The 56934-nt window shown below is 61.5% G+C and carries 52 protein-coding genes and 2 pseudogenes (2 of these 54 only partly in view); 18 read left to right on the forward strand and 36 right to left on the reverse strand.

The genetic code is table 11. The annotated features are described in order from the left end of the window. The 3 genes in view from araD to DELCS14_RS14470 are tightly spaced (at most 20 nt apart) and all read right to left on the reverse strand, a layout consistent with a single transcriptional unit that may run on beyond the window. Window positions 1-130 carry the beginning of an L-arabinonate dehydratase gene (araD, locus tag DELCS14_RS14460; protein ID WP_013802298.1) on the reverse strand. The gene continues 1598 nt to the left of window position 1, outside the view, so the window shows 130 of its 1728 coding nt (coding positions 1-130); it begins with the start codon at window positions 128-130; its stop codon lies beyond the left edge, outside the window. A gap of 14 nt (window positions 131-144) precedes the next feature. Next, on the reverse strand, window positions 145-984 hold the full coding sequence (locus DELCS14_RS14465; protein ID WP_013802299.1) for an HpcH/HpaI aldolase/citrate lyase family protein: 840 nt from the start codon (window positions 982-984) through the stop codon (window positions 145-147). A gap of 20 nt (window positions 985-1004) precedes the next feature. Continuing rightward, a complete protein-coding gene (locus DELCS14_RS14470; protein WP_013802300.1) occupies window positions 1005-2009 on the reverse strand; it encodes a tripartite tricarboxylate transporter substrate binding protein in 1005 nt (334 codons plus the stop codon). A gap of 169 nt (window positions 2010-2178) precedes the next feature. Here DELCS14_RS14470 and DELCS14_RS14475 point away from each other — a divergent pair, with 169 nt between their 5' ends. Further along, window positions 2179-3213: a LacI family DNA-binding transcriptional regulator gene (locus tag DELCS14_RS14475; RefSeq protein ID WP_013802301.1), complete on the forward strand. Its 1035-nt coding sequence runs from the start codon at window positions 2179-2181 to the stop codon at window positions 3211-3213. Window positions 3214-3529: 316 nt separating this feature from the next. Then, window positions 3530-4972, forward strand: a complete 1443-nt coding sequence (locus DELCS14_RS14480; protein WP_043796131.1) for an iron-containing redox enzyme family protein — start codon at window positions 3530-3532, stop codon at window positions 4970-4972. Window positions 4973-5014: 42 nt separating this feature from the next. Here DELCS14_RS14480 and DELCS14_RS31200 read toward each other — a convergent pair whose 3' ends face one another. From DELCS14_RS31200 to DELCS14_RS14485, 3 genes are all read right to left on the reverse strand, one after another. Then, window positions 5015-5506, reverse strand: coding sequence for a hypothetical protein (locus DELCS14_RS31200; RefSeq protein ID WP_013802303.1), 492 nt, complete (start codon window positions 5504-5506; stop codon window positions 5015-5017). Between the two features lie 320 nt (window positions 5507-5826). Next, window positions 5827-6336: a hypothetical protein gene (locus DELCS14_RS31205; protein ID WP_228676891.1), complete on the reverse strand. Its 510-nt coding sequence runs from the start codon at window positions 6334-6336 to the stop codon at window positions 5827-5829. 11 nt (window positions 6337-6347) lie between these two features. Beyond that, window positions 6348-7286, reverse strand: coding sequence for a hypothetical protein (locus tag DELCS14_RS14485; RefSeq protein WP_013802304.1), 939 nt, complete (start codon window positions 7284-7286; stop codon window positions 6348-6350). Between the two features lie 959 nt (window positions 7287-8245). Here DELCS14_RS14485 and DELCS14_RS14490 point away from each other — a divergent pair. Together DELCS14_RS14490 and DELCS14_RS14495 are read left to right on the forward strand one after the other, a co-directional pair. Then, window positions 8246-8536 (forward strand): annotated as a pseudogene (locus DELCS14_RS14490) (DUF1232 domain-containing protein); the annotation flags it as partial. Between the two features lie 285 nt (window positions 8537-8821). Continuing rightward, window positions 8822-9043 (forward strand): hypothetical protein, encoded by a 222-nt coding sequence (locus DELCS14_RS14495; protein ID WP_013802306.1) that lies wholly within the window; start codon window positions 8822-8824, stop codon window positions 9041-9043. Window positions 9044-9532: 489 nt separating this feature from the next. On the opposite strand, the gene DELCS14_RS29945 is transcribed toward DELCS14_RS14495, so the two are convergent. The 5 genes from DELCS14_RS29945 to DELCS14_RS14505 form a co-directional block, all read right to left on the reverse strand. After that, window positions 9533-10153, reverse strand: coding sequence for a hypothetical protein (locus tag DELCS14_RS29945; protein WP_083829086.1), 621 nt, complete (start codon window positions 10151-10153; stop codon window positions 9533-9535). A 70-nt stretch (window positions 10154-10223) separates the two neighbouring features. Continuing rightward, entirely contained in the window at window positions 10224-10628 is a 405-nt protein-coding gene (locus tag DELCS14_RS30565) for a hypothetical protein (RefSeq protein WP_157158271.1), read from the reverse strand. Window positions 10629-10914: 286 nt separating this feature from the next. Continuing rightward, window positions 10915-11748: a hypothetical protein gene (locus DELCS14_RS30570; RefSeq protein ID WP_013802307.1), complete on the reverse strand. Its 834-nt coding sequence runs from the start codon at window positions 11746-11748 to the stop codon at window positions 10915-10917. Then, on the reverse strand, window positions 11741-13432 hold the full coding sequence (locus DELCS14_RS29950) for a hypothetical protein (protein ID WP_013802308.1): 1692 nt from the start codon (window positions 13430-13432) through the stop codon (window positions 11741-11743). The genes DELCS14_RS30570 and DELCS14_RS29950 overlap by 8 nt, the downstream gene beginning before the upstream one ends. Before the next feature lie 730 nt (window positions 13433-14162). Further along, window positions 14163-15362 carry a restriction endonuclease gene (locus tag DELCS14_RS14505; protein WP_013802309.1) on the reverse strand — a complete coding sequence of 400 codons (1200 nt, stop codon included), beginning with the start codon at window positions 15360-15362 and terminating at the stop codon, window positions 14163-14165. A 229-nt stretch (window positions 15363-15591) separates the two neighbouring features. On the opposite strand from DELCS14_RS14505, the gene DELCS14_RS14510 reads away from it, so the two are divergent. The 5 genes from DELCS14_RS14510 to DELCS14_RS14530 all read left to right on the forward strand — a co-directional run bounded on the left by DELCS14_RS14510 (window position 15592) and on the right by DELCS14_RS14530 (window position 22740). After that, window positions 15592-16830 (forward strand): alpha-xenorhabdolysin family binary toxin subunit A, encoded by a 1239-nt coding sequence (locus DELCS14_RS14510; RefSeq protein ID WP_013802310.1) that lies wholly within the window; start codon window positions 15592-15594, stop codon window positions 16828-16830. Window positions 16831-16907: 77 nt separating this feature from the next. Beyond that, a complete protein-coding gene (locus tag DELCS14_RS14515) occupies window positions 16908-19325 on the forward strand; it encodes a hypothetical protein (RefSeq protein WP_172642956.1) in 2418 nt (805 codons plus the stop codon). Next, window positions 19322-20620 carry a hypothetical protein gene (locus tag DELCS14_RS14520; RefSeq protein WP_043796135.1) on the forward strand — a complete coding sequence of 433 codons (1299 nt, stop codon included), beginning with the start codon at window positions 19322-19324 and terminating at the stop codon, window positions 20618-20620. The genes DELCS14_RS14515 and DELCS14_RS14520 overlap by 4 nt, the downstream gene beginning before the upstream one ends. Window positions 20621-20740: 120 nt before the next feature. Continuing rightward, the gene (locus tag DELCS14_RS14525; RefSeq protein ID WP_013802313.1) at window positions 20741-22144 is read left to right on the forward strand and encodes an MFS transporter; all 1404 of its coding nucleotides are present in this window, start codon (window positions 20741-20743) and stop codon (window positions 22142-22144) included. Between the two features lie 158 nt (window positions 22145-22302). Beyond that, on the forward strand, window positions 22303-22740 hold the full coding sequence (locus DELCS14_RS14530) for an OsmC family protein (protein WP_013802314.1): 438 nt from the start codon (window positions 22303-22305) through the stop codon (window positions 22738-22740). 42 nt (window positions 22741-22782) lie between these two features. Here DELCS14_RS14530 and azu read toward each other — a convergent pair whose 3' ends face one another. The 5 genes from azu to DELCS14_RS14555 are packed head-to-tail and all read right to left on the reverse strand — an operon-like array spanning window position 22783 to window position 28810. After that, window positions 22783-23274: an azurin gene (azu, locus tag DELCS14_RS14535; protein ID WP_013802315.1), complete on the reverse strand. Its 492-nt coding sequence runs from the start codon at window positions 23272-23274 to the stop codon at window positions 22783-22785. A gap of 46 nt (window positions 23275-23320) precedes the next feature. After that, entirely contained in the window at window positions 23321-24133 is an 813-nt protein-coding gene (locus tag DELCS14_RS14540) for an ABC transporter ATP-binding protein (protein WP_043796763.1), read from the reverse strand. A 50-nt stretch (window positions 24134-24183) separates the two neighbouring features. Next, window positions 24184-25272: an iron ABC transporter permease gene (locus DELCS14_RS14545; RefSeq protein WP_013802317.1), complete on the reverse strand. Its 1089-nt coding sequence runs from the start codon at window positions 25270-25272 to the stop codon at window positions 24184-24186. Then, window positions 25269-26480 (reverse strand): ABC transporter substrate-binding protein, encoded by a 1212-nt coding sequence (locus tag DELCS14_RS14550; RefSeq protein ID WP_013802318.1) that lies wholly within the window; start codon window positions 26478-26480, stop codon window positions 25269-25271. The genes DELCS14_RS14545 and DELCS14_RS14550 overlap by 4 nt, the downstream gene beginning before the upstream one ends. Window positions 26481-26494: 14 nt before the next feature. Further along, window positions 26495-28810, reverse strand: coding sequence for a TonB-dependent siderophore receptor (locus DELCS14_RS14555; protein ID WP_013802319.1), 2316 nt, complete (start codon window positions 28808-28810; stop codon window positions 26495-26497). A gap of 152 nt (window positions 28811-28962) precedes the next feature. On the opposite strand from DELCS14_RS14555, the gene DELCS14_RS14560 reads away from it, so the two are divergent. Together DELCS14_RS14560 and DELCS14_RS14565 are read left to right on the forward strand one after the other, a co-directional pair. After that, window positions 28963-29727 carry a response regulator gene (locus tag DELCS14_RS14560; protein ID WP_013802320.1) on the forward strand — a complete coding sequence of 255 codons (765 nt, stop codon included), beginning with the start codon at window positions 28963-28965 and terminating at the stop codon, window positions 29725-29727. Further along, entirely contained in the window at window positions 29727-31160 is a 1434-nt protein-coding gene (locus DELCS14_RS14565) for an ATP-binding protein (protein WP_013802321.1), read from the forward strand. The genes DELCS14_RS14560 and DELCS14_RS14565 overlap by 1 nt, the downstream gene beginning before the upstream one ends. On the opposite strand, the gene DELCS14_RS14570 is transcribed toward DELCS14_RS14565, so the two are convergent. Beyond that, window positions 31161-31961, reverse strand: coding sequence for a SprT-like domain-containing protein (locus DELCS14_RS14570; RefSeq protein ID WP_013802322.1), 801 nt, complete (start codon window positions 31959-31961; stop codon window positions 31161-31163). It lies immediately after the preceding gene. 118 nt (window positions 31962-32079) lie between these two features. On the opposite strand from DELCS14_RS14570, the gene DELCS14_RS14575 reads away from it, so the two are divergent. Together DELCS14_RS14575 and DELCS14_RS14580 are read left to right on the forward strand one after the other, a co-directional pair. Further along, window positions 32080-33219 (forward strand): helix-turn-helix transcriptional regulator, encoded by a 1140-nt coding sequence (locus DELCS14_RS14575; RefSeq protein WP_013802323.1) that lies wholly within the window; start codon window positions 32080-32082, stop codon window positions 33217-33219. A 4-nt stretch (window positions 33220-33223) separates the two neighbouring features. Beyond that, entirely contained in the window at window positions 33224-34345 is a 1122-nt protein-coding gene (locus DELCS14_RS14580) for a helix-turn-helix transcriptional regulator (protein ID WP_013802324.1), read from the forward strand. 76 nt (window positions 34346-34421) lie between these two features. On the opposite strand, the gene DELCS14_RS14585 is transcribed toward DELCS14_RS14580, so the two are convergent. From DELCS14_RS14585 to DELCS14_RS14610, 6 genes are all read right to left on the reverse strand, one after another. After that, window positions 34422-35918, reverse strand: a complete 1497-nt coding sequence (locus DELCS14_RS14585; protein ID WP_013802325.1) for a hypothetical protein — start codon at window positions 35916-35918, stop codon at window positions 34422-34424. 311 nt (window positions 35919-36229) lie between these two features. Next, window positions 36230-36799: a flavin reductase family protein gene (locus DELCS14_RS14590; protein WP_013802326.1), complete on the reverse strand. Its 570-nt coding sequence runs from the start codon at window positions 36797-36799 to the stop codon at window positions 36230-36232. A 37-nt stretch (window positions 36800-36836) separates the two neighbouring features. Further along, the gene (locus tag DELCS14_RS14595; RefSeq protein WP_013802327.1) at window positions 36837-37469 is read right to left on the reverse strand and encodes an NAD-dependent dehydratase; all 633 of its coding nucleotides are present in this window, start codon (window positions 37467-37469) and stop codon (window positions 36837-36839) included. A gap of 78 nt (window positions 37470-37547) precedes the next feature. Next, window positions 37548-38648, reverse strand: a complete 1101-nt coding sequence (locus DELCS14_RS14600) for an alkene reductase (RefSeq protein WP_013802328.1) — start codon at window positions 38646-38648, stop codon at window positions 37548-37550. Window positions 38649-38763: 115 nt separating this feature from the next. Further along, window positions 38764-39345, reverse strand: coding sequence for a TetR/AcrR family transcriptional regulator (locus tag DELCS14_RS14605; RefSeq protein WP_012205713.1), 582 nt, complete (start codon window positions 39343-39345; stop codon window positions 38764-38766). Window positions 39346-39400: 55 nt separating this feature from the next. Continuing rightward, window positions 39401-40351, reverse strand: a complete 951-nt coding sequence (locus DELCS14_RS14610; protein WP_013802329.1) for a LysR family transcriptional regulator — start codon at window positions 40349-40351, stop codon at window positions 39401-39403. 123 nt (window positions 40352-40474) lie between these two features. Between DELCS14_RS14610 and DELCS14_RS14615 the strand changes: the two genes are divergently transcribed. The 5 genes from DELCS14_RS14615 (at window position 40475) to DELCS14_RS14635 (ending at window position 45971) form a co-directional block, all read left to right on the forward strand. Beyond that, window positions 40475-41491, forward strand: a complete 1017-nt coding sequence (locus tag DELCS14_RS14615; RefSeq protein ID WP_013802330.1) for a tripartite tricarboxylate transporter substrate binding protein — start codon at window positions 40475-40477, stop codon at window positions 41489-41491. A 4-nt stretch (window positions 41492-41495) separates the two neighbouring features. After that, a complete protein-coding gene (locus DELCS14_RS14620; RefSeq protein WP_013802331.1) occupies window positions 41496-43412 on the forward strand; it encodes an AMP-binding protein in 1917 nt (638 codons plus the stop codon). A 194-nt stretch (window positions 43413-43606) separates the two neighbouring features. Continuing rightward, window positions 43607-44335 carry a DUF4198 domain-containing protein gene (locus tag DELCS14_RS14625; RefSeq protein ID WP_013802332.1) on the forward strand — a complete coding sequence of 243 codons (729 nt, stop codon included), beginning with the start codon at window positions 43607-43609 and terminating at the stop codon, window positions 44333-44335. Window positions 44336-44529: 194 nt separating this feature from the next. Continuing rightward, window positions 44530-45270 carry a molybdate ABC transporter substrate-binding protein gene (gene modA / locus DELCS14_RS14630; protein WP_013802333.1) on the forward strand — a complete coding sequence of 247 codons (741 nt, stop codon included), beginning with the start codon at window positions 44530-44532 and terminating at the stop codon, window positions 45268-45270. Between the two features lie 35 nt (window positions 45271-45305). Beyond that, a complete protein-coding gene (locus tag DELCS14_RS14635; protein ID WP_013802334.1) occupies window positions 45306-45971 on the forward strand; it encodes an ABC transporter permease subunit in 666 nt (221 codons plus the stop codon). 30 nt (window positions 45972-46001) lie between these two features. Here DELCS14_RS14635 and DELCS14_RS14640 read toward each other — a convergent pair whose 3' ends face one another. The 13 genes and pseudogenes from DELCS14_RS14640 to DELCS14_RS14665 form a co-directional block, all read right to left on the reverse strand. After that, complete coding sequence (locus DELCS14_RS14640; protein ID WP_013802335.1) at window positions 46002-46715, reverse strand: hypothetical protein; 714 nt, start codon at window positions 46713-46715, stop codon at window positions 46002-46004. A 117-nt stretch (window positions 46716-46832) separates the two neighbouring features. Next, window positions 46833-47702 carry a hypothetical protein gene (locus tag DELCS14_RS14645; protein WP_013802336.1) on the reverse strand — a complete coding sequence of 290 codons (870 nt, stop codon included), beginning with the start codon at window positions 47700-47702 and terminating at the stop codon, window positions 46833-46835. Between the two features lie 13 nt (window positions 47703-47715). Beyond that, window positions 47716-48135, reverse strand: coding sequence for a hypothetical protein (locus DELCS14_RS14650; RefSeq protein WP_157158272.1), 420 nt, complete (start codon window positions 48133-48135; stop codon window positions 47716-47718). Window positions 48136-48195: 60 nt separating this feature from the next. Beyond that, the gene (locus tag DELCS14_RS30575) at window positions 48196-48774 is read right to left on the reverse strand and encodes a hypothetical protein (RefSeq protein WP_157158273.1); all 579 of its coding nucleotides are present in this window, start codon (window positions 48772-48774) and stop codon (window positions 48196-48198) included. Between the two features lie 261 nt (window positions 48775-49035). After that, window positions 49036-49239: pseudogene (locus DELCS14_RS31460) on the reverse strand (hypothetical protein); the annotation flags it as partial. Between the two features lie 109 nt (window positions 49240-49348). Further along, the gene (locus DELCS14_RS30585; protein WP_013802339.1) at window positions 49349-49852 is read right to left on the reverse strand and encodes a hypothetical protein; all 504 of its coding nucleotides are present in this window, start codon (window positions 49850-49852) and stop codon (window positions 49349-49351) included. Next, window positions 49852-50430, reverse strand: coding sequence for an RHS repeat-associated core domain-containing protein (locus tag DELCS14_RS31215; protein ID WP_083829087.1), 579 nt, complete (start codon window positions 50428-50430; stop codon window positions 49852-49854). The genes DELCS14_RS30585 and DELCS14_RS31215 overlap by 1 nt, the downstream gene beginning before the upstream one ends. A gap of 36 nt (window positions 50431-50466) precedes the next feature. Beyond that, window positions 50467-51858, reverse strand: coding sequence for an RHS domain-containing protein (locus tag DELCS14_RS30305; RefSeq protein WP_343299541.1), 1392 nt, complete (start codon window positions 51856-51858; stop codon window positions 50467-50469). 78 nt (window positions 51859-51936) lie between these two features. Next, window positions 51937-52266: a hypothetical protein gene (locus DELCS14_RS30310; protein ID WP_085929070.1), complete on the reverse strand. Its 330-nt coding sequence runs from the start codon at window positions 52264-52266 to the stop codon at window positions 51937-51939. A gap of 10 nt (window positions 52267-52276) precedes the next feature. Further along, the gene (locus tag DELCS14_RS31220) at window positions 52277-52780 is read right to left on the reverse strand and encodes an RHS repeat-associated core domain-containing protein (RefSeq protein WP_267234578.1); all 504 of its coding nucleotides are present in this window, start codon (window positions 52778-52780) and stop codon (window positions 52277-52279) included. Between the two features lie 46 nt (window positions 52781-52826). Then, window positions 52827-53102, reverse strand: a complete 276-nt coding sequence (locus DELCS14_RS31225) for an RHS domain-containing protein (protein WP_083829089.1) — start codon at window positions 53100-53102, stop codon at window positions 52827-52829. A 533-nt stretch (window positions 53103-53635) separates the two neighbouring features. Then, complete coding sequence (locus DELCS14_RS30595; RefSeq protein WP_157158274.1) at window positions 53636-54328, reverse strand: hypothetical protein; 693 nt, start codon at window positions 54326-54328, stop codon at window positions 53636-53638. After that, a protein-coding gene (locus DELCS14_RS14665) for an RHS repeat-associated core domain-containing protein (RefSeq protein ID WP_049801402.1) crosses the window boundary here: on the reverse strand, window positions 54309-56934 show its 3' portion. The gene runs 464 nt beyond the window's last position; only the last 2626 of its 3090 coding nucleotides appear in the window; its start codon lies off the right edge, out of view; the stop codon is at window positions 54309-54311. Before DELCS14_RS14665 ends, DELCS14_RS30595 begins: the two co-directional genes overlap by 20 nt.

Consider the following 56934-nt stretch of genomic DNA (forward strand, 5'->3'; position numbering starts at 1 on the left):
TCACGGGCTTGCCCATCCAGTCCTCGTAGCCATAGCCCATCTGCAGCACGCGCGAGCGGTGGCCGAAGGAGCGGAAATCATCGGGAGCAAACCAGCGTGCGCTGCGCAGGGATTCGGGGGAACGTGTCATGGTTGTGGGGCTCCTCAATAGCTGCCGGCAGTGGATGCGGGCCCTGGCGGGTTCGCGGCCAGCGGCCCTTGCTTGAAGCGCGCCGCCGCCGCATCCAGCCCGTCGCGCAGCAAGAGCGTGTCCAGCGCCACGGCCACGAACTGCGCGCCCAGCTCCAGGCATTCGCGCGCACGTGCCTCGTCCACCATCAGGATCCCCGGCGCCTTGCCGCAGGCGCGGATGCGGGCGATGGCCTGGTCGATGGCCCGGTTCACCACAGGGTGGCGCGCCTGGCCCGGATAGCCCAGGCTGGCCGACAGGTCGGCGGGGCCGATGAAGATGCCGTCCACGCCATCGACGGCCGCAATCGCCTCGATCTGCTCCAGCGCCTCGGCCGTCTCCACCTGCACCAGCAGGCACAGCTCGTCGGCCGCACGTGCCACATAGTCGGCCGTGCGCCCGAAGTTGGCGGCGCGAGTGGAACCGCCCATGCCGCGCATGCCCTGGGGTGCATAGCGCATGGCGCGCACGGCATCCCGCGCTTGCTGCGCGTTCTGCACAAAGGGCAGCAGCAAGGACTGGGCGCCCAGGTCCAGGTAGCGTTTGATCAGCACCGCATCGTTGCAGGCGGGCCGCACCACGGCATGCACGGGCAGGGTGCCCGGTGCGGGCAGGGCGGCGGCCACGGCCTGCAGCTGGCCCAGCATCAGCGGCACGTCGGTGGGCGTGTGCTCGGTATCGAGCAGCACCCAGTCGTAGCCCGCGCCGCCGATCATCTCGCAGACAAAGGGGGAGGGAATGGTGGACCACAGGCCGATCTGCGGGCGGCCTTCGCGCAGCGCGCGCTTGAACGTATTGGCGGGCAGCATGCTCATGGGGACTCTCCTGAAGCTGTTCACTGGACCTGGATGTTTCCCTTGCGCACCACCTCGCTCCAGCGCGCCACCTCGGCGGCGATGAAGCTGGCGGCCTGGGCGGGCGTGCCCGGCGTGGGCTCGTTGCTCATGGCGGCCAGCCGGGCCACCACCTCGGGCTCGGCCAGGAGGGACTGGCAGGCCTGGTTGAGCCGCTCCACCACATCGGCCGGCATGCCCGGCGGGCCCGCCAGGCTGGTCCATGAATAGTTGACGACCTGCGGCTGGCCGGCCTCGGCCATGGTGGGCACATCGGGCAGGGCCGCCAGACGCCGGTCGCCTGCCACGGCCAGCGCACGCAGCTTGCCCGCCTGCGCAAAGCCCACGGCCGAGGTGGCGGGCACGAACAGCAGGTCGGCCTGGCCGCCCATCACATCGGTCATGGCGGGCACATCGCCCTTGTAGGGAACGTTGTTGAAGCTCACGCCGGCCGCCTGGCGCAGCAGCTCCGTCGTCACATGGCTGGACGAGCCAATGCCCGTCAGCGCCACATTCACCGTGCCGGGGCTGGCCCGGGCCAGGGCCACCACATCGGCCACCGAAGCGACCTTCAGCCTGGGCGAGGCCAGCAGCAGCATGGGCACGCGTCCCAGCATGGCAATGTGCGTGAAATCCCGCCGCGCGTCGTACTTCACGTTGGAATTGACCAGCTGGTTGATGGCATGCGTGCCCGGCCCGCCAATCACCAGCGTGTAGCCATCGGCCCGCGCCCGCGCCACGGCCTCGGAGGCCAGCGAGCCATTCACGCCGGGCCGGTTCTCCACCACCACGGGCTGGCCCAGGCGCTGCGACAGGCGCTCTCCCACCAGCCGGCCCACCACATCGGTCTGGCCACCGGGAGGGAAGGGAATCACCAGCGTGATCGGCCTGACCGGCCAGGCAGCCTGGGCCTGGGCGTGTGCCGGGGCCAGCATCGAGGCCGGAGCCAGGGCCGCAGCCAGCAGGCGCGCCATGGCGCTGCGGCGGTTGGAGAGCGAAGGGCGCATGGTGGTCTCCTCTTGAATGATTGCGCAATCATTTCAAGCAAAGGCAGCGCTCTCCATTCGGACGTACGAGGGGAAACAATCAGACCGTGCTGATGGGCATCATCGTTAACATGACCACGCAATCATCCTCAAGCCGCCTCTTCATCGCCATTCCAGGCAAAGGCCTCGCATGACCCTCCGCACCCTGCGCAACGCCAATGCGCCCACGCTCAAGGACCTGGCCCGCATTGCCGGCGTGTCGCCCATCACCGCCTCGCGCGCGCTGCACCGGCCTGAACTGGTGGCCGAGGCCACGCGGCTGCGCGTGGCGCAGGCCGTGGAGCAAACGGGCTACGTGCCCAACTCCCTGGCGGGCGGGCTGACCTCGCGCCAGACGCGGCTGGTGGCGGCCATCGTGCCCTCGGTGGGGCACTCGCTGTTTTCCGACATGCTCGATGCGCTCATCCACACCCTGGCCGCGCAGCGCTATGAAACCACGCTGGGCATCTCCAGCTATGACCCGGAGCATGAGGAAACCTGGCTGGCCGCCATGCTCAGCCGCCGCCCGGACGGCATCGTGCTCACTGGCACCGAGCACACGGCCCGCACGCGGCGCCTGCTGGTCAATGCCGACGTGCCCGTGGTCGAACTCTGGGACTACCAGCCCCATCCGCTGGACATGGTGGTCGGCTTCTCTCAGGAAGACGCGGGCCGCGCAGCCTTCCGTCACCTCGCCGCCTGCGGCTACCGGCGCCCGGCCATCCTGCGCGCCGACGACAGCCGCGCCGCCCGCCGCGCCCTGGGCTTCACCCGCGCCGCCGCGGAAGCCGGTGCCCCGGTTCCCGCGCAAATCGTCTTCTCGGAAGCCATCCCCCAATCCGGCCGTGGCCGCGATGCCCTGAACGCCCTGCGCGCCCAGGTACCGGAAGCCGATGCCGTCTTCTGCAGCTCCGATGCGCTGGCGCAAGGCGTGCTCTCCCATGCCCACGCGCTGGGCCTGCGCATGCCAGAGGAATTCGGCGTGCTGGGCTTTGGCGACCAGGCCCTGGCGCTGGACGCCTGGCCCGCCCTGTCCACCGTGCGCGTGGACGGCGCCGCCATCGGCCGCCTAGGCGCAGAGGCGCTGATTGCGCGCATGGCCGGTGGCGTGGCGGCGGCCGCGCAGGATATGGGGTTTGAGGTGGTGGGGAGGGGGAGTACGCGGGGGCACCAGGATGCGCGCTGAATGCCAGCGTGAGGCGATGGCCGGGCAGCGGCAGGAAGACCGGCTTTATCTCAGTATCAGCAAGGCGCCGCGCTTGTCCATAACCGGGCCCAGCCCAGGCCCAGCAGGCCGGCGCCCAGTACCAGCCAATGCTCGCCGGCAAGGCCGGGCCGGATCCTGTTCCCCTGCCATGAGCGCGGGCGCCAGGGCGACGGCGGTCCGGCCCGGGCGCCTGCGCCAAGGGTAGGCGTATTACGACGCACAGGAAGGCGTTGGCCCGATGGCTGTACCTAGGGCCACACCGCATCCTGAAGGCGTTACGGACCAAAGCCCCACCATGAACACAGAACTGCTGGACCCCCCACGTACCGAGCTGGCCGCTGGAGCAGGCACGCTTGAGCCTTCTTTCCTGCATGTGCCGCTCTACGAGCGCCTGGCCAACCATCTGCCCACCGAACAGGAGCGCCAGGCTGCTGCGGACTTCCTGCACGGCGTGATTGCCGAGACCTCTGCCGATGCCGATGGCCTGCCGGACAACCCGGAGCACCTGACCGACTGGATGCGTGTCAATGTCGAAAAAGTGCACGCCCAGTACCAGGCCTACCTGGCAGAGCGCAAGGCGGGTGCGGCACGCCGCTACTTCGGCAACCGCGCACATGCCCTGTACTTCCTGCGCAATGTGGCCCCTACCAAGCTGGTGGACGGTTCCTGGCTCTACGGCCTGTGCGCGCACGCGGGCAACTCACGCATGTCGGACCTGGTCACCACCTATGTGGAAGAACTGGGCGACGGCATGGCCGACAAGAACCACGTCAAGCTCTACCGGGAGCTGCTGGCCAGGTATGGCCTTGATCCCGTGGAGGACCTGCCCGACGACCTGTATCGGCAGGGGCTGGTACAGCTGGCGCTGGGCTGGAATGCGCAGCAGTTCCTGCCCGAGATCGTGGGATTCAACCTGGGCTATGAGCAATTGCCGCTGCACCTGCTCATTACCGCCTACGAACTCAATGAACTGGGAATAGATCCCTACTACTTCACGCTGCATGTGACCGTGGACAACGCCGACACCGGCCATGCCCGGCGCGCCTGCATTGCCGCCTGGGAGAACGCGCCGCGCATTGACGATGGCGGCGAATACTGGCGCCGCGTACGCGCAGGCGCCCGGCTGGCAGACACGGGCACCAGCACGCTGGACGTGATCCGGTCGTTCGACATCGAAGCTGAGGTGGTGCGCATCCTGGCTCGCAAATCGCCTTCCGGGCATGGCGCGCACTCGGACTTCTGCAAGGTGGCCGGCCGCAGCGTCAATGACTGGCTGTCCCGTCCGCAGGACATGCCTGCTTTCTTGGCCGCGCTGGAGCAGGCACGCTGGATACAACGCAACCGGCCTGCGGAGGAAAGCCGCTTCTGGCAGCTGCTGCAGGGCGAGCGGGCAGAGATGTTTGGTGTTTTCTCTCCCTATGAGCTGCAAGTCATTCATGACTGGCTGCGTGGGCCGGCCAGTGCGGATGGCGCCTCCTTCGAATCCGTGGCCGAGCCCGGCAAACCGGCGCGGCGCATGAGTTTTCGCGTGGCCGAGCGCCTGCGCACATCCCGTGGCGCGCGACCGGACCCGGGCCGCAGCGCGCAGGAACTGGACACCGACCTGATGCTCTTCGAGCAGCGCTACCCCACGCTCGATCCAGCGGCCCAGCATGAGTTGCTGGTACAGGCCATGTCACCGGGCCTGCATTGGACGCCCCTGGGCCTGCGCGCCACCCGCCTGTTCCTGGGCCGGTAGGCCATTCGACCCCTCTTTACCTACCCGGGAAAAATCATCTGGTCATTGGGCAAGACTGGCTTGCTCTTTGACCCATTCCAGGCTTTTGCCGCGCACGCACCAGGCGGGATTCTTTACCCAGTCTGTGAAATAAATGGTGGGGTGGTCTTCCAGAATATTGCAGCGTGTATAGCCCAGTTTTGGCATGGCATAGTATTGAAAAGGCGTAATTGCAAAAATACAGAAAAACATAATAAAAACTCCAACGGCTATGGCGGATAAAAAAATACGCGTTGGGATTTTTATAGCGTCTTCTGTACAGGGGACTGATTTTTGTATTGCAATGATAATTCCTGTGATTGAAATTATTGGCACACACAACGCAATTGGATCAAATGGTGTGATTCTTACAGATGGGGCGAGTTTATTTAAATCATCTACGGTTTCATATAGAGAATAGAAAATACTCCAAATTGACATTGCTAGAAGCAGAAGAAAAAGTGGAATACTCCATATTGGTGATTTTCTGATTTCGGTTAAATTTCTTTTGTCCATTTAAAGACTCATAAATTTTGCGACTGATCAGGCATGGTCGGTTATTAGGAAATAATGTTTTTATTTCCGGTGTTTATCGATTCTATTTAAATCTATCCCGGTAGAGGGTGCCATTAAGGCCATGGCTGGGCGTTTCGGGTCCAGTACCTGCTTCATGCGACCGTTATTCGCTGCCGCCACCGCTGCTAAAGACTGGGCCTAGTGTTTGCGCGGAAGCCTAGTGATTTCTGGGGAGCCAGCGAGGAGTTGTTCTGACACACATGCAACCACACTACGCGGATAGGTCAGAAAGATGTAGGCCTTGTGATCTGCACTTTTTTTTATGGATTTAGCTCGGGGCTACCGCCTAGACGGGCTTGCTCATTAACCCACTCCCTGCTTTTGCCGCGTACGCACCAGTCAGGGTTTTTCACCCAGTCTGAAAAATAAATATTTGGATGGCCTTCTAATATATTGCAGCGTGTATATCCTAATCTTGGCATGGCGTAATACTGAAAAGGTGTAACAACAAGAAGGCAGAAGAGCATAATTCCTCCGCCTGTGATTACAGAGATCGCAAGAATGCGCTCTGAGATTACTTGAGTGCTTGCTTTGCAGGGGATTGCTTTTTGTATCACTGATACAAGTATCGTAAATCCCATTATCGGGAAATATACCCCGACCAAATCACCAGGTGTGATTCTTACCGAGGGGGCTGAATTTTTTAGATCGGCGATTGTTTTTAGAAATGAATTTTCTGTATTCCAAATTGAGAAAAATAAAACAAATAGAATTGATGGAATTCCATATATTAATGATTTTCTAATCTCGGTTAAGTTGTTTGTTTTCATTTTGATATCCGTCAATTTTTCCTGTTGATAGGAAGTAGCAAGATATTATTTGGTTCCGATGATGCATAATTGTATTCTATTCTTTCACTTTGACTATTTAATTTTCTCTCAGTCACAGCATTGGGATTGATGCGATATATTCCATGGGGAGTACTGTCTGTTTGCATTTTTAATGCGAAAATCACATTCTTCTTTATATCCCAAATCTCGTCAATTTTATTCAAAGCTATCCCAGACAAGAACACTGCGACAGCCATTGTGACTAACGGCAAGATGGCAAGAGTTGCTGCACCTACGCCCACCACTAATCCTGCTCCAAGGCCAACCATCGTCGCCAACCCAGCCTTGACCGCCTCCACCCCAATCCCTCCCACCAGGTCATGCATGGTCTTCTCGTCGTTGAAGATGAAGTCCAATGTCTCCACGCCGATACCCACAACCAAGCTCAAGATGAAGCCCCCTCTGGCCACGCCCTGAAGGCCGCGCATGCCCAGGCCCATCTGGACCATGCGGGGATTGGTGGTGAGAAAGCGCGTGCCCTGCAGCAGATTGCCGCGAAACCCGGCTCGGCCCGTGATGATGATATAGGTGCCCTTGGGCGTCGCCTTGACATAGGTGCGCGCACCGGCAAGGCGCAATGCAATCAGCGTTCTGGTGAACAGGTACGCGTCATTGGCCAACATGGAGGCGGGGATGGTCCAGGGTTTGCCGGCATTGGGGCTGGCCGTCTGCGTCCAATACCGGCCCAGGGCGCTTTGGGCCAGTATGGCGTGCAGGCTGGCCTCCAGGCGCGGGTCATTGCGCGACCTGTCTTGCAGGACGCCTAGGAACTCTTGCGGCGTGAGTACCACCACATCCACCTGCTGGCTGTCCATGGCACGGGTGATCTGCCTGTTGAAGGCCTTTTCATAGCTGATATACGGGCGGGTGAGATCTGTGGATGTTGCCATGGCCTGCAAGCGAATGGTTAATGGAATGAATAAGGAAATGGTGGTTTGCCAAATGCCAGAAAATCACAAACGCAGGCCTACCCTCGGTCCTGTGAGAAATCAGGTCCGATCAAGGTGTGAGAGTGGAAATTGCGCATTCGCAATCATTCCCAAGGCCAATGTCAATCAATGGCCTGGGAATTCCGTTGTGGGAGTCCGGCTATTTGATTTCTTGGGTATCTGGAAGTCAAGCAGAAAGGCTTGTGGCTGATTATTTTCAGATTGTTCCTAGATGCATATATGAGATGCACGCCTTGAGTGCAGTCGATATGGACTTGGAATGAGGAAGAGGGCGGTGACAAGGCTTTGCCAGTCAATACAGCCATTTGCCCCAGTGGACGCAGGCCATCCGACACCGCCGTGCTGCGGGACTTTGCGGCCACAGGCACGGCGCCGTGGCGATACGGTCATGAAGACCCGGCACAAGGAAACCGCTCGCAGCGGGCTGGCGTTCCATATCATCGAGTGCTGCGCGGGCCTGGCGGCGCAGCACCAACGGCAACGGCCAGCCGCCATCATCCAGCCCGTTCACAACCTCGCACATCCATGACCGCCGGTGAAAAATTGAAGGCCTGGGCACGACGCATCAAGCGCGATGGCGTCACCCTGTGGTTTGCCTGCAAGAGCCCGCAGACGCCCTGGTACGGTAGGGCCTGCTCACACTAATGTGGGGTCGCGAAGCTGCCTGCCAGCCCGCCAATCAAGGCGCGCGACGCCGTGCGTGTGCCCACACGCACAAGGAGCGCAACGCCGAGTGGCGGGCTGGCAGGCAGCTTCCCTTCGGGTTGCCCGGCTGCGGGGCCGTCTGCGGCGTTGCACGCGCTTGCAAGGCACGGGCCTTGCTGCGCACGTGCGCCTTGCATACGACCCCGCAGCCGGGCAACGCGATCCCCAGATTAGTGTGAACAGGCCCTAAGACCCTGGGCGCCTTCGTGGTCGCCTACGCCCTGAGCCCCATCGACCTGATCCCCGACTTCATCCCCGTGCTGGGCTATGTGGATGACGTCCTGCTGCTGCCCGCGCTGATCTGGCTCACCGTGCGGCTGCTTCCCCCGGCCGTGTTGGCCGACAGCCGCCAGCAGGCCGAGGCCTGGATGCAGGCCCAGGGCCGCAAGCCCCGAAGCCGTGCCGGAGTCGCCCTGGTGGTGGGCGTCTGGCTATGCGTTTGCGTGGGGGCCTTCCTTGTGTTCCGAGGGCGCTGGGGTCTTTGAGCTCGGAGCCTTGCCGGGCTTCGCGGCGGCGGGCGGACAACAGGCAGGGGCGGGCGCTGCGCCAGAGCGCTGTATCATCTCGCCCAGGTGCTGAACACACCTTCACAGGCGGTCCCGCCACACTCCCGAAAGCAGTTGGACGTACTCACAGGAGGCCTTATGGCTGCTTTCCTTGCGGGCGTATCAATGCCCGAACCCTCTCCCAATCCATTGCATGGCCCCGTGCTTCTGGCGCATGGGCATTCCTTTGTTTCAGCTGCCAAGCGCGCTCATTGAGGAGTTGCCATGCTGTACTTTCAACTTTCCGAGCCCGAGTACAACAGCCTGCGGCGCGTGCAGGATCAGTTGGGGCTGATTTCCAGTTTGATCATTGGCGCCTACCCGGGGCATGCCTTGGAGCCGGTGACTCCTGGGCAATTGCTGGCGTTTATTCAGGCGCAGGAAGAGGCGCTTGAGGGGGTGATGGGGGGAGTTAGTGAGCGCGGGGTGGTGCGGGGGACGGATTGACTAGGGTGCTGCACTGGGAGGCCACGCATGATATGCGTGGCCTTTCGGAATGGTTTGGGGCTGCTAACGGGGTTTGGAGCATGTGGACAGTCAGTCTCTTGAGGACTGCTCTCGGCCACAAGTTGACGGCCACCGTAGATCTCAGAGCGCCTGCTTCAGGCTGGTTGACGACGTTCAGCGGAGACAACCAGACGACGGCTCTCGACCCGTTGCAGACGTTCGCAGAGGCCTCATTGACGACAGCTTTGCAGCGACTGCCGCTGCTCATGACTGCATCGCGACCAATCGATCAGAGTTACTTGTTGCATCCTGGAGAATTGCATAGATGTAATCCATCCGGGATGCAACAGGTAGGGATAGAAGTTGACAATGCGCTTGATCTGACCGAGTCGGGGGGCGGGTAGCACTGTTGCAGCGCTGTCCGACCCAATACAGGTGTTCGCTAAAAGCAGAGTTAATTCATCCCCCGAGGCGGGATGAAGTTAGTTATTATACACGGGATAGTGCTATCTTGCAGTACGAATAATATGATTCTGTATGGATCCACTTCATTCCGTGAATAGCGGTATTGCTATGTATTCCTGTGCTGCCAGCAGTCATTACAAAGAAATTTCTCTGAATCAATTCAACTGCTTCACTGTAAAGATGGTGAAAAAATAGATTGCCATCCCGTTCCTCTTTCAGAGAAAGGACACCCTCTTCAGTAAGAGCTGTCTCGTAGATTTTGACAAATGCACGAATTGTATTATCGCTTATTTGAGAGAATGCGCGTGTTGCAGCGGCCAAGTAAGCCTCATTATTCCATTTATCTCTGTAAATCAAAGCCAAGGAAACAAGTGCTGCTTTTCCATGAGTTTGCCTAACGGTCTCAAGAATTGCATATAAATAATTTGAGTAAGACTCGTTCTCAGCAATTTCACTAAGTAATTTGTCATCAATTTCCGCATCGCTCACGAATTTTTTGAACCTATTCTGTAAGTGTTTGTTGTAAAAGTGATCGGCAAATTTTGCAATTAGTCCAATGCCTGGAATTCCAGCATCCGATGCAAGACCGGCGACGTCACTACCCGCTTGAATAATTTCCTTGCCCCAGTCATTTTTTTTAGTCACTGCTGCTAACCTTTATCGTGTCTAACGTTGAGTTAATGTGCTATTGAACTTGGTATGTTTGAACTATTAGTTAGGCGTCACGTATCCGGTCCCACTTCTCTTTATGCGCGGTGATTTCGTGTTTGACAACTGAAATTAACTTCACTTTGCGGCTAATTCCGAGCAGTTTCGATGTGCCGCGAAGCTCATGCGCTTCTGCATGTGTAAGGACGTAGCAGTCGGCCACTCGCTCGCCATGAACCACCACCACAACCAAGAAATCGAAATCACGCGCTAAACATCCAATAGTGTTGTTAGTGCTCTTATTATGCAGATCGGTTGTTTTTACTTGGATTCGTACAATTCGGCCTGATAGAGAGATTGCGGTTAAATCGTAGCTGTCTTGATTTGCTTTGATTGCTGGGTAGGCTTCAATATCGTTCTCAAGTAAGCGCGTAAGAGCTAGGTACTCACCGAATTTTCCAATGAACCTCATATGATTTCCGATTTCTGACGCCTAAACAAATGAAATAATTTTTTTACTTGGCGCTGTATTAAATTTAGTTAAATAAACGGGCTAAATTAGACAAGCCTGAAAATTTTCAATTTCAATATTTTGGGAATGCTGGTGATGATTTTTGATGTGTTACGCATCTGGCTGGCATGCTACTATCACAAGCGGAACATTATGGCCTGTGGACCTGATGTGAGAAAACGACATATTTATAATTGTCTGCGAACGCAGAATCAGTCTTCCGATTTTAATTCGCGTGCTTCTTCAATTATTTCTTTTGTCTTGCGATTAAATCTGGTTGAATGTTAATATATGTTTCCCTTGCATTGTCGGAAAATATACTCTCTTCAGGAAAGACGAATGCATTAAATAGCTGAGAAAATGCAGCTCTGTCTTTACGCCAGTCACCAATTAGATATCTATTTGTAATCCATCGTTCAAGAATAAAATTTACTAAAAATCTATTAAAACTTCTAACGGCATTATGAGAAAGCTTTGTCAACTCAAAAGCGGAAACTTGGGATATCTCTATTCGCTGAAGCATCTCTTGCGATATCCCTAGTTCAGATGCGGCTTTGGAGCTAATGTATCCGCGCGTATGAATTGCAGCATGACGAAGTTCGCAAAGAGTATCAAAGCCTGCAAGAGCAGTAGAAACGGAGCTAGAAGAAGGAATGGATACGCCAAGCAGGCGGGTAGCCTCAGACTTTATTTCAGATGCACCTGCCAAACTTTTATGCTCAAATACCGAAAGACCAAGAGCTCGTGTTTTAACCCCGTAGTACGCAATTGAGCCAAATGGGACTTGTATACGATCTGCATGCTTGGCTGCAAACGGGCATATATCCAGGGACTGGACCAAAATAGATCGAAAGTAAAATTCAGCAGCTGATACAACTCCCAATAAAAGTAGACTGAGCGTAATTGCGTCATTGCTGAGCTCGGGTCGCACAAATCTAGCGACCAATTCCTGTGTGTGGGAAAAATAGTCTGCAATAGGGCTTACGCCCGTAGGGAGTTGGCATTTTGCAACTGCATTTTTTGGGTCAATGGAAATGGCTTCTTCGGGTTTATTAAGATTTAATTTTGACTCTTTAAACACTTAGAAACTCCTCTGCTACCGTTTTAATGCGCTTACTCCAAATAGGTCCTATATAACTACCTGGTCGACGTAGAGATTGTTCATCGTCTGCAATGAGATCCTGTACAGTACGAATTGCAGTATGACGCTTTATTGCTTCAATCTTTGCCCGTGGTAATGGAAGGTTGTCTATTGCTGCCTTGAGAAGCTCTGAATATACAGAAGCAGTTTGCAATTCAGATCCACAATGCATGCAGAATCGCTGATTCTCTATTTGTCTTGGCGTTCCACACTTAGTGCAGGGAGGAATTGCTAAAACACACTGGCTTTCATATCCTTTACCAAGAAGAGTTTCGGCTTTGACTTTTATTAGCGCATGAGCGGATTGAACTTCAAGAGCATCCACAATATCTGTTATCTTATATGCACGCCCCAAAGAAAGCGATGTCGAAGCAATCAGGGAGCCGTAGTGAACTGAATAACGATGATATTGACCTTTTTCACCCTTTGATAGATCGCTCTGTTTCCTAACTAGTCCTGCATACTCAAGCATTTTCAATATTTTTTCAAGCTCATTGGAAAGAGGTCTTGAAATTGCAATTACTGTTGCCTTGCTATCTATTTTCTTTGAAGTATTGAAGTTGCGAATTGCAGATTGTGCGGCAGTTTGAAATTTCTCACCCGTTGCAACATAGTTTGAAAATCTCGGCAACCTTAATCCAAGATTGTGAAAAACAGATTCAACGGATTCGGAATGGTCTGATATAGTGTCCAAGACCGTCTTGCGTAGGCGACTGGTTGATCCCTTTTGAGCCTCATCTATAACTGACGAAAGCATATTAAGAAAGCCCCGTGGAAGGCCAAAAGATGCCAGTGCAATTAAGTCAATGTACTCTTTTCCATTTGGCCCAAGTTTTGACAAAAGCTCCGCCGGAATTCTATGGTGCGCGATGTCGCGCATAGTACTCAGAAATGAGTCACTAGTAGGTTGCAGCCAAGCTTCTAAAACTTCGGCTTCATGCCCGACCTGAAAATTTGGTGAGAAGCTAGTAATTCCCGGATAAATAGCTGCCTTCGCAGCAACATTCCTTGATCGCAGCTCTCTGAAAATCTCAAAAAATTCCTGCTGTTGTCGAAAAGTGAACGCATGAGCAGCGTCGTCTAACAGTAAAACAGCACGAGAAACTCCTATACCAGAAGAGATATCACGAAGTAGTTCGAGCATCTCTGATGGTCCAATCGCAAATGGAGCGCTTTCTGGAGTCCCACCCGCCTCCATCATCCGAACATAGCCATCAGCCTTGCGAATCAGTGCTTTGGTCGCAGTATCTAGATGCAAGGGATATTCTCTATTGGTATCCTCGATGCCTAAAAGAAGTTTTGCAAAAACCCATTGTCGAAAGAGCTCTAAAGCGTTTGCCCGTGTTTGGAATAATGGCTCAAGCGCAAGAGCACGTGCATAATTTACATATATAGGCAAAGCACTCTTTTCTCGGCAAAGTTCATAATAGGCTCTGCGCAATAGAGTTGATTTCCCGCTACCCCGAGGTCCAGAAAGCAATTTCGCGCCAGGCCCCTTTAGTTTATCTAAAACTTGTTGTTCAGCTATTGAAAGGCGTGTCCATGTTTCTAGTTCAGCTTGCGAAAGATATTCTGCGCGCTGCTCAAAAATACTTATTAAATCTTGATCGCTTATTTTTGACATGAATTTTGAATTTATAAAATTAAATCTATACTGAAGTATTTTTGCAAAAGAAACTATACTTTCAGATATATCTAATATTAATCAATCGCAAGTAAAGTAATTTTCTTATGCAAAATGTGCATGAAATATACGAATTTAATCACGAGGTTACACGATTTCATTCATCAATTCTAGCTCCAAAGCAACAACGTGATGCAGCCATTTTGGTTGGAGCTTTGCTATTTCTCGAAACATCTGATAACATCTTTGATCCAGTCTATGCGCTAGGCTAAATTTTCTCCCATAAAGTGGCTAACGCCGCCTTGCTAGAGATCCTGTAAAGCAGTTATGCGTAGAGTGACTAACCCATCTATCTAAGAATCATAGCTTGCTTCTACTGCTCACAGAGCGTTAGCAATATTCCTGCCGCGCAGTTTCCTCCAGCAATTCATGCTGCTCGTACCTAAGTGGTTGGAGATCACCTCCCCAATCCGTTTTATTCAAATGATAAGTATGGGAGATCAATGATCGAATGATTGCTTCTGGGGCGGCTGGAGACAGTCGATCAGCTCGCCTCGAAAGACTGTTCCAAGTCTGAAGCTGTTGTTTGGTTTAGCGCTGCGGCTGTCCGCTCCTGGCCGATAGTGCGCGCTCGGCGCCATTGAGCAGATGGCGGCAACCGCTGCACAGCAGTCATCGACGCGGCCCCTGCGAACGTCGGAAAAAGGTCGAAAGCAGACCATCTAGAAAATCAATTCCCAACCCCAACCCCAACCATCTCCCGAGTCCCTCGACACCCCGCACCAAACGCCGAACACCCCCAAAACGCCTTCCCAGCCGCAGGCCCTCGCTTGGCAACCCGCTGAACCATGGCTTTTCCGCATTGAGGGCAGCCGGGTATTGGGGAAGCAGCCGGTTGCACTGTGTCAAAAGCAGGCTCCGTCTTGACGGGCTCGACCACAGGCACAGGGCTCGCCAAAGGTGCAGAAGTCCGGGCCTTGGTTGTTGAAGCCGCTCCTGTCTGGGCCTTTGCCTCCTTGAGCAATTTCATGAGCGCGGCGCCGTCCATGAGGTGGATATTCCTCCCCGCAGCAAACGCCACAGCTTCCTGTGTGAAGCGGCCAGATGTCACCACAAAGCCGGCAGCGGCCCCATCAGCCGCCATGACGCCATAAAGCTCGCGCACCGTGGAAACGCCCACCTTGAAGGCTTTCCATTGCTTGCATTGCACCAATGTCTTTTCGCCATTCTTCGAGAGGACCAGGTCCACGCCCCCATCGGGCCCGCCGCCGCCGGTTTCCTTGACGCTGTAGCCGCGCCGCCGAAATCCCTCACCCACCAGTGTTTCGAATTCCCGCCATGACATGTTCTGCAGCGCATCCGCGCTGGAGCTGGCCGAGGTGGTTTCGAACAACCGGCTGCGGCGGCGCTTGCGCACGGCGGAAATGGCCGCGCCGGCCAGGCAGATGAGAGGCAGGATGTACTGGCCACCGGTAGCCAGGCCTTGCCAGATGGCTGTGGTGGCCAATTGGCCGATTTGCTGCGGGCTTTGTGCTGCAGGCAGGGGACGGATGGCAATGGAGTGCAGCACCATGTAGCTGATGAGAGCCAATGCTATGCCAGCCCACCAGGGCAGCATGGCAACCAGATCCATGAGGTCTTCTGCCGTGCTGGTCTTTCGTTTTCTTGCCACTCCCGCTCCTCCATCGTTCAAATTGCCGAACATTTTGCAACATTTATGGGTGAGGCGAATTCCTGTGCCAATGGGTGCGGTGAAATCAAGAGAAATTGACACTGAGGATTTCTTCTGGCTGGCGATGAATGTGTGCAATGCGCTATTGATTGCATAGCAGGTGGTGTATGCCTGGCCTACGAAATTTCTTGCCTTGTCATTTGGAGCAATGGATTGAACGTATTCATTGCCATGGGTCGCGCAGGGGACAGGTGCCATTGGGTGTCAGACAGCAGTCCGGCTGCTGTCCTTATCCCCAGTGCTGTATGAATTTGTGTCACTTGTTTGGGGGACATACAGGGCCATGGTGGCTACCTAGCATCCGGTCGACTGGAGCGCAAAAGCAGGGCGGGCGATGACTGCGGTGCGGTCATTTCTTCAACGCCGCCGCTTGTTTGCACACCGATTCGCGGCCGAATCCGGCCTTTCACCATCAGGAGCCTTCGCCATGTCCGACTCTGCAAATTCAACGAATGCCTTCACTCCGTCTGGCGATATCTACAAGGGAATTTCCGTTCTCAGTTCAGAAGACTGGATCGGGCTGACGACATTCTTTGAGTCTGCAGTCACCGACAACCCGACCACCACGGAGCTGATGCGCGCCATGCTGGGCATGCAGAAGCAGGATGCTTTCAGGCCGGAGTTTTCCGAAGCGGTGGAGCTGTTCGTCACGCTCAAGGGTGTCGGCCAGAAGTTCAAGGCCGATGTGCAGGACAAGATGCTGACCCTTGCCGACGATATCGTTCAGTACAACGATGTGGCGGCAACCACCTATGAGCGGTTGATCGAGCTGGTGGACCGTTTTGATCTGGAGGGGGTGCCCACCCCATCGGCGGAGCCGGCAGTGGAAGCGAAATGGAAGGCCCTGGTCAAGGTTTGGGAAAGCGATACGCCCAGCGGGCGGTCGGAGCAGATCAAGCGCAATTTCAGCAGCGCGCTGGAGCAGCTGATTGAAGACGCCAATGCGCGCTCGGTGCGTGCCTTCGCGCTGCAGAACTCCATTCTTGACAACGGCAACGGAATACTGATGCGCCTGAATGCCTGCAAGACCGCATTCAATGGACAAAAGCAGAAGTTCACGACCAATCTGGGCGCCGAGGGTGCTGCCAACCAGAAGCTGAAGGCTGCCGTGGAGAAGCTGGAGAACGACTTGAAGGCCCTGCGCCGCAAGGAAAAGGATGAAGTCATCGTGCTGTCCACGTCTCCGGCCTATCTGGCCATTCCGCTTTTCGGGCCGCTGATTCTGGCGGGGGTGGATATCGGTGTGGGTGCGGACCTTGCGGTCACGCGCAGGAAGATTGCCGAGAAGGTGGATGAGGTGAGAACCATCCAGGCCACGATGGCTACGAACGAGCGCTTCATCGGCTATTACAACCGAAGCAATGATCGCTTTGACAGCATCAGCAAGAGCATTGAAGACCTGGGTCCCAAGCTCAAGACGCTGGGCGAGGCATGGCGTGCGATTTCTGCCGATCTGGGCAACATACACAAGGTCTTGAGCACCACCGGCCGCAAGTCCCTGCAAGGGGAAAACTGGTTCAGCCTGACGGTGGTGCTGGGCACGGCCAAGAAGGGCTGGGCGCGTGTCGCCGGACAGGCAGACCATTTCCGCCGTTTTGGCGGCACGCCCAAGAAGGCGCAGAGCGTGGACCAACTGGTGGAGCTTGCCAGCAAGAAGGCAGCCTGAGCGATCTGCTCCAGCCTTTGTCCAACCGCTGCACAGGTGCAGTGCCTTACCTGGAATCACCCGCCATGACTTCAGCAATGACTCCCCTTGAATTACGAACCCTGATCGATCGCTACCGTGCCGAGGGCCTGGTGCCGCCAGGGCCGCTGGTCTGCAGCGGTGGCCGCGCGCCGGACGGCAGCTTCAATCCCCTCGGCATCGTGGCCGATCTGGTGGTGGACCTGAAGGTGTCGCTGGACGAGGCCGACGCGGCTGGCCTGCAGGCGCTGGACATCCATGCCGATACCGTGGTGGTGCCCGAGGGGTTCGACAGGCGGCTTGACGGTGCGGTGCGGCGGCTGACGGTGGTTGCCCGCCGCATTGTTTCCGAAGGCACGACGGTGCTGCGCATGCTGCATGACGAGGACAACGAGCTCAGCAGGGTGCGCATTTTTGTGGATGCCGTGGAGGGCAGGTTCACGCTGTACGGCGGCCCCACGCGCGACACCCCTTATGCGCTGGAGGAGGCCTGGGACACGGTGGCGCGGCCGCAATTCAGCAATTTCCTGTGGCAGGACAACCGGGCTGTGGTGAAGCACACCCCCGTGCCGCCCGGCCTGCTGGAGCATGGCGAGCCGATGCACAGGGTGCTGGCCGCGCTGTTTGCCCTGAGCGCCGGCATGGCGGGCAGGCCCGGCCATAGCGACCACAGCGAGGCCGAGCTGGCGTTGTGCCATGAGGCGCTGGCCTGGATCACGCGCTGGTCAGGGGTCGAGTCCGGGTTTGGCGAGTTGATCCAGGCGGCGGGTTCGCTGCAGCGTCTGCTGCCGGTCATGGGCGTTGACGGGCTGGCCAGGCCGATTCCTGATCTGAGCGCCGGCAGCTATCTGTCGCTGGCCAAGGCCCGGCAGGAGGTGATGGCGGCCATGGAGGCCCACCTGCGCAGCCTGCGCGCCAGCGGCGAGCTGGCAGGTGCCGTGGGCAGCGTTGCGCAGGCGTTTGCCGACCGGGATACCTTGGACCTCAAGACGCTGGAGGCACGTTGCACCGAGCTGGAGCAGCGGTTGATTCAGCAGATCGAGGCCCTTGACCGCGCCGCACGCACGGTGCGCCAGGAGGAGCTTGAAGCGGAACTTGCCGCCATGCGGCTCAAGCTTGAAAGCGACGTTGCCCAGATCGTGCGCACCGTGAAGATGAGCCTGGAAATCGCCTTTGGCGTCATTGCGGTCGCGGGCAGCGTGGCGGCCCTGTGCGTGGGCGTGCCGCCCGACCCGAAGGCGTTGACCGAGACCGGTCAGAAAGGCGTGCTCGGCCTGAAGGACTTGTACGGGCAGGCCAAGACGCTTGGCGGCAGCATAGACGGCCCGCTCAAGGCGCTGAAGGCCCTGGGTCAGTCGTTTGCCATTCCACTGCAATGGGCCAGGCACAACTCCAGCACGCTCAAGAATCTGGTGGATCCCGCCAAGGGCGCATTGAATGCGGTGCTGCCGGTGATCCGTGGGCCGCTGGGCGGGCTGGATGTCGAGGGGATTTCCCGGGAGCTGGGCGACACCATGCGTGCACTTGCGCTCATGCCGGATGCCAATGAAGCCAAGGCCGCCTGGACGGTGCTGGAGAACGATGCAGTCAACCGGCTGGATCTGGTGCTTGCCACGGAAGGCACCGAGGCGGCCGTGCGCAACGCCGCCAACACCCTCAAGACACAGGTGCAGAAGGTGGCCGTCTATGGCCGCCTGCTGGCTGAGCAAAGCGCATCCAAGAATGCCATTGCCCGTGAGCTTGCCACGCTCAAGCTGGAATACGTTGCGGTGATCGGCAAGCGCAAGCGCCTGCAGGCGCTGGAGCAGCAGGCGCTGACAGAGCTGGAGCGCAGCGCGCGGCTGCAGGGCGAAATCACCCTCAGGGCAGAAAGTGCGCGCCGCGGCTTCTTCGTGGACTGCTTCGGGGTCCGCGCCGCACAGGCCTACGAGACCGGCAAGCAGCCCGGCCACCGTCTGTCGATGCCGGGCACGGCCGCTGCCATGGCAGATGCACACGCCACCCTGCTGGCAGACCACGCCAGCGCGCAGGCCGCCAATGCGAGGACCCAAGGGGATTTGCGGCGGGAATTGCGGGTCACTGACGTCGCGCTGCTGCAGCAGCTGGCGCATGGACAGCCCATCAGCCTGTCCATTGCCACCAGCCATCCGGCACTGGCCAGCTACCGCCGCATCCGCCTTTCGTCGGTGCAGGCCTGGCTGGAGTTTGCCGATGCCTCGGCCCAGCGCATCAATATCGACATGGTGACCGGCAGCGACTTTCACGACAGCACAGGCAACGGGGTCGAGAGGCTTTTCTGCTCGCCCCTGAAGATCAACTTCACCTACGCCGGCGACCAGATCGAGTTCTCGCAGCATCTGGGAGACGTCTGCCCGACGCCGTTCACGACGTGGCTGATCGAAGTGCTGGAGCCCCGACAGATGCCGGCAGCGCCTCGGGCCCTGCGCCTGTTGATGGCCGGCACTGCCGCCAAATGAGCCGACTTCTGTGGCTGCCCGCCGCTGCCACGGCGCTGTGCTGCGGTGGCGCTCTGGCATCAAGCTGCCGCGTCGAAGCCGAGCCCGCGCGTGAGCCAGTCGCAAGGCAGGTATGGACCGATATCGCCGAGTTCTCGTTCCTGACCGGGCTTGATCTGGACGATGCCAGCGGCCGCATGACGCTGGTAAGGAGCCTGGAGAGCATGCAGTCGTTCCCTGCGCTGAAGGCGGCATCGGCCGCTTGGGGCACGCTGCGTGCCCGTATCGACGGGCTGGCCGACACGGTGCAAAAGCTGGGGCAGGCCGTCGGGCGTTTGCAGCAGCTGTGTGACCAGCTGGATGCCGTTTCGCTGACCCCCGACGCACCGCTGGACGAGGCCCGATGGAATGCGGGTGTCGCAGCCGTCGAGACGGAGATGGATACGGCCATTGCGGCGGCTGCACCCGTCGTGGCGCAGCTGGAAAGTCATGCCTCGCTGCTTCGCGTGGCCGCCGCGCACCATGCCAGGCAGCCGCCACCGGCAAACGCGGTGGTCCGCCTTGGGCCCGCGCCGCAGGCGATGGCAACGGAATTCAGTACCCTGGCATTGCGCTGGCGGGCCGTGGCCTCCGACCTTGCAAATGCTCGCCGCATCTTGCCGGTGAGGCCGGTGCGTGGTTCATCCGCGCCCTTGATCGCCATGACGGCCGCCATGCTGGAACTGGCGCGGATCTCCGCCGAGGCGCATGCACTCTCGGCCCAGCGGCTCAGCGATGCGGATTTTCGGCGCTACGAGACGGGCGACTACCTGTACGACCAATGCCCCATGCTCAAGGACCGCCAATGGGTCGGGCTGCAGAACCTGTACTGGAGTGAAAGGCGCAACGCGGTAGCGCTGCTGCAGGGCACGGGCCTTGTGTCTCCCCCCGGGCTGTACAACGTCAAGCCATGGCAGATTTCCGTCCCGGCCATGATTCTGGGCGCCGACAGATGGAGGTTCCTGCGCACCGGCAAGGGCTACTGGCTGGTCCAGAATGCGGCGTTCGGACCGGGCACCATGGCGCTCGATGTCACCAGCGTGGCCGGGAAATCGCATCTTGAACTGAAGATGACAGCGTCAGCGGGAGACTCCCCACGCTTCAGCGGCCAGCAATGGCGCTGTGCGCCCAGCGACCTGCCGGGCCAGTTCCATCTCTACAACCGCTTCCTGTCGGATGCCGTCGTGCTGGATACGGCCAATGACAATGGCATTGCCGTCATGCTGCCGGCCACCAGCCGCTCCTCTGGCCAGTATTGGCGTGTGATCGAGCGGTAAGAGGTACTTGGGGGCAGGACCCCCTTGATCTCAACCGCACTTGAGGTTGCATGCTCCAGGCTTCTCGTCGCCATGGCACTGCGCCATGGCCGGCGCAGACCCTGCAACCAAGAAGCATCCATGCCCCATCAAGATTCCCTCACGCTGGACGATCAGGTCCGGCCGACAACCGCCGAGAGCCGGTCCATCCTGTCCTCCCCCTACCGCCTGACGACGATCGGCATCGTCTCGCTGGTGGCCTTGATTGCCTTTGAGGCCCTGGCCGTGGCCACCGCCATGCCGGCGGTGGCCCGCGCGCTCGATGGGGTGCCGCTGTATGCGGTTGCCTTTGGCGTGACCCTGGCCACCAGCGTGGTGGGCATGACGGTGGCGGGCGGCTGGTGCGACGCGCGCGGGCCGGCGGCGCCGCTGTGGTCTGGCATGGCGTGTTTTGTGGCGGGGTTGCTGCTGGCGGGCTTTGCGCCGTCCATGCCGGTGTTTCTGGCGGGGCGGCTGGTTCAGGGGCTGGGGGCCGGTGGCATGTCGGTGGCGCTGTATGTGCTGGTGGGCCGGCGGTATCCCGAGGCACTGCGGCGGCGCATTTTTGCGGCGTTTGCCACGGCCTGGGTGGTGCCTGCGCTGGTGGGGCCGGCGTTGAGCGGCCTGGTGGTGGAGCACCTGGGCTGGCGCTGGGTGTTCCTGGGCGTGCCCCTGCTGGCCTTGCCGGCCGGGGCGATACTGCGCCCGGCGCTCCAGGGCCTGGGCGGCCATGGCCAGGGCATGCAGGGCGGTGTGCGGCGCGGGCTGTGGGCCCTGGGCGCGGCCACGGGCATCTGCCTTCTGTATGTGGGCGGGCAGAGGCAATCGGCGGGCGCCTTGGGTGCGGTGGCGGTGGCCGCAGCCTTGTCGCTGGTCTGCACCTGGAAGCTCTTGCCGGCCGGCACGCTGCGCGCCGGGCGCGGGCTGCCCAGCGTGATCGCCTTGCGCGGGCTGGTGTTTGCAGCGTTCTTCGGGGCCGAGGCGTTCCTGCCGCTGGTGCTGGCGCGCGAGCACGGGCTGTCAGCGCCCATGGCGGGGCTGGTGCTGAGCGCGGGTGCGCTGGGCTGGTGTTCCGCCTCCTGGTACCAGGGACACAGCCGCAACGGGTGGAGCCGTCACCGCTTCCTGCGCGTGGGCACCAGCGCGGTGCTGGCGGGCGTGCTGCTGACGGCATCGGTGGCCTGGCCGGCCGTGCCCGTGTGGGTGGCGGTGGTGGGTTGGATCGTGTCGGGGCTGGGCATGGGCCTGCTCTCGGCAAGCCTGTCGGTGCTCACGCTGTCCATGTCCGCGCCCGGCGAGCAGGGCGCCAACAGCTCGGCCCTGCAGCTGTGCGAGGCCATTGCCGTGGCGGCCACCCTGGCCATTGGCGGATCGCTGTTCGCGGCCTTGCTGGAGACTTCGGCCCAGGCGGCCTATCTGGCGAATTTTGGGGTTGCGGCCGGGGCGGCGGTGCTGGCGGCGGTGATCGTGGGGCGAACGGATACGCGGCAGGTGTTTGTGGGGTGAGGGGGCCGGCTTTGCCATCACAAAGATCGCTGGATGAGTGTTTAAGCCTGGCTCTGTAGGACGTGCGCTCAGGGGCTGGCGCGCCCGGGGACCACGCCTTGCCCTGTGGCGCCTGTGCTGTGATGGCGGCTTGTCCAATCAACGCACAGGAGGAACACATGTCCGAGAAAACCGCTTCCGTCCATTGGGAAGGTGCAGGCAAGACCGGCCAGGGCCGCATCAGCACGGAGACCGGCGCGCTCAAGGACCATCCCTACGGGTTCGGCAGCCGCTTCGGGGATGACCGAAAAGGAACGAATCCCGAGGAGATCGTGGGCGCCGCGCATGCGGCCTGTTTCACGATGGCCTTTGCCTTTGCCTGCGAGAAGGCGGGCATCGCCACCGAGATGCTGGACACCACGGCCAAGGTCCGGCTTGCCAAGGATGGCGAGGGCTTCAAGATCGACCGCATTGCCCTCACGCTGCAGGCCAAGGTGCCCGGCATCGACGATGCGCAGTTCCAGAAAATCGCCCAGGAGGCCAAGTCCCAGTGCCCGCTGTCCAAGGCGCTGGCAGGCGTGCCCGAGGTGACCCTGGTGACCACGCTGCTGCATTGAACGCGCAGGCCCTTTGGGCCTTTGCCGCGCGGTGACGCGGCCTCAATCCTCCAGTACCAGCCTTCCCCGCATGGGCAGCGCATGCGAGGGATACAAGCAGAAGTAGGCATAGCTCTCGCCCTTGCGCAGGCGCTCCACGGGGAAGGTGACCGAGGCGTGCTCGCCGCCCGACAGCATTTGCGTGGCGGCGATGACGCGTGCGTCGGCGTGGTCCACCCAGGCCCGGTCGGGGCCGGCGCGCAGGCCGTCGGCGATCACGGCGTCGATGTCGGCGCTGCGGGCCAGCACCCAGTTGTGGCCGGCTTCCTGCCAGGGCTTCCTGCCGGTGTGGACCAGGTGGACGGTGAAGTTCTCGCAGCGCGCGCTGACACGGATTTCCGCCAGGCTGAAGCGTTTGCCGGGCTGGCCTTCAATGGTGGTTTCGCATGCGGGATGGGCCACGCTGGATGCGGGCGTGGGGTGGGCATGCTGGGCCTGGGCGTTCAGGCAGAAGGCGGCCAGCAAGGCAGCGGCGGCGTTGATGCGGGTATGCATTCGGAATCTCCAAAAAAGCGGATGGATCTGGAATCGGGGACCAGGCTCAGGCCGCAGCCGTCAGCCCGTCCACGATGACCTGGGGAAGGCCCTGGGAGCAGGGCTCCACCCGGGCCTGCACGCCGTAGACGTGGGCCAGCAGGGCGGGGGTGACGGCCTGGGCGGGCGGGCCGTCGGCCAGCAGTTGGCCTTGCTTGAGCACGATGACGCGGTCGGCGTGGCGCAGGGCGGCGCCCAGGTCGTGCAGTACGACCAGGGTGGTCATGCCGTGGCGGCGCGTTTGCTCGCGCACCAGCTGCATGACGTGGAACTGGTGGTTGAGGTCCAGGGCGGACAAGGGTTCGTCCAGCAGCAGCACGCGCGGTTCGCGGATCAGGGCCTGGGCCAGGCCTGCAAGCTGGGACTGGCCGCCAGACAGCTCATCGAGGTGGCGCATGGCCAGGTGGGCGATGCCCAGGTGCTCAAGCAGGGCGGCGGCCTGGGTGACCGCATCCGGGGAGCCGGCCTGCTGCGGGCGCGTGGTGTGTGGCGAGGCCTTGCGCGCGGCCAGCAGTGATTCGATGACGCGCAGGTGCACGGCGGCCGGCAGGGCCTGGGGCAGGTAGACGATGCGGCGCGCGCGCTCGGCCAGGCTGGCGTGCTGCAGTTCCTGGCCTTCCAGCGTGATGCTGCCCTGGGCACGCACCAGGCCGGCCAGGGCACGCAGCAGGGTGGATTTGCCGCTGCCGTTGGGCCCCAGCACCACGGTGAGCGTGCCGGCGCGCAGCGGGGCGATGTCCAGCGATTCGATGACGCGTCGGCGCCCGTAGGAGACGCTGAGACCCTCGATCTGCAGACCATCTTGCGTGAGAGGTGGCAGATAGGTGGGTGCGAAGTGCGGGGTATTCAGGGAGGTGTTCAAGGTGGTGCTCATGTCCGCCCCCGCGTGCGCAGCACGATGGCCAGGAAGAAGGGAATGCCCACCAGCGAGGTGACGATGCCCACCGGGATGATGACGCCCGGGATCAGCGTCTTGGACGCCACCGAGGCCAGCGACAGCACCAGCGCGCCGACCAGGGCGGCTGCAGGCAGGTAGAAGCGGTGGTCATCTCCCACCATGCGGCGCGCGATGTGCGGTGCCACCAGGCCGATGAAGCCGATGCTGCCCACAAAGGCCACGGACAGCGCGGCCAGCAGGCTGATGCGCAGCAGGGCGCCCAGGCGCAGTCGGCGCACGTCCACGCCAAAGCTGGCGGCACGGTCTTCGCCCAGGCGCAAGGCGGTGAGGCGCCAGGCGTTGAGCAGCGAGAACGGCAGCACCAGGGCCAGCGCGGCGGCCAGACCGGCCACCTTGGGCCAGGTGGCGCGCGAGAGGCTTCCCATGGTCCAGAAGACCAGGCCCTGCAGTGCCTCGGCCGTGGCCACGAACTGGAGCAAAGAGACCAGGGCGTTGAAGCTGAACACCAGGGCAATGCCGAACAGCACCACGCCCGATGCGCTCATGCCGCCCCAGCGCGCCACCAGGTCCAGCAGCAGGGCCGAGGCCATGGCGAACAGGAAGGCGTTGGCAGGCACGGCCCAGGCCGTGGGCACGCCGGGCAGGCTCCAGTCCAGCACGATGGCCAGGGCCGCGCCAAAGGCGGCGGCCGAGGACAGGCCCAGCGTGAACGGGCTGGCCAGCGGGTTGGCCAGCACGGTCTGCATCTCGGCGCCGGCCAGGCCCAGGGACAGGCCCACGGCCACGGCCATCAAGGCGTAGGGCAGGCGAATGTCCCAGACGATGACGCGCAGCGCAGGCGGCGCCTGGTCGGCATGGCCCAGGGTGGCGATCAACTGGTCCAGCGCCAGCCCGGAGGGGCCGGTGGTGAAGTCCAGCAGCAGCGCGCCCACGATGGCCGCAGCCAGCAGGGCCAGCACCAGCACGCGCAGGGCGGTCAGGCGCCGGTAGCCCCTGGCCAGTGGCGTGGCGCTGGCGGCCGGGCTGGCGAGCTCCACGGGCAGGTCGGCGGCCATGTTCATCGCGCGGCTCCGCTGGCCGCTGTGGCCGCTGCCTTGGCAGGTGCATCGCCCCAGAAGGCGCCGTGCATGGGCAGGGCGGGCAGGAAGCGGCGGTTGATCTCGTCCAGTGTGGCCTGGGGATCGATGTCGCCAAAGCGCTCTGGGTAGAACCACTTGGCCATGGCCTCGATGGCCAGGATGTTGGTGGGCGCGTCGTAGAAGTTGTGCCACAGGCCGTGGGCGCGGCCCTGGCGAACGGCGCCCAGCACCTCGAAACCGGGGCGCGCGGTCAGCGCCTGCAGGCTGGCCGAGAGGTCGGCCGGCGCCACGCCGCTGCCGGCCTTGAGCATGAGGCGGTTGCTCTGCGGGCGGCTGCCGGTGGCGATGTAGACCTCGGGGTCGGCGGCGATCAGGGCTTCCTGGTGCATGTCGCCGATGGCGCCGGGCACCTTGCCGGCCGCGACGTTGATGCCGCCGGCCGCCTCGATGAATTCGCCCATGTTGCCCTTGCCCACGGTGTGGCAGCAGCCGTCCCAGACGCCGGCCAGCAGTTCTGCGAAGACGCGCGGGCGCTGGCTGGTGGGAATGCCCTCCACGCGCTGGCGCACCTGCTGCAGGTGCTGCTCGTATAAGCGCGCATAGGCCTCGGCCTGTTCCTCGCGGTGCACGGCCTTGCCCAGGATGCGCATGCTGGCCAGGGTGTTGCGCACGGGTTGGGCGCGAAAGTCGATGAAGACCACGGGCACGCCGGCCTTCTTGAGATCGTTGACCAGGCCGCTCTGGCGCCCCGGCCCATGTCCGCCCAGGCCGAAGATGGCGATGTCGGGCCGGGTGGAGACCGATTGCTCGGCGCTGACGCTGTCTTCCGAGGTGCGGCCGATGACCGGGATGCGGTCTATGGCCGGGAAGCGGCGCCGGTAGTCGGCATAGCCGTTGGGGTCGGCGAAGGGCAGTTCGCCCTGCCAGCCGGCGATGCGGGCCAGGGGCTGATCACCTTCGATCAGGGCCAGGGCATAGAGGAAGCGGCCCTCGCCCAGCAGGATGCGCTCCACCTTGGCGGGGATTTCGACCGTGCGGCCGACGATGTCGACCACGGTGGTGGCCGGTGCATTGGCAGCGGTGCCGGCAGGCGAGGCCGCAAGCGCGGAGGCGGACAGCAGGGCGGCGGCGCAGGCTGCGGCCAGGGCCAGCAGGGCGCGGCGTGTGGGGAGACGTTGGATGGATGTCATGGTATGGCCCCGGCTCAGAAGGACAGGTCCAGGCCCGCCGTGTAGGTGCGGCCCGCGCCCGGCACGCCGTAGAGCTGGAAGCCGTCCAGCGAGGCGCCGATGCGGCTCCAGTAGAAGCGGTTGGTGAGGTTGTTGATGTTGAAGCGGGCCGTGAGCTGGCGGTTGATGCGCCAGCTCAGCGCCAGGTTCTGCACGAAGTAGCTGGGCGCTTTTTCGTGGTCGGCCACATAGATGGGGTGCACGCCGTTGGGGCCGTTGACCGTGCTCGACGTATTGTTCTGGCCGCCCACCATGACGTTGTCCGTATAGCGGCGCTCGCCCACGTACTGCGCGCCCCAACTCAGGGTGACGGCGGGCGTGACCAGGAAGGAGGTCCAGACGCTGCCGCTCCAGTCGGGCACGTTCCTGGCCTCGGCACCTTCGTTCGCGCCCTTGGTGAGGCGGCTCTTCAAGTGGGACAGGCCGGCGTACACCGACCAGCGCGACGTGATCTCGCCCTGGGCGCCCAGCTCGAAACCCTGCACCCGCTTGGCGGGCAGGGCGCGCACGGGCGAGACGCTGTCGGGGCTGTACTCCCACGATTCACTCAGCTCGGTGCGGAACACGGCGCCGGTCAGCGACAGGCGCCCGCCCAGCACGTCCCACTTGCTGCCTGCCTCCCAGGTGCGCGACAGGGCCGGCGCATAGGCCAGCTGGGCGGCCGTGCCGTAGACGCCGTTGTTGGTGGTCACGCCCATGGCCGAGGGCTGGGCCGCGCGGCTGTAGGAGACATAGATGGAGCCCTCGCTGGCCGGCTTGTAGACCAGGCCCAGGCGGCCGCTGAGCGCGCCGTCCGTGCGGCTGGCGCCGCCGTTGTTCGCCTGCCAGCGGTCGTAGCGCAGCGCCGTCTGGGCCTGCCAGCGCGGCGAGAAGGTGATGGTGTCGTTCACATACACGCCCGCGTTCTGCACCGTGGCGCGCGCGCTGTCCGCGCCCACCACCGTGGGCGTGCCCGGGAAGATGGTGGCCGGGTTGGCCATGTCGAAGCCCAGCGTCCCGGTGGGCAGGTCCATGCTGCGCTCGCGGTCGCCATAGGTCTCGCGGTACAGCTCCAGCCCTGCCGTGAGGTCGTGCTTGAAACCTGCCGTCTCTAAACTGGTGCGCACATCGGTCTGGTTGTTGGCGATGGTGTAGCGCTTGGACACTGGCACCGAGGCCAGGCGCAGCGAGGCATTGGCGCCCGTGGTGTCCACCAGGCCGTAGTCGCCATAGGACAGGATGCCGCCCGGCGCCGTCACCAGCCCGCCCAGGCCCACATAGCCCAGCGAGTTCTTGCTGCTGCCGCTGTTGAAGCGCGCGGGCGCCAGCACGCTCCAGTTGTCCGAGCGCTCGTAGCGGAACTGGTTGCGCACCGTGGTCGTGGGCGAGAGGTCATGCTCCACGCGGGCCGTCACCATATCCGTGCGCGACTGCTGGGTGTAGAGGTTGGAGGCGCCGTACCAGGCATTGCGCGGCACGCCCGGCATCACCTGGCCGCCCGTGCCGCGCTGAATGGGCAGGCCGCCATCGGGCGTGTTGTCGTCCACCTGGTGGAAGACGTTGACCACGGTGCGCGTGGAAGTGCCCAGGCCGTGGGCGAACGAGGCTGCCACGCCGTAGCGGTCGTAGTCCACCCCGTTGCGGCCGGCCACGTCGTTCTGGTGCTTCATGAGGTTCAGGCGCACGGCGCCGGACTCGCCCACGCTGCGGTTCAGGTCGGCCGTGGCGCGGCGGTAGCCATCGCTGCCCACGCCCACCGAGCTGTTGTAGAACGTGTCGCGCCTGGCTTCCTTGCTGACCAGGTTGACGCTGCCGCCCACGGCGGACACGCCAGACTCCACCGAGCCCGTGCCCTTGTAGACCTCGGCCTGCTCCAGGTTGAAGGTGTCGGTGCGGCTGGCCATGCCGCCGTCGCGCACGCCGTCGATGGTGATGGCCTGCTCGGCCGAGAAGCCGCGGATGGTGAAGAAATCTCCCCAGCCCAGATTGCCCTCGCCCGAGGTGAAGGTGATGCCGGGCACGTTCTGCAGTACCTCCTGCAGGCTTTGGGCGTTTTGCTCGCGGATCAGCTCGGCCGGCACCACGCTGATGCTTTGCGGCGTGTCGCGCAGCGGCTGGGTGAGCTTGGGTGACTGCACGGCGGCGGGCTGGTAGGCCGGCGCCTCACGCGTGGAGCGGACCTCGACCGTGCCCAGGGGCGATGCCGGAGCGGCCGCAGTCTGGGCCACGGCCAGGGTGGAGAAGGCGCCCAGCGTCAGCGCAAGGCTGGTGGACAGGGCCGGAGGGAAACTGTTGGAGTGCTGAGAAGACATGGCGACGAATCACTAGAATGAAAATCGTTCTTATTGACGAGCAGGACTCTAGTGACGCGAGCGCGCAGACAGGCCAGCGGCCGCCGGGCAAATGCAATGCTCCATTGCACAGGCCGCCGCCACAACATTCCATTACAAAACGCCATGCGCCAATGCAATCCATGAGCGCACCAGCCGCCGCATCCCCGGCCGCCCAGGGTCCTCGCATCCTGGTGGTGGACGACGATCCCGACATCCGCGAGCTGCTGTGCGACTACCTGCGCGCCTCGGGCATGCGCCCGGCCGCCGTGGGTGACGGCCAGGCCATGTGGGACTGGCTGGGCCGGCATGCGGCCGACCTCATCGTGCTGGACCTGATGCTGCCCGGCACCGACGGCCTGGCCCTGTGCCGCAGCCTGCGCGAACGCACCCACATCCCCGTGGTCATGCTCACGGCGCGCGGCGCCTTGCTGGACCGCATCCTGGGCCTGGAGATGGGGGCCGACGACTACCTGCCCAAGCCCTTCGATCCGCGCGAGCTGCTGGCGCGCATCAAGGTGGTGCTGCGCCGCGTGGCCCAGGCACCGGCGCCGGCCAGCGAGCCGGAGCACCTGCCCGTGCTGCGCTTTGCCGGCTGGACGCTGGACATGCGCGCGCGCGAGCTGCGCTCGCCCCAGGCCGTGCTGGTGCCGCTGGCCCAGTCCGACTACCGCGTGCTCTGCGCCCTGGCCAGCAACCCGCACCGCACGCTGAGCCGCGACTACCTGGCCGACCATGTGTTCGGCCGCGAGCGCCAGGCCCAGGACCGCGCCATTGACGTCTGCGTGAGCCGACTGCGCCAGCACCTGGAAGACCCTGCGCGCCAGGCCAGCCTGATCCGCACCGTGCGCAACGCCGGCTACGTGCTGACCTGCGACGTGGTGCCGCAGGCATCGTGATGGCTTGGGTGCAGGCCGGCGCGCTGCTGCGGCGCCTGTGGCCGCAGACGCTGTCCGGGCGCGTGGCCCTGATCCTTGTGGCCGGCATGCTGGCGGCCCAGGCGCTGACGGGCACCATCTGGTGGGAAAGCCGTCGCAGCCAGCTGCTGGAGGTGCCGCTGCGCCTGCTGGGCGCGCGCGCCGCCGATTCGCTGCTGCTGCTGTCCTCCCTGCCGCCCGAGGCGCGGGCCGCCGCCGTGGGCACGCTGAGCACGCAGGGCTACCAGCTGACCCTGATCGATGCGGCCCGTGCGCGGCGCCTGATGGAGGACCTGGCGTCCGCTCCCGCCGATGCGGCCGACGCCATGGCCGGCGATCTGCTGGCCGATGTGCTGGCACGGCGCGTGGGCGCGGCCGTGCCGTTCCACTTGCTGGCGCTGGAGCTGCACGGCGGCGCGGAAACCCTGCTCACCGCCCATGAGCCCGAAGCCCATGTGCGCATGCTGCTGGGCCTGGGCAACGGCCAGTGGCTACAGGTGCAGGCCGTGGAGGGAGAGGCCGGCTACCCCGTCAGGCCCTACTGGGCGCTGGCCGACTACGTGCTGCGCATCTACCTGCTGCGCATCATCGTGGTGGTCGTGGTGGCTCTGCTGGCCGTGCGCCTGGCCATGCGCCCGCTGGCGCGCATGGCCAGCGCGGCTGACGCGCTGGGCAAGGACCTGCAAAGCCCGCCGCTGCCGCTGGACGGCCCGCGCGAGGTGCGCCAGGCGGCCCAGGCCTTCAATGCCATGCAGCAGCGCATCGCCGATGGCGTGGCCGAGCGTACGCGTTTCTTTGCGGCCGTCTCGCACGACCTGCGCACGCCCATCACGCGGCTGCGCCTGCGCTCGGAAATGCTGGAGCCCGAAGCCCTGCGCGACAAATTCCGCCGCGATCTGCAGGAGATGGAAGCCATGGTCACCGCCACGCTGGACATGCTCACCGGCGCCGACGCGCGCGGCGAGCGCCAGGCGCTGGACATCAACGCCCTGGTGCAGGGCGTGGCCCAGGACCTGGGCGAGGCGCATGGAGTGCACATCCCCATCACGGGCCGCGCGCTGCGCCCGCTCGATTGCTATCCCCACAGCCTGCGCCGCTGCCTGCAGAACCTGCTGGAGAACGCGCTGCGCTATGGCCGCGACGCCGAACTGCGCATCAGCGACAGCGACGATCTGCTGCGCATCGACGTGCTGGACCGGGGGCCGGGCATTGCCCAGGAGCAACTGGCCCAGGTGCTGGAGCCGTTCTACCGCATGGAGGCCTCGCGCAACGCGGGCTCTGGCGGGTTTGGCCTGGGCCTGTCCATTGCCGATGCCGTGGCCAAGGCGCATGGCGGGCGCATTGTGCTGGGCAATCGGGAGGGGGGCGGGCTGGAGGCGATGCTGGAGCTGCCGCGCAAGACTCCTGCCCGCTGATCAATCCTGGGCCATGAAGCCTTTGCCGCAATCGCCGCAGATCAGGTTCAGCCCCGGCTTTCCCCAGACATTGACGGGCGCGGCGCAACCGCCGCAGCGGTACTTGACGCGCAGGGACTTGTTCACGGGCTGCACCATGGTCTCGCCGGTGGTGGAGCCCGGCACCGCCACGGAGGTGCCCACGGGCCGCACGGCTTCGGCCAGGGCGGGCACGGAGGACATGGGCGGCTGCGTGCCCTGCATGCCCTGGATCTGCGTGGCCATGCTCCACTGGCCCGTGACCACATGCTCGATGGCCGGGAAGCGGTCGTACCAGCTCAGTTGGAAGCGCGTGGTCAGCAACTGCTCGCAGGCCGCGAGGAAGGGTCCGCCTGCAATGGCGTAGTCGGCCATCATGTCGCCTGTGCGCCGGCCGCCGGGCCGGCCCGTGGACGAGGGCATGAGGCCCAGCGATTCCAGCTTGTCCGCCCATTCCTCGTTGTGATACCGCGCGCGGCCCGGCTTGCCGAAGTGGTGCTGCCACAGGTGCGTCATCTCATGCACCATGGTCTGCAGCGTCTCGATGATGGGCACGGCCGCGAAGTAGGCGGGGTTGAGCGCAATCTCGTCCGTGGTGCTGCCATCCAGCGACGCAAAGCGCGCGGCAGAGAAATAGCCGCAGGTGCGCTTTTCGCGCTGCAGCGTAATCAGGCAATGGGGCAGGGCATCGTCGAACAGGCGCTGGTTGAAGTGCTCGTAGGCCTGCTGCAACTCGGAATAGGTTTCGCGCGTGGGTGCGGAGCGGACGGGGGCGGCGGGCATTGATGGATTGTGCAATACAACCACGTGAACATTGCCCCAAATCGACGTGGCAAGACCGGTATCGAAATTCAGAGCTGTCTGATTGAAAATAGCTATAAAGAATCAATAATTCATTTCCATGAAATTTATTGATCGACAGGGTGCCAGTTGCCATATACCGGGACTGCTGTACGACGGAGTACTTTCCGCTGAGGATTGGCAGTCTGCGCTGGACGCCATGCGGCAGGCGCTGGGCGCGTCCGTTTTCCATTTCTTCACGCTGGGCACCACTGGTGGCGGGGTGATCGAGAGCGTACACAACCACGACCTGGCGGGCATCGATGCCGATAAATTGCGTGAATACGAAACCCACTACGTTGGCGAGGACCTGCGCATGTCCGTCGTGGCGAGCCTGCCCCAGGGCCAGTTCATGCTCGACCATGAGCACTTCAGCGCATGGGAGATGTCGCGCAATGCGGTCTACGTCGATGTGCTGGCGCCCCACGGACTTCGCAACACGCTGGGTGTCAAGGTGCGCGACGAGGGGGGGACGCAGGACTTCCTGGGTTTCATGCGTCCCACGGATCGTGGAATCTATGGCGCACAGGAGCGGGTCTTCATGCAGCAGTTGATGCCCGATCTGGCGCGTGCCGCCCGCCTGCGCATGCACATGGGCGGACTGGCGCGGCAGGCGGCTTTGGGATTCACAGCCCTGGACAACTTGCCGCAAGGTATTGCACTTGTGGATTCAAATTGCCGCATCCACTACTGCAACCCCTCAGCCGACTGCCTGCTGGCAGCTTTTTGCGAAGCCTTGTCTGTGCGCCACGGCCTGCTGCGCTGCGTTGACGGGCAGGCTCAGGCGCAACTGCTGCGTCTTGTGGCCCAGGCTTGCGGCCATCATGCACAGGGCCTGGCCGGGGCTCTGTGCCTGACGGCAGGCTCTGCGTTACGGTTGATGGTGACGGTCCTGCCGCTCAAGCCCAGCCATGCCGCTGCGTTCCGCCAGCGGCCCATGGCTTTGCTGGTAATGGTGGAAGCCGGTACGCCATTTTCTGGCCCGAGTCCCGGACTCGTGCAGGAAGCGCTGGGTTTGTCGCCCTCAGAAGCGCGTCTGGCGGTGCTGCTTGCCACGGGCAGGACCGTCAAGGACTACGCCCGGATAGAGGGGTGCAGCTGGCATACGGCGCGCACCCACATGAAGAACCTGATGCACAAAACAGGTTGCCACCGGCAGGTGGAATTGGTGGGGCTGCTGCAATCCCTGCAGCCGAGGTGAGTCCATGCAACAACGCATTGATGCCATCGCCGGTCAGCTGTATGAGGGGGTGCTCGCTCCCCAGGCTTGGAGCGAGGCGCTCGCGGGAATGTGCGCGCAATTACAGGCGGGCGTCTTTCACTATTTCACGCTGAATGCTGGCGAGGCAGCCGTTCCGCAAAGCGCAAGCAATCTGGAAAGCTTCGGTTTGCATCACGGCTTGATGCATGAGTACGAGACACACTACGCGCACAACGACCTGCGGATGGCAACCGTGCAGCGGCTGCCCGTGGCCCAGGTAATGCTGGACCATGAGCACATCAGTGCCAGGCAGGCGTCACAGAACAGCGTCTATACGGATTGGCTGGTTCCGCTGGGACTGCGGCATACCGCCGCTGCCGCCGTTCGCGTGGAAGGCAATGCGCGTGATTTCATCAGTTTCATGCGCCCCAGGGATGCCGGCGTCTATGGTGCACAGGACAAGGCATTCCTAGAGCATTTGATGCCGCACATCGAGCGGGCCGGCCGCTTGCGCGCGCGCATGGGCCAGCTATGCGGCCAAGCAGCATTGGGACTCGCGGCACTGGATGCGCTGGCGCAGGCACTGCTCGTCGTGGATGCTCGGTGCCGGCTGCAGCATTCCAATCCGGCGGCAGAGCGCCTGCTCGCAACATTCGGCACGTTGCAATGTGTGCACGGCGGGCTGCGATGCACATCGGGCGAGGCGCATGCACGCTTGCAGAGCTTGGTCTCCGCCGCTTGCGCTAATCCCGCAAAGGCGGCTGCCTTGGAGCTCCAAGGCAGCCGGCCCAGCCAGTCCCGGCTCAGGCTGACCGCGTTGCCTCTAGCGGCCAACCATGCGTTTGCTGCGCCGTGGCAACAGCCCCTGGCCTTGATCTTTCTGACGTTGCCCGGCTCCATGGTTTTGCAGAATCAAGGTCTGGTGGGCGAGATGCTGGGCCTGTCACCCAGCGAGACTCGCCTTCTGTTGCTTCTGGCAGGCGGAAAGACCGTGAAGGACTATGCCTTGATGGAAGGATGCAGTTGGCACACGGCGCGCACCCACATGAAGAATCTGATGCGCAAGACGGGCTGCCATCGGCAGGTGGAATTGGTGCAGCTGCTGCGGGGGTGGGGAATGATTTGAACAGCCCCTGCCCATCGCGCAGCGCCTTGCGGGCTGGGCGATGGATTGGGCGCTGCATGGTCACGCAGCCCTTGCCTCAGGGGTTGTATTGCAGGTTGTAGTACATCTCCCTGCCGTTGCGGTCGGCGTAGACGAGGAGGAACTCGGCATAGTTCGTGGCCGATGCACCGTCCGGCTTGCCTCCAAAAGGTATGGTGGCCGAGGTGGCCCCTTGGGGCACGGCCACGGTCAGGTTGGGCGTGCGTACCGTGGGCAGGCCGGAGGCAGATCCCGCCGCAGCGCCCTGCCGATAGGAACTGAGTACGGAAAGTGCCATGGGCATGCTGCCCGCTGGCGGTTGCGCAGCCGACCAGACAACCTGCGCGCTGCCGCCGCCGGCCTTGAAGCCGGCCACGATCTCGGCCTCTGAGGGCGACATGGTGTTGAACTGGGGATAGGCATTGACAGGTATCTGCGCAAACGGATAAGACCCGCTCTTCAGCGTGACCTGATAGGTGGCGATGGGTGTTTTGCCTTGCTGTCCGTTGGCGGCTTTCCAGCCATCGTCGGCATGGATATCGAATCGCACTTCGGTTCCCGCTGTCAGGCCCAGGGCTGCGAAGCGGTTGTCACCGTCTGCCATCGCAGCGGCATCGAACCCGCTGCGCACGGTGGAGCCCCAATAGTCGTTGGCCACGCCCAGTTGCGCGTTGGTGCAATCTGCCGTGACGGCGTTGGCCACGTCGTTGCTGGCGTTCGATCGACACTGCCGGAAGTTGTTGGTATCCGCATAGCTGGCGTTACCCCGCACGCCTTGCATTTCGGGTGCGTCGCGCATGATGCGTGGCGACAGCAGCTTGAGCGAGTTGCGCGCGCCGCCTGCCTGCGACGACGGCCAACTGACGATGGCGTAAGTTGCCAGCCGAGCAGGATCGGAGATGCCAAACTGCACCTCGCGCCGCAATTGAAACGGACTGGCGGACGGTTCGCCGTCGGCCAGCTGGCGCATCACATTGGCGCGGTTGCGTGACACCAGTCCTACGCTTACCACGCGCTGATTGCCAAGGGCGCGCATCTCGGCTGCATTGCGGGGAGTGGAACAGGTCCCGCTGCTGTTGCCAGATATCAGTGTTTCGCGCTGCCCCGTGGTGCTGGTCCCGTCCGTTAATTTTTCGTCGTAGCTGATATCCACCTCATGCCGGGCGGAACCGTCGGCATTGGTGGTCTTGCGCTCTGCCAGGATTTGCAGATTTTCGAAGCTCCGCCCAATCTGATAGGCATTGGAGGCCTGGATCTGGGTCTGGTTTTCATCCCAATTGGTGATCAGGCGCGCCTTGCTGCTGCCGTTGCCCAGGTAGCAGTCGTCGAGATGCGCAAAGCGCTCGGCGCCTTTGGCGGGCAACTGGGTGGCGGTCAGAGTCTGGCTGGCATCCATGTACTTCTGCACCAGCTCCTGGGTCGTTTGCGTTGGGGGCGCAACCGGTGGCGTCACTTCATTGCCACCGCCACCACCACCGCCACCTCCGCAAGCCGTAAGCGCGAGCACGGCACCGGCGATGAGGGTGGGACGCGATATGGAGGTCTGCTTGATCATTGGGTATCTGCCTTTCAAACGATTGGGAATGGGCGGCGGATGGATCTGATGGCCTCCCTCGTCCGCCTAGGCAGAAGTCTTCCCAGTCGTGTTGCATCAGGCCATACCGCATTTGCGGGATGGCCTCAGTCCCCACCCATCTGCCGTAATGCCTTTTGAAGGCCAGACACCGGGCAAACGGCACTGTTTGTCCACCACGTGTTCATACACAGGGGGCTGGAAATGCAGTGGATTAAAAAATCGCAGGCCTGAGGTGATCGGGCAGCGCCCGGTTCTCTGGCAAAGGGCGCAGGATAGACAGAATGAACCCTTTAAATCTTCAGCCCCTCCCCAATCGCATAGAACTGCCCACCCGCCACATAGTGCAGGCTGCGCAGCGCGGGGTCGGCGTCCTCGAAGTGCCAGTGGCCGTCGCTGAACACGCGGGTGTCGGACCAGGCGCCCACGATCTCGCCGATGAACAGGTCGTAGGTCTGCTGGTTGTGGGGCTCGGGGATCAGCCTGCAGGCCAGCCAGCCGGCGCAGCCGTCCACGAAGGGCAGGTCGAACCCGTCCATGCCGAACAGCTGAACGCCGCTGGTGGCGAGCTTGCCGGCATCGGTGGACAGGCTGAGCGTGCCGACCTGGTGCGTGAGCTGCAACTGGGCGGCCGTGGGCACCTGGATCACGAACATGCCGCTTTGCTCGACCAGGGTGCGCGTGGCCGTGGCCTTGTCCAGCACCACGGTGAGCTTCGGGGGCGCAAAGTCCAGCGCGCAGCACCAGGCTGCGGCCATGACGTTGTCCACGCCGCCATGGCGGGCCGAGACCAGGACGGTGGGGCCGTGGTTGATCAGCCGGTAGGACTTGGCGAGATCGACCGGGGCGATGTGCGGGTTCATACGAGCTTTCTGAGAGGTTCTTGACTGTGCATGGTGTTCACTCGGCCAGCGCCTCGGAACTCACGATATGGACGCCGGGCCTGGCGTTGACAGCAGCCTCTATCAAGGCCTGGGCAATGCGGTGCGCGGGGTTGAGCCGCCAGCGCCGGGGCAGCAGCGGGCCCAGGGCGTCAAGAACGCCGACCATGAAGCGCTCGCCCGCGCGGTGCTCGGTGCGCGGGCCACTGATCAGGCCGGGGCGCACGAAGGTGAGGGAGGCAAAGCCTTGCGCCCGCAGGTCGCGCTCGAGTTCACCCTTTACGCGGTTGTAGAAGATGCGCGAGCCAGCGTCGGCGCCCATGGCCGAGTTCAGCACATAGGTGGGCGTGCCGTGGCGCCGCGCCAACTGTGCGGCCAGCAGCGGATAGTCATGGTCCACACGCCGAAACGCCGGCTGGCTGCCGGCTGTCTTGATGGTGGTGCCCAGGGTGCAGACCAGGGCATCGGCCCGCCACCAGTCGGCGTCTTCGGGCAGGTGCTCGAAATCGACGAGGGGGGCGAGCAGCCTGGGATGCGCCGGCAGCGCCCGGCGTACCGGGGCCACGATGCGGGTGATGCGGCTGTCGGCCAGGGCCTGTTGCAGCACCTGGCTGCCCACCAGCCCCGTGGCGCCCACGATCAGCAGTTGCATGGCTTGGTCTTTCGATTGGTCATTCGATGAGGACGCAGATCAGCCAGTGTGCCGCAGATCGTGGGGCGGATGGCCGGCTCAGGCGGCCACTGGCCAGTCCGTGTAGCCCTGGGCACCGCCGCCGTAGTAGGCCTCGTGCGGGGCCACGGCCAGTTCCTTGCCGTGGCGCAGGCGGGCCACCAGGTCGGGGTTGGCGATGAAGGGGCGGCCGATGGCCACGGTGTCGATCAGGCCCTTGGCGCGGCGGTCCATGGCCAGTTCCAGGTCATAGCCGTTGTTGCCCATGTAGGCGCCGTCAAAGAGCTTGCGCAGCGCGTCCAGGTCCACGCCGGGCGGCAGTTCGCGCGAGCCGCCGGTGGCGCCTTCCACGACGTGCAGGTAGGCCAGGCCGAAGCGGTTGAGCTGGGGGATGAGGTAGCCGTAGAGCGCCATCACGTCGCTGTCCAGCGGCGTGTTGCCGGCGTTGGGTGTGACGGGCGACAGGCGGATGCCCACGCGGTCGGCGCCCCAGACCTTGGCCACGGTGTCGGTGACTTCCAGCGTCAGGCGGGCGCGGTTTTCGATGCTGCCGCCATAGGCGTCGCTGCGGTGGTTGGTGGAGTCGCGCAGGAACTGGTCGAGCAGGTAGCCGTTGGCCGAGTGCACTTCCACGCCGTCAAAGCCGGCACGCTTGGCGCATTCGGCCGCATGGCGGTATTGCTCGATGATGCCGGGGATTTCGCTGGTTTCCAGGGCACGGGGCATGGATACCTCGGCCACGCCGTTGGGCGTGAAGGTGACGCCTTCGGCCTTGATGGCAGAGGGGGCGACAGGGGCCACGCCACCGGGCTGCAGGTCCACGTGCGAGTAGCGGCCCACGTGCCACAGCTGGGCCACGATCTTGCCGCCGGCCGCGTGCACGGCGTCGGTGACCTTCTTCCAGCCGGCGACCTGTTCCTCGGTCCAGATGCCGGGCGTGAGGTTGTAGCCCCGGCCCTGTGCGGAGATGTTGACGGCTTCGCTGATCAACAGGCCCGCGCTGGCGCGCTGGGCGTAGTAGGCGGCGTGCAGTTCGGTGGGCACGCCGTCGTCACCGGCGCGGCTGCGGGTCAGCGGGGCCATGACGAAGCGGTTGGCGAGCGCCAGGCCGCCCAGTTGGGTGGGGGAGAACAGATCGGTGTGAAGGCTGTGGTCGGTCATGGTGTGCAGTGGTGGTGGTTGAACAAAAAGGAAGAGGGATGGGTAAAGGGTGTAGGTTTTGAAGTTGACCGGTCGTCTACAAACAAGGCAAATAAAAAGCAGCGGCCCGGCCTGCTCAGCCCAGCAGCCGCTTCGTGGACACAAGGGCTGCGGCAAATGGCTCCTCATGCCGGCCCAGCTTGGACAGCAGGGAGGCGCCCAGCCACAACTGGTACAGCGATTCGGCCAGCGCAGGCGCGTCCAGGTCGGATGTGATGGAGCCATCGGCCTGGCCGGCGCGCACGCAGTCGGTCAGCCGGGTGATGATGGCGTCGGTGCCGGTGCGCAGCACCGAGCGCATGTCGTCGGACAGGTCGCAGACCTCGGGGCCCAGCTTGACCACGAGGCACTGGCCTCCTGCATGGGCCGAGCACTGGTTCTGCGTCCAATGGCGGAAGTAGGTCATCAGCCGGGAGATGGCCGGATCGGGCGTCTCCATGAGCGCATCGATCTTGGCCAGGTACTCGTCGAAGTACTCCTGCAGCAGGGCCTGGCCGAACTCTTCCTTGGATTTGAAGTAGTAGTAGAAGGAGCCCTTGGGCACGCCCGCAGCCGCGACGACCTCGGCCAGGCCGACGGCCGTATAGCCTTTCTGGGTCATCAACGCCTTGGCCACATCAAGGATGTGCTGGCGTGTTTCCTGTGCGGGTTTCTTCATGGGATCGAAGTCTAACGCAAAAACCGACCAGTCGTCTACAAACTTTGTTCCCGCGTCATTCCGGCGGTCGCAAGGCCTGCGCCGTGTCGGGCAAGTCACCCGGCCGGATGATGCGCGCAAGGCCCATCCTGTCGCTCAGAAAGTCGATCAAGGCCCGGGCGGCGCCGGACTGGAAGCGGTTGGGCATGTACAGCATGAACATGCGGCCCTGGTTGATGCTGAATTCGTAGTCCTGCATGGCCAGCACGACGCGGCCATCTTCCACCTGGCGGCGCACCATGTAGTCGGGCACCAGCCCCACGCCCAGGCCGCCGGTGATGCAGTCGCACAGGAAAGGGTAGCTGCGCGACATCAGCGTGGGCGTGATGTCCAGCTCCTCCAGCGGCTGGCCGTTCCGCGCGATCTGCAGGCGCACCTTGCCGCTTTCTCCGCCCGATGTGATGAGCGGCGTGCGCGACAGCTCGGACGGGGTCTCCGGCAGGCGGTGGCTGCGCAGCCAGTCGCTGGAGGCGCACAGGCTGTAGCGCACCGGCCCCATGTCGCGCGCCACCAGCATGGGTGGCGGGTCGGACATGACGCGGATCGCGATGTCCACGCTGTCCTTGAGCAGGTTGTCTATGAAGTTTTCCAGGCGGATGTCCAGCACCACCTGCGGATGGGCGCGCTTGAACTCGATCAGCCACGGCGCCATGACCAGATGGCCGTAGCCGGTGGGCACGCTCAGCCCGATCTTTCCCGAGATGTCGTCCGTGCTGCTTTGGGCCAGCTCGCGCACCAGCTCGGTCTCGTTGAGGATGTTGCGCGCATGGCGGTAGATGCGCTGTCCGACCTCGGTGGCCTCCACGCCCTGGGGCGTTCTGCGCAGCAGCGATGCGCCCAGGGACTTCTCCAGCCGGGCCAGGTGGTAGCTCACGTTGGCCCGCGACATGTTCAAGAACTTTGCCGCCTGGCTCAGGTTTCCGTGTTCGATGATCTGGACAAGGATGTTGAATGCCAGGAGATCCATGCGCTGCAGTCCAAGGGGGTGTCAATATTGTTTGACATGATGTCAACCGCCGCCGCCATTGTCAAAGAGGGTGCGCTGGGCAGAATGGGCCAGCCAGAACACATAAACATTCAAGGAGACAAGATGGCAGGCATCACAAAAAGACAGGCGTTGGCCAAGGGCATGGCGCTGGGCGCCATCGGCGTGGCTGCGTTCGCATCGCTGTGCGGCGCGGCGCAGGCCAATACCGATACCGGCGCCTGGCCCGACAGGCCGATTCGCCTGGTCGTTCCCTTCCCGCCGGGTGGGCCCACCGATGGCGCAGCGCGCGTCTACGCCGAGGCGCTGGCGCGCCAGCTGGGCCAGCCCGTGGTGATAGAGAACAAGCCCGGCGCATCGGGCGCGGTGGCTGCAGGCCAGTTCCGTACGGCAGCGCCTGACGGCTATACGCTGATGATGATGGTCACGCCCACCATCATGGCGCCGCATTTCTTCAAGAACGTCAAGTTCCACCCGGCCACGGATTTCGCCCCGGTCACCAAGATCTACGACCTGCCCAATGTGATTGCGGTCAATGCGCAGTCGCTGCCCAAGGTGACGGACCTCAAATCGCTGTTCCAGTACGCCAAGGCGCAGCCCGCCACGCTGGACTACACCAGCTCCGGCGCGGGCAGCTCGGGCCACCTGAGCATGGAACTGATGAAATCCGCCAAGCTGCACACCATGCAGCACGTGGCCTACAAGGGTAGCGCGCCCGCCATGAACGACACGCTGGGCGGCGTGGTGCCGGTGATCTATGCGGACATGGTGTCTGCGCTGCCCCATATCCGCAGTGGCCGGCTGAAGGCGCTGGCGGTGGGCACGCCGCAGCGCGTGAAGGCTCTGGACGGCGTGCAGACCATGGCCGAGCAGGGCTTTGGCGGCTATGAGGCATCGTCCTGGGGCGGCCTGGTGGCACCCAGAGACACGCCGCGCGCCATCATCGACAAGCTCAGCGCCACCTCTCGCCAGCTGCTGGCCACCGACGAGGTGCGCGACCGCTTTGAGAAGATCGGCGTGACGGCCGCCTACCTCAACCCCCAGGACACCGAGGGCCTGATCCGCAGCGACTACACGCGCTGGGGCGAGGTGGTGCGCACCAACGGCCTGGGCGCGGAGTGAGCCCATGGCCATGAGTCCTATCCCTGCGCAATCCATGTTCCGGCCCCTGCGGGCCGTGCGTTCCCTGGCCGATGTGGAGGCCATCGAAAGCCAGCCCAGGGCCGGGCTGATCACGGCGCAAACGGTCTACGACCTCTTTTGCAACTCCGCGCGTGAGCACGGCCAGGGCAGGGCGCTGAGCTTTCTGCCCCAGGCCGGCAGCGTGGATGACGCCCGGCACCTGAGCTATGCCGAACTGCTGGGCAAGATCCACCAGACGGCCAACGCCCTGCATGCGCTGGGCATGGGCGCCAGCGACACGGTGGCCATCCTGCTGCCCGGCTGCATGGAGTACCACTTTGCGCTGTGGGGCGGCGAGGCGGCGGGCATCGTGCAGCCCATCAATCCGCTGCTGAGTGCCGAGAAGATCTCTGTCCTGATGCGGACCACGGGCGCGCGCTTTCTGATTGCCTGGGCGGACGAGGACGATGCCGGCATCCGCGAGAAAGTCACGGCGCTGGATGCGGATCTGGCGCATGTGCTCTGGGTTTCGCATGAAGGCCGGGTTTCCCAGGGAGATGGACAGCGCTGGCCCGCCAGCGATCTGCATGCCGCCCTGGCCGCCCAGCCCGCCGACCGGCTGGTGAGCGGGCGCCAGCCCCAGGCCGGCGACGTGGCGGCCTACTTTCATACCGGGGGCACCACGGGTGCGCCCAAGATCGCCGTGCAGACGCATGGCGCCCAGGTCTACACCGCCTGGGCCAGCGTGCAGATGCAGGGCCTGAACACGGCCGACCGCACCATCAACGGCTACCCGCTGTTCCATGTGGCGGGCGTGCTGCCGGGCTCGCTGGCCTGCTTCTCGGCCGGAGCCCACGTCATCATTCCGACCACGGGGCTGTTTCGCAACAAGGCCGTGATTGCCGGCTTCTGGCGCATGGCGGCACAGTGGAAGCCCACGCTGATGTCGGCCGTGCCCACGGTGCTGGCCGCGCTGGTGGAGGTGCCGCTGCAGGGGGCCGATGTGTCCTCCATCCGCTATTTCCGCACGGGCGCCGCGCCGCTGTCGCCCGAGGTGGCGGCGCGCTTCAAGGCGCACAGCGGCTTCCATGTGCACGAGAGCCTGGGCATGACCGAGATGACGGGCATCTCCACCATCACGCCGCCCGGCCTGCACGCGGCGGCGGGCCATGTGGGCCTGCGCCTGCCGTTTGCGCGCCTGGCCGTGCGCCGCATGGGGCCGGACGGCAGGCCATCGGACCAGGAAGCGGCGCCCGGCGAAACCGGCATGGTGGTGTTCCAGTCGCCCAACCTGTTTTCCGGCTACCTGGGCGGCATCGAGCCGTCCAGCTACCTCACCGATGACGGCTGGCTGATCACGGGCGACCTGGGCTCGGTCGGCGACGATGGCCTGCTGCGGCTGCGCGGGCGTTCCAAGGACGTGATCATCCGCAGCGGCCACAACATCGATCCGCAGGTGATAGAGCAGGCGCTGGAGCGCCATCCCGCCGTCAAGGCCTGCGCCGCCGTGGGCGCGCCCGATGCCTATGCGGGCGAGGTGCCTGTGGCCTTTGTCGCGCTCCACCCCGGCGCCCAGGCCGATGAAGCCGAACTGCTGGCCTTTGCCGCAGCCGGCGTGGACGAAGCGCCTGCGCGCCCGCGCTATGTGCGCATCATCGATGCGCTGCCCACCACCAACGTGGGCAAGGTCTACAAGCCGCGCCTGCGCAGCATGGCTGCGGAAATCTACGCCCGCACCCTGGTGGCCCAGGCGCATGAGCGCATGGGCCTGCCGCTGCCGCCCGCGGCCAGCACCACGCACGCGGAAGGCGAGGGCTTTGTGCTGCGCCCGGCCAGGGCGGCTGACCGGAGCCCTTGGGAGCAGGCCGCCGAGGCGCTGGCCTTCACGGGCGAGCCGGTGCGCATCGAGGATGCCGCCTGAACGCTGGGCCGGACCCCATTGCAGCCACCTGGTGAACTGCGCCAGGGCGGTGTGCAATGCGCATAGAATGCAAACCATTCGCATTCAATAATCAATGCGGCGCCATGCGGCCGCACCCCACTCCCCAAGCACGTTCATGCCGTCGGCCCGTTATGGCGCCGATGGCTGTTTTTTTGTCCTTTGAGGAAGCTGCAATGAAGAAACACTGGATTCTTGTCTCCGCACTCCTGGCCGCCAGCGGCGCCAGCCAGGCCCACCAGATCTGGCTGGAACAGCCGGCTGGCGAAACCGCCGTGATCCGCTTTGGCGAATTCGGCGACAACCTGCGCGAGACATCGCCGGGCCTGCTCGACAAGTTCGGCAAGCCCGTGGCCACCCTGGTGTCTGCCCAGGGAGAGAAGGCGGCCGATGGCCGCAAGACCGGCACCGGCTTTGCGCTGCCCTTCAAGGCCGGCCAGGGCGACAGCATCGTGGCCGAGGATGCCGGCTACCCGCTATACACCAGCAAGAAGGGCGAGCAGGAACTGCGCAACTGGTACCACCCGGCTGCGCGCTTGATCACCGGCTTTGCCGCCCAGGCCCCGCGCCTCACGCTGGATGTGGTGCCCTCGGGCAAGGCCGGCGAGTTCAAGGTCATCTACAAGGGCCAGCCCTTGCCCAAGGCCAAGGTGGTTCTGACCGTGCAATCGGGCTGGAGCAAGGAAGCCCATGCCGACGAGCAGGGCCTGGTGCAGTTCGACATGCCCTGGAAGGGCACCTACGTGGCCGAAGCCACGCACGACGAGCGCAGCGGCGGTGAGCGCACCGGCCCGAACGGTGCAGAAAAATACGACGGCGTGCACTATGTGACCTCGGTCACCTACGTCAAGCCCGAAGGCGTGGCGCCCATCGCTGCCGGCCCTGCGGCCAAGCCCAACAAGTAAGCGCTGCGGCCAGACACCTTGGCCCGAGACGCAGGCAGCCATGCCTGCCGGCCTCCATGCCTCATGCATGGAGGCTTTTTTATGGGCGCTGCAGTAGGAACACATGGGTGGGTGCGGGATTCGTCGTATACGATTGAATATTTCGTAAAGAGAGGGGCGTGGGCTTCAACGCCGCGTTCTAGAGGAGGAAATCCATGTTCAAACGCATACGGTCCCGCGGCCTGGCGCCGCTCCTGGCGCTGTTGTTGGCTGGCTCGGCCAGCCTGGCCCATGCCGATGAAGGCCTGCTGCTGGCCGCTGGCGCCGGCTACCGCAAGCCCGTGCTGGAACTGCTGCAGGCCTTCAGCCAGGCCACGGGCATTCGTGCCGAGGCCAGCTTTGGCAACATGAAGCAGATCGAGACCCAGGCCCGCCAGAACCCCGAGATCGCCGTGCTGATCGGCGACCGCGCCTTTGTCGAGCCCATGCAACTGGCCGAGCGCTACATCACGCTGGGCCAGGGCCAGCTGGTGCTGGTGGCCTCGCGCGGCCAGCGCCTGGAAAGCGTGCAGGACCTGGCCAGGCCCGAATTCAAGCGCATTGCCATCGCCGACCGCAGCAAGGCCGTATACGGCAACGCGGCGCGCATCTGCCTGGAGCGCCTGGGCCTGGCGCAGACGCTGGGCGAACGCCTGGTCGAAGTGGCCACGGTGCCCCAGGTCAGCGCCTATGTGGCCACCGGCGAGGTGGACGCAGGCTTTGTCAACAAGACCGAGGCCCTGGCCCTGAAAGACCGCGTGGGCGCCAGCGTGCCGGTGGCGGCCAGCTGCCATCCGCCCATCGAACTGAGCCTGGCCGTGCTCAAGGGCCGCGCCTCATCGCCGCAACTGCAGGCGCTGCTGGACTTCATCGCCACGCCGCAGGCTCGCCAGGTGCTGGAGCGGCACGGCCTTTGATGGGCCACCCATTGCCTGCTGGCAGCTGACAGTCCATGACCGACTCCGTTTGCGCCCAGGCGCCGCTGGCCCTGACCGCGCATGTCATTGCCTGGAGCCTGATGCTGCAATTGCTGGTAGGTGCAGGCATGGGCTGGCTGCTGGCGCGGCGCCGGTTTGCGGGGCGCCAGCTGGTCGATGCTCTGGTCAGCCTGCCGCTGGTGTTTCCGCCCATCGTGCTGGGCTATGGCCTGCTGGTGCTGCTGGGCCGGCAAGGGCTGCTCACCCAACTGCTGCCCGATGTGCTGCGGCCCGACATCGTGTTTTCACAAACGGGCCTGGTCATTGCGGCCTTCATTGCCGGGTTGCCGCTCATGGTCAAGCCCACGCAGGCCGCCTTTGCAGGCACTTCGCCACGCCTGCTGGAGGCGGCGGCCATGCTGGGGCACCGCCCCTGGTCGGTGTTCTGGCGCATCGAGCTGCCGCTGGCCCGGCGCGGCATTGCGGCCGGCCTGATCCTGTCGGGGGGCCGTGCGTTGGGCGAGGTCGGCCTGTCGCTCATGCTGGGCGGCAACATCATCGGCCGGACAGAAACCCTGTCACTGGCCATCTACAACAACGTGCTGGATGGCAATCTGGCCTGCGCCAATCAGCTCTCTCTGATGCTGGGCGTGCTGGCCATGGCGGCCTTCATGGTGCTCAGGCGGTTTGGCGCGCTGTGAGCAGCGGGCAGGGCGCAAGCTGGAAAGGACTCAGGGCAGGAACGGCGAAGACAGCAGCCGCAAGCCGATGGAAAACCACCGCTCCTGCGTGCTGCTGCCTGCGCGATTGCCGTAGGTGGCATCGATCTGCACATGTCCAGGCACCAGCCAGTAGCGCAGGCCCATCTGGTAGAACGGCTTGCCCTGGTTCTGGCCGAATGTCTCGGCAATCAGCCAGGTGCTCTGGCTCAATTGGGCCTCGGTGGCCAGGCCCCAGGTCATGAGGTTGCGATGCGTCTGCGCCGTGCGCAGCCAGCCCACGTTGGTGTGGAAGAACAGCCGGTCACCGCGCAGCGAGAACGTGACGGGCACATAGGCGTACAGATCTCCCCGGCCCTGGCCCTCGTCATTCGGATGCCGGGCATTGCCCACGGCCAGGCCCCAGCCCCAGCCATTGGGCTGCAGTTCCTTGAACAGGGTCTTGCCCTGGATCACCACGTCCGTGGTCCGGCTGCTGCCGTCCTCGCGCGTGCGTGCCGCGCCCAGCGTCAGCTCCAGATTGCCCGTGAAATTGCAGGCCGGCTGCGCCCAGAATTCCGTGCTGTCCTTTTTGGACTTGGCCCAGCTTTCCAGCTGGCAGGACTTGGCATCGACGATGCGGGCATCGTCCGTGATCATGGGCCGGGCTGCATGGGCCGGGCTGGTGCCGAGACAGGCTGCCAGGCCCAGGGCTGCTGCCGTCCAAAGGGAGTGGGGATTGCGCATGGCCCGCCATCCTAAAGCCGAAAAATGACGCCATCAGAACATTGCTGTGCCAGGAGCGCCACAACAACGGCTGTGCACGGATTTACCCCATATGGCCCCATATGACCCTATATGCCCTTATATGGCTGGCACATCGAGGCACAGACGCAGACCCGCCATCTGCCCGGGCATGTTGGCCAGCGGCAGCTGAAGCTCCGTCAGCAGCATGGCCTGCTGCATGGGATGCTGAAACGGATAGAACGCCGCCGCACCGCCACGGATGCGCCACTCGTGCGGACTGGCCAGCAGCCGGGTGAACGTGGCCACCGCCAACGCCGCCATTCCCCAGGGATTGGCGGCCGCGCGGTTGAGCTGCCCATCGCCAAACTGCGTCAGGCACACATCACCGGACAGATCGCGCTGGGGAACCGCGTCCCCGCACACATACAGCCGCTCCGCGCCCGCCTTCGCAACGTACTCCCACTCATGGTCCCAAGGCAGGCGATAGCCTGTGGCGGCCAAAAAGCGTTGCGCTTCCTCTTGCGTGACATAGGCGGGAAACGGCCCGTCCTCGCTGTAGAAATCAGGCCGCTCCAGCCCATCGCACAGCTCCACATGCTCTTCAATCACCCACTCGAACGTGGGAAAGCGGCCCATCAGAAATGCGGGCACATGCACGGGACCCTCCTGCGCTGCATGGACCACCGGCGCAATCAAGGACCAGTCCTCCGCAGGAATCGAATCGCGCAACGTCGCCAGCCGCTGCGCCGTTGCCCCGTAGGTGAAATCGCCGCCCAGGACCAGGGTCAGCGTTGACTCATGCTGCGCGTCGTAAAAGCAGGGAACCTCCCATGCCGCGCCCTCAGCAGGCTCTGTAGAGAAGAATGGTTTGGCGAACTCGAAGCCGCGCGGCAGCCCCTCCAGAATGGCTTGGCAAATCTCTTCGCGGCGGGAGGGCAGGGTGGATTGCCAGGATTGGGGGCTGGCGAGTTCAGGGATGGTGCGCATGGTCGGGACAAAATCACATGACTTCAAACAGATGAAATTTGATGCTGTGCGGATTTTTGCCGAAATCTCCAGGCAGTTCGCCACGCATGGTCAGATCGCACCTCTTGTCTTGCCTGAAAACATCCATCTCGTAGCCCCAGCCTCCGTAATTCAATCGATAGACCCTGATTGAGGAATTTTCATCGTCGGCACAAATTTCATCTTCTTCCAGAACGATATGGCTACCTATTGGAGGAGGTGCAAGCGAGGTGAAATCGTCTTTGCCGAGATAATTTTCCAATGCTTCAAAAGCCTCATCCATTTGCAGTGGGCTGATACCGAAGTGGGCTTCAAGGGTTTTCAGATCTTGGTGAAAGAATGCGGTCGCCAGCAAGCGGATGTATTTCTCTGCGGTCTCCAGATTTAGTGGATGAAAATTTTGGGTTGTATTCATATGAATGGGCAGCTGCCATGTCTGGATCTTAAATAAAGATTGTAGAACCATTGGTGGACATTATTTCAATATATGGCCCGTGGCTACTAATATTTGTTTTATTTTTCTAAGCTTCCTGTTACTCCTTCTCGCCAGTACTGCAGATATTTCAGCGAAGTCATTTTCAACAGCCTTGGTGGAGATTTTTCTGTTTTTCATATCATCGATTATTGCGGCATTGGTTTCAAATGTAAGAGCTAGAGGGTTTTCCTTGTGATATGAAAATCTACAAACGCATAGATCATTAATGATGAGTGCGCCATCGGAGTTTTTGCTGTCAAGGAACAATCTCATGTTGGCTGGCTTATTAATCATCTTAAGGATGGTGGATAACCTGAATCCATGGAAATCAAGGCCGCTGCCCCATATTTTCCCTTTGAGCGTGTATATCTTGAAATTGATTCCCTGGTTTCTATTAACTATGGAATAATATTTATCGAATAATTCATGGTCATGCGGATCTCCCTCTCTGGAAAATCCCGTGGATGCCAGGTCTTCTATGCTTTCTGGCACCATTGCTGATGTTTCAACATTCAGACATATTTCTCCAAATAAATATTTGTTTAAAATAATGCTTATATTTGGGTAATCGATTGTCATAATGGAGGGGTTATGTATCCAACTGTAGTCAGCTCGAGCGGCGCGCCGATCTGGTCGCACTGGTACCAGTAGGTGCTGTGCTCTTCGCCCGCTCCCTGAATGGTGGCCAGTGGCACAACGCTCCCCGGCTCGTAAATATAGAGCGCCTGTCTTGTACCTCGCTGGCTGTGCACCATGAGGTCGCCATCCCACAGGTAGAGGGTGCTGCCGAAGGCATCGCTTGGAGACGCGCCGACCTAGGGGGTCGTAGGCGTAGCGGGTGGCCCGGGTGACTCCGTGGCGCGTGGTGTTTGATTCGATGAGCTGGTGGTCTGCGTTCCAGGTCAGGTCCAGTACTTCCTGGGTGCCGGCCTTCTGGTTGCCCCGGGTGCGCTTTGTGACGTTGCCGTGCACGTCGTATTCAAAGTGCAGGTCTTGGTAGAAGCGCAGGCGGTTGTCGCCGACGGCGCCCAGGGTAGTGCCCACGGGTTGGCCGTCCAGAGCTGTTGAGGTGTCCAGCAGGCTGCCTACGATCTGCCCTCGACGGGCAGGCCGGCAAAGTATGAGTACAAGAGCAGGTCAGAGGTGCAATATCTCAGTATCGACCAGTGTCGTCTTTCTCTCTTTCTCCAACTAGATATTCTAAAAATCTTTCTAAGTTAAAGAACATTTTATAGTCTGCACCGAAGTATCTCCAAACTTGCGGTTCAATATTTCCTTCAACCCACACCAAATAAGCCTCCTCTGGCTCGTAAGGATTCAGAGCAAAAAGTGTGCAGTGGCTAGCTGAGATACTTTCTGGAGGAGTTTCCGACCAATTTTCTTTTCTTAAACTTATCCACTCTTTTGCTATATCATTATTGTATATGTCAGATATTTCTTTAAGACTTAACCAGTCTTGATCAAGGTTGGCATTTTTCCAGCCACTTGCATATTCGAACCTTAATTTCAGCATTGGAGACAGTTTTCTAAAGCTGTAATCAAGCATCATGATTTCGTGTATATCATCCTCTTTTTCGCTAATCTCCTGATCGCCATGCTCAGGATCATTGGCATTTCTCAAGAATAACTTTTCCATTAGAGAAGTTGTGTTGTGCATTAGCAGCCTCCTAAATTGTCAACAAGCTTCACGCTATCGCATGTATAACCTCCAGGTATTTTGGATACAATGCCTCCTACATATGAATTTGTCTCTTTCATTTGAGCCATCCAATCAAGAGGAATGGCCGGGCCACCTGCTGCTGCATCTGGAACATGTCCAGCAACCGTATTTCCAGGACATTGACAGCGCATCCGTTTTTTCCAATTTCTAGAATCTCTTTCCTCTTGTTCTGTCAGTATCCTACGTGTCATAGATCCACCGTTTGCATTAATCTGCTTGTTCCAGCGATCTGTGAACTCTTGTAGTTCTTTGGCTGCCGGAGAATTGGCTGGAAATTTATTATTTATGCATAGGGTTTTACCGGCGGTCTTGAATGCTACTGGCTCTAGGCCTAGAGGATCTGCAAAAACTACGGGGTTCGTTCCATAACGATAAAAATTAACACCGCCCGCTAGCTTAATAGGATCTTGCGAAACATATACTCCAACCACAGGATCGTAATACCGAAACCGGTTGTAATGCAGCCCCGTCTCTTCATCAAACTGCTGCCCCTGGAACCGGAAGGGTTGCTCAATGGGTGGTGGTGGAGGCGGTGCAACGGGCTTGGAGCCCTAGGCCCGCGCACTGACAGGCCGATCATCGGTGCCGGTCCGCAACACGCTGCGCATGACCGCCTCACCCCAGACCTTGTAGTCCGCCGCCCAGGCTACCTGGCCTTGTTCGTCGGTCAACTCCAGCGGGTTGCCGATCTGGTCGCATTGGTACCAGTAGGTGCTGTATTCCTCGTCCGCTCCCTGGATGGTGGCCAGCGGTACAAAGCTGCCTGGCTCGTAGATATAGAGCGCCTGTCTTCCTCCACGCTGGCTGTGCACCATGAGGTCACCATCCCACAGGTAGTGGGTGCTGCCGAAGGCATCGCTCTTGGAGACGCGCCGGCCCAGGGGGTCGTAGGCGTAGCGGGTGGCCTGGGTGACTCCGTGGCGCGTGGTGTTCGATTCGATGAGCTGGTGGTCTGCGTTCCAGGTCAGGTCCAGTACTTCCTGGGTACCGGCTTTCTGGTTGCCCCGGGTGCGCTTTGTGACGTTGCCGTGCACGTCGTATTCAAAGTGCAGGTCTTGGTAGAAGCGCAGGCGGTTGTCGCCCACTACGCCAAGAGTGGTGTCCACGGGCTGGCCGTCTTTGCCTGGCATGGAGTCCAGCAGGTTGCCGGCGGGGTCGAAGGCAAACAGTTCGCGGGCCAGCGGGCTGCCTTGTGCGGGCAGGCTGGCGAGGATGCGGCCCGTGGGGTCGTAGCGGAAGTCCTGGCGGCCGCGCAGGGAGTCGGCACGGGCGATGAGCTGGCCTGCGGCGTCGTAGGCGTAGCCACGCTCCAGCGTGGCGTTGGAGTTGCCGGGCCGGATCACGTGGCCGCTGCCTTGGAGCGCTGCGCGGTGGCGCAGCAGGCGCCCGGCCGGATCCCAGTCGTAGCGGCTGGACAGGGCGCCCTGGCTGCGGCGCACTTCGCGGTGCAGGGCGTCGCGTTCCATGTCGGCGATGACCTGGTGCGCCGCCGGAGGCTGGTCAGGGCCTTGCGCCGCAGAGGTGTTGATCTGGTGCAGGTGGCCCGAGCCATAGAACAGCCAGTGCAGGGTGCGGCCATCAGGCATGCGGGTGTGGGTGCGGTTGCCCAGTTCGTCGTAGCCGTGCGAAAGGCTGCGCTGCAGTTTCTGGCGGGCCTGGCCTGTGGCATTGCCGAGAGCCTGCAGGGTCTGGGTCTCGCTGAGCAACTGGCCCACGGGGTCATAGGCAAAGGCCAGGTGGGAGGCGGCGTTGCCGGCCTGGGTCAGGCGGCCCAGGGCGTCGTAGCGGTAGGTGGTTTCTTCCACGGGGCCGGTGTGGCCCAGGGCGCGCTTGGCCAGCAGACGGCCCAGGGCGTCGCGCTCGAAGCAGGTGACCTTGCCGGGCCCGGCGTCGCTGCCGCCTGCCTCGATGACGTGGGTGAGCTCACCGGCGGCGTTGTAGATGTAGCGCTGCCAGCGGCCGTCGAGATCTGTAGATTTCTACAAGTGTCTTAGGTGGCTTTACTTTTTGAAAGACCTGTTTTATGTAAGATCGTCAATGCCATTGATAATTTCGGTAACTAGTTCAGTGCTAATAGTCAATGCTATATCCCAAGATTCACAATCTTCCCCGATCAAAAGATAAAGATCTCTGTCATCTCCTTTTTTCCAATGAACTGGGCTGTTAGCGGATTCTCCTAATTTTATATATTCAGTAGAATCTAGATTTAATTTCTTTAACTCTTCAGCTTGAGAGGATGGGATATAAACATTAATTTCAATAAATTGATTTGTTATTTTTATTAGAAATGCGGCATCTCCATTTCCATTGAATGCGTGATCAATGGAAATTTCAAAATTATTTTCATTCATTTAATTTTCCTTAATGAATATCGTCAACATCAATTCCAGAGCTATTTAGTTGCCCGGCACAATTATGTTCAGATGGTCCACAAGGATCACGCTTAGACGTTCCGACAGACTTCAAACCAGTGACACATTTCATCAAATTCTCTTCTGCATGCAATCCTTTTGATGTTGGAACACGCCAGATACCAAGTTTATCAGTCATCTCTCTTTGTACGGCATCAAATCCATTGCTACTCCCTGCGAGAAGGTTGCCAGATTCATCTTGGCCAACTGCAATCGTTCTTTGGTTGATAGCTGGCTTATGCTTGTCTGCTTCTCGAGTTTTTTGCGCTAGTTTTTGAAGTGTTCCTTTTGATTTTCCTGTGACAGGATTAATTTCGCAATCGCAAGGGCATCCAGATTTTCCATTAGAAAGCCCCAAAGGATCAATCCAGTCAGCAGGGTTGGATGCATATTGGAAGAGATTGGATTCACCTAATAGTCCAATCGGATCCTGACTAACAAACCGCCCAACCACCGGATCGTAGTACCGAAACCGGTTGTAGTGCAGCCCCGTCTCCTAATCAAACTGCTGCCCCTGAAACCGGAAGGGCTGTTCGATGGGGGTGGCGGAGGTGATGCTGCGCGCTTTGAACCCCACGCCCGCGCGCTGACCGGCCGATCATCGGTGCCGTTTCGCAACACGCTGCGCAGACAGCCTCACCCCAGACCTTGTAGTCCGCAGCCCAGGCTACCTGGCCTTGCTCGTCGGTCGGCTCCAGCGGCGCGCCGATCTGGTCGCACTGGTACCAGTAGGTGCTCTGTTCCTCGCCTGCGCCCTGAATGGTGGCCAGCGGCACAAAGCTGCCTAGCTCCTAGATATAGAGCGCCTGTCTTGCACCCCGCTGGCTGTGCGCCATGAGGTCGCCATCCCACAGGTAGTGGGTGCAGCCGAAGGCATCGCTCTTTGCGACGCGTCGGTCCAGGGGGGCGTAGCGGGAGTCTTGGCGGCCGCGGAGGGTGTCGGCTCGGGCGGAGTTCTGGTGATTTAAAAAATAGTTTTATATTATTCTCTCATTTTTGAATAATTATATTTTGGAGTGTGCTATGAATTATTAGAAGTTGCATTTTTTAGAAAATGCATTCGCGTATAATTTTGCAAAATTAGAATTTTTCTTTTCTAAGAAAAATAAATATCTTGCCCAAAGATTTATCACCTACTACAAATCTTATTGTGGGCGTGATAGCTCATAGGCTATCGCTAAAAATACATTTCATTCTATGAATTTCTATAAATAAGATATTTATTGGTAAAATAAAGTTTAGAAATACTTAATCAGATCTAATGATCTTCAAAATATCTCATTATATATTAATGATGCGTCATTGTAAATTAATTTTTATTCCAAACAATTGCAAATCCACCTTCTTTTGCCAGAGTGGTTATATTGGTTAGTTCATTGTTTTTGTAGTTAAATTGATATTCCACCTCATTATCCCATCCAGACGCATAGGCCAATTCTCTGATGGGGATACCATCTTTCAATTCTATTGAATTTATTGAGTAATTTTTTCCTCTGCCGACTGTTATATTTAATATCGTGTCATCGTCTTTTTTTGAAATATGACCATATCCATTTAAACGAGGAAGATTTTTTCCAGGGGGATTTATTGAAAAATCAATGTGATATACGTTACTTAGTTCGGAAAATAGATTTTCATCATATATACTTATAGAGACGAAGTTACACTGATTCTCTCGCGGCGATCTGATGATTTTCAATTGACCATTGCTGAATCCGCTTGCAAAATATCCTTTCTCACTTGCCTCTTCAGGTGATTCATATTTTTTGTTCAAAGATCTTGGCGTCCTGAATCCATCCATTTCACTGCGATATGGAATGGGGTTGTATAAATCACCCTTTGAGTATTTCCACTCATTGACTATTGGTAGGTTTTTAATTTCTGCATTTTTTAGAATTCTGGCGGCTGTGTCTTGGTAATTATTTAGCAAAATCTCTAGCCGTTGCTTAATTTCTGGATTATCTATCAACATATTTATTCCTTCATGAGCAGCAGCAAGCAAAAGTTGCCTTCCAACTTCCGCTCTCTAATCGTCTTCCAATATCCTCTAGGGCCGCTTCAACGTTGCCACCACGCTTCTCCACGCCTTTCAATATTTGGTATATAAGTTTATCATTCATATCACTATGTACATGAGATCCGGCGTGATAAGTGCCGGCTCCAATGCTTGCAATCTGGCCTGGATGATTTGCCATTGCAATTTGAGATGGTCTCGTTCCCCATAATCTTGCGCCATTAGCCGCATCGTCAATTCCAATGTTGTTCCTGGCTAATATTGCGCGCGAGTTCTTTACATGTTCATTTTTATTGCATTTTTCTTGAACAATATGATGTGGACTTTGGTCAGGTAGAGCAGGACGCCCGGCTTTTCTAAGGCTTCTCCCAAGTTTTACAGAACTTAGGCCAAGAATGTCTGCCCATATCGTAGGGGTGGAAGCATATATATATAAATTGATTCCTCCTATTAATCCAATCGGATCCTGACTAACAAACCGCCCAACCACCGGATCGTAATACCGAAACCGGTTGTAATGCAGCCCCGTCTCTTCATCAAACTGCTGCCCCTGAAATCGGAAGGGTTGCTCAATGGGCGGTGGTGGAGGCGGTGCAACGGGCTTGGAGCCCCAAGCCCGCGCGCTGATCGGCCGATCATCGGTCCCGGTCCGCAACACGGTGCGCATGACCGCCTCACCCCAGACCTTGTAGTCCGCCGCCCAGGCTACCTGGCCTTGTTCGTCGGTCAGCTCCAGCGGCGCGCCGATCTGGTCGCATTGGTACCAGTAGGTGCTGTGTTCCTCGCCCGCTCCCTGGATGGTGGCCAGCGGCACAAAGCTTCCCGGCTCGTAGATGTAAAGCGCCTGCCTTGCGCCCCGTTGGCTGTGCACCATGAGGTCACCATCCCACAGGTAGTGGGTGCTGCCGAAGGCATCGCTTTTGGCGACACGCCGGCCCAGGGGGTCGTAGGCGTAGCGGGTGGCCTGGGTGACTCCGTGGCACGTGGTGTTCGATTCGATGAGCTGGTGGTCTGCGTTCCAGGTCAGGTCCAGTACTTCCTGGGTACCGGCTTTCTGGTTGCCTCGGGTGCGCCTTTTGACGTTGCCGTGCACGTCGTATTCAAAGTGCAGGTCCTGATAGAAGCGCAGGCGGTTGTCGCCGACGACGCCCAGGGTGGCGTCCACGAGCTGGCCGTCTTTGCCGGGTAGGGAGTCCAGCAGGTTGCCGGCGGGGTCGAAGGCAAACAGTTCGCGGGCCAGCGGGCTGCCTTGTGCGGGCAGGCTGGCGAGGATGCGGCCCGTGGGGTCGTAGCGGAAGTCCTGGCGGCCGCGCAGGGAGTCGGCACGGGCGATGAGCTGGCCTGCGGCGTCGTAGGCGTAGCCACGCTCCAGCGTGGCGTTGGAGTTGCCGGGCCGGATCACGTGGCCGCTGCCTTGGAGCGCTGCGCGGTGGCGCAGCAGGCGCCCGGCCGGATCCCAGTCGTAGCGGCTGGACAGGGCGCCCTGGCTGCGGCGCACTTCGCGGTGCAGGGCGTCGCGTTCCATGTCGGCGATGACCTGGTGCGCCGCCGGAGGCTGGTCAGGGCCTTGCGCCGCAGAGGTGTTGATCTGGTGCAGGTGGCCCGAGCCATAGAACAGCCAGTGCAGGGTGCGGCCATCAGGCATGCGGGTGTGGGTGCGGTTGCCCAGTTCGTCGTAGCAGTGCGAAAGGCTGCGCTGCAGTTTCTGGCGGGCCTGGCCTGTGGCATTGCCGAGAGCCTGCAGGGTCTGGGTCTCGCTGAGCAATTGGCCCACGGGGTCATAGGCAAAGGCCAGGTGGGAGGCGGCGTTGCCGGCCTGGGTCAGGCGGCCCAGGGCGTCGTAGCGGTAGGTGGTTTCTTCCACGGGGCCGGTGTGGCCCAGGGCGCGCTTGGCCAGCAGACGGCCCAGGGCATCGCGCTCGAAGCAGGTGACCTTGCCGGGCCCGGCGTCGCTGCCACCGGCCTCGATGACGTGGGTCAGTTCACCGGCGGCGTTGTAGATGTAGCGCTGCCAGCGGCCGTCGAAGCCGACTTCGTCGGTGAGCTGGTCACGCAGGTCGTAGCGGAAGTGGGTGCGGGCGTGGTTCTCGTTGTCCAGGGCGATGAGACGGCCGGCTTGGTCGTAGTGGTAGGTGAGGCTGCGGCCTGCGGCGTCAATCCGGGTGAGCGGGCGGCCCATGCCGTCGTAGGTGTAGCGGGTGCTCTGGCCCATGGGGTCGGTGTAGGCCAGCAGGTGGCCTTCGCCGTTCCAGGCGTAGAGGTGGGTGGGGGTGGCGGGCTGGCTGCCTGGGGCTGCGGGGCTGGACGGCTCGATGGCGCGTATCAGCTGGCCCGCATCGTTGTATTCGTAGCGGGTCTGCTGGCCCAGCGCATCGGTGCGCAGCACGGGCTGGCCCAGGGCGTCGTAGGCGAAGCGCGTGGTCTGGCCCGAGCAGTCGGTGTAGGCCACAAGGCGGTCGGCCTCATCCCAGGCCAAGTGCTTGGAGCCTCCCTTGGCGTCAATGACTTCCACGGTGCGGCCCCGGGCGTCATGGCGGTAGCGCGTGGTGCGGCCCAGCGGGTCGGTGGCCTGCACAAGGTGGCCGCGGCCGTCG

It is taken from the genome of Delftia sp. Cs1-4, from assembly GCF_000214395.1.
GTDB lineage: Bacteria > Pseudomonadota > Gammaproteobacteria > Burkholderiales > Burkholderiaceae_C > Comamonas > Comamonas acidovorans.

Excerpts from the sequence above, each read along its gene's own strand:
- DELCS14_RS14465 (WP_013802299.1), bottom strand. The coding sequence starts at position 984 with ATGAGCATGCTGCCCGCCAATACGTTCAAGCGCGCGCTGCGCGAAGGC.
- DELCS14_RS14470 (WP_013802300.1), bottom strand. The coding sequence starts at position 2,009 with ATGCGCCCTTCGCTCTCCAACCGCCGCAGCGCCATGGCGCGCCTGCTG.
- DELCS14_RS14475 (WP_013802301.1), top strand. The coding sequence starts at position 2,179 with ATGACCCTCCGCACCCTGCGCAACGCCAATGCGCCCACGCTCAAGGAC.
- DELCS14_RS14480 (WP_043796131.1), top strand. The coding sequence starts at position 3,530 with ATGAACACAGAACTGCTGGACCCCCCACGTACCGAGCTGGCCGCTGGA.
- DELCS14_RS31200 (WP_013802303.1), bottom strand. The coding sequence starts at position 5,506 with ATGGACAAAAGAAATTTAACCGAAATCAGAAAATCACCAATATGGAGT.
- DELCS14_RS31205 (WP_228676891.1), bottom strand. The coding sequence starts at position 6,336 with ATGAAAACAAACAACTTAACCGAGATTAGAAAATCATTAATATATGGA.
- DELCS14_RS14485 (WP_013802304.1), bottom strand. The coding sequence starts at position 7,286 with ATGGCAACATCCACAGATCTCACCCGCCCGTATATCAGCTATGAAAAG.
- DELCS14_RS14495 (WP_013802306.1), top strand. The coding sequence starts at position 8,822 with ATGCTGTACTTTCAACTTTCCGAGCCCGAGTACAACAGCCTGCGGCGC.
- DELCS14_RS30565 (WP_157158271.1), bottom strand. The coding sequence starts at position 10,628 with ATGAGGTTCATTGGAAAATTCGGTGAGTACCTAGCTCTTACGCGCTTA.
- DELCS14_RS29950 (WP_013802308.1), bottom strand. The coding sequence starts at position 13,432 with ATGTCAAAAATAAGCGATCAAGATTTAATAAGTATTTTTGAGCAGCGC.
- DELCS14_RS14505 (WP_013802309.1), bottom strand. The coding sequence starts at position 15,362 with ATGGCACCTGTCCCCTGCGCGACCCATGGCAATGAATACGTTCAATCC.
- DELCS14_RS14510 (WP_013802310.1), top strand. The coding sequence starts at position 15,592 with ATGTCCGACTCTGCAAATTCAACGAATGCCTTCACTCCGTCTGGCGAT.
- DELCS14_RS14515 (WP_172642956.1), top strand. The coding sequence starts at position 16,908 with ATGACTCCCCTTGAATTACGAACCCTGATCGATCGCTACCGTGCCGAG.
- DELCS14_RS14520 (WP_043796135.1), top strand. The coding sequence starts at position 19,322 with ATGAGCCGACTTCTGTGGCTGCCCGCCGCTGCCACGGCGCTGTGCTGC.
- DELCS14_RS14525 (WP_013802313.1), top strand. The coding sequence starts at position 20,741 with ATGCCCCATCAAGATTCCCTCACGCTGGACGATCAGGTCCGGCCGACA.
- DELCS14_RS14530 (WP_013802314.1), top strand. The coding sequence starts at position 22,303 with ATGTCCGAGAAAACCGCTTCCGTCCATTGGGAAGGTGCAGGCAAGACC.
- azu (WP_013802315.1), bottom strand. The coding sequence starts at position 23,274 with ATGCATACCCGCATCAACGCCGCCGCTGCCTTGCTGGCCGCCTTCTGC.
- DELCS14_RS14545 (WP_013802317.1), bottom strand. The coding sequence starts at position 25,272 with ATGAACATGGCCGCCGACCTGCCCGTGGAGCTCGCCAGCCCGGCCGCC.
- DELCS14_RS14550 (WP_013802318.1), bottom strand. The coding sequence starts at position 26,480 with ATGACATCCATCCAACGTCTCCCCACACGCCGCGCCCTGCTGGCCCTG.
- DELCS14_RS14555 (WP_013802319.1), bottom strand. The coding sequence starts at position 28,810 with ATGTCTTCTCAGCACTCCAACAGTTTCCCTCCGGCCCTGTCCACCAGC.
- DELCS14_RS14560 (WP_013802320.1), top strand. The coding sequence starts at position 28,963 with ATGCAATCCATGAGCGCACCAGCCGCCGCATCCCCGGCCGCCCAGGGT.
- DELCS14_RS14565 (WP_013802321.1), top strand. The coding sequence starts at position 29,727 with ATGGCTTGGGTGCAGGCCGGCGCGCTGCTGCGGCGCCTGTGGCCGCAG.
- DELCS14_RS14570 (WP_013802322.1), bottom strand. The coding sequence starts at position 31,961 with ATGCCCGCCGCCCCCGTCCGCTCCGCACCCACGCGCGAAACCTATTCC.
- DELCS14_RS14575 (WP_013802323.1), top strand. The coding sequence starts at position 32,080 with ATGAAATTTATTGATCGACAGGGTGCCAGTTGCCATATACCGGGACTG.
- DELCS14_RS14580 (WP_013802324.1), top strand. The coding sequence starts at position 33,224 with ATGCAACAACGCATTGATGCCATCGCCGGTCAGCTGTATGAGGGGGTG.
- DELCS14_RS14585 (WP_013802325.1), bottom strand. The coding sequence starts at position 35,918 with ATGATCAAGCAGACCTCCATATCGCGTCCCACCCTCATCGCCGGTGCC.
- DELCS14_RS14590 (WP_013802326.1), bottom strand. The coding sequence starts at position 36,799 with ATGAACCCGCACATCGCCCCGGTCGATCTCGCCAAGTCCTACCGGCTG.
- DELCS14_RS14595 (WP_013802327.1), bottom strand. The coding sequence starts at position 37,469 with ATGCAACTGCTGATCGTGGGCGCCACGGGGCTGGTGGGCAGCCAGGTG.
- DELCS14_RS14600 (WP_013802328.1), bottom strand. The coding sequence starts at position 38,648 with ATGACCGACCACAGCCTTCACACCGATCTGTTCTCCCCCACCCAACTG.
- DELCS14_RS14605 (WP_012205713.1), bottom strand. The coding sequence starts at position 39,345 with ATGAAGAAACCCGCACAGGAAACACGCCAGCACATCCTTGATGTGGCC.
- DELCS14_RS14610 (WP_013802329.1), bottom strand. The coding sequence starts at position 40,351 with ATGGATCTCCTGGCATTCAACATCCTTGTCCAGATCATCGAACACGGA.
- DELCS14_RS14615 (WP_013802330.1), top strand. The coding sequence starts at position 40,475 with ATGGCAGGCATCACAAAAAGACAGGCGTTGGCCAAGGGCATGGCGCTG.
- DELCS14_RS14620 (WP_013802331.1), top strand. The coding sequence starts at position 41,496 with ATGGCCATGAGTCCTATCCCTGCGCAATCCATGTTCCGGCCCCTGCGG.
- DELCS14_RS14625 (WP_013802332.1), top strand. The coding sequence starts at position 43,607 with ATGAAGAAACACTGGATTCTTGTCTCCGCACTCCTGGCCGCCAGCGGC.
- modA (WP_013802333.1), top strand. The coding sequence starts at position 44,530 with ATGTTCAAACGCATACGGTCCCGCGGCCTGGCGCCGCTCCTGGCGCTG.
- DELCS14_RS14635 (WP_013802334.1), top strand. The coding sequence starts at position 45,306 with ATGACCGACTCCGTTTGCGCCCAGGCGCCGCTGGCCCTGACCGCGCAT.
- DELCS14_RS14640 (WP_013802335.1), bottom strand. The coding sequence starts at position 46,715 with ATGCGCAATCCCCACTCCCTTTGGACGGCAGCAGCCCTGGGCCTGGCA.
- DELCS14_RS14645 (WP_013802336.1), bottom strand. The coding sequence starts at position 47,702 with ATGCGCACCATCCCTGAACTCGCCAGCCCCCAATCCTGGCAATCCACC.
- DELCS14_RS14650 (WP_157158272.1), bottom strand. The coding sequence starts at position 48,135 with ATGAATACAACCCAAAATTTTCATCCACTAAATCTGGAGACCGCAGAG.
- DELCS14_RS30575 (WP_157158273.1), bottom strand. The coding sequence starts at position 48,774 with ATGACAATCGATTACCCAAATATAAGCATTATTTTAAACAAATATTTA.
- DELCS14_RS30585 (WP_013802339.1), bottom strand. The coding sequence starts at position 49,852 with ATGCACAACACAACTTCTCTAATGGAAAAGTTATTCTTGAGAAATGCC.
- DELCS14_RS30310 (WP_085929070.1), bottom strand. The coding sequence starts at position 52,266 with ATGAATGAAAATAATTTTGAAATTTCCATTGATCACGCATTCAATGGA.